Source organism: Catellatospora methionotrophica (assembly GCF_011297335.1).
Lineage (GTDB): Bacteria > Actinomycetota > Actinomycetes > Mycobacteriales > Micromonosporaceae > Catellatospora > Catellatospora methionotrophica.
The window spans coordinates 56,938-114,283 of the sequence record NZ_JAAOTJ010000006.1; the positions used below are offsets into that span (position 1 = coordinate 56,938).

Consider the following 57,346-nt stretch of genomic DNA (forward strand, 5'->3'; position numbering starts at 1 on the left):
TACGGCATCGCGGCCCGCAGGTTGTGCGTGAAGAAACCGCTGCCGACGATGAGCACGCCCTCGTCGCGCAGCGGCGCGAGCTTGCGGCCGATCTCCATCAGCCGCCGCGGGTCGAGCGTGGGCATGGAGATCTGCAGCACCGGCACGTCGGCCTCGGGGAACATCTCGACCAGCGGCACGTACGCGCCGTGGTCCAGCCCCCGGTCAGGCACGTCGGCCACCGGCGTGTCCGGCCCGCGCAGCAGCGCGCGCACCTTCGCGGCCAGCTCGGGAGCGCCCGGGGCCGGGTACTTCACCTCGTAGTAATGCTGCGCGAAGCCGCCGAAGTCGTAGTAGAGCGGCACGGTGCTGGTGGCGCCGATGGCCAGCGGGGCGTTCTCCCAGTGCGCGGAGACGACCAGGATCGCGGTCGGCCGGGGCAGGTCACCGGACCAGTCCGCCAGTTGCCGGGTCCACAGCGGGTCGTCGGCCAGCGGCGGCGCGCCGTGACTGAGGTAGAGCGTAGGCATGCGAGTGCTCATCCCCCGAGATTACTTGACCATTCAACTAAATGTCGAGTGGCCGCAGTCACCGCCCAGCACGCGCCGCCGGCCTCCCCCGCCCCGCCCCGCCCCGCGCCGCCCGCCTCTGCCCTGCCGCAACTCTTAAAGAGTCGCGGCGTCGACGGCGATCGGAAGGCGCGACTCTTTAAGAGTTGCGACAGGGGTGGGGGGTCTTGGGCTCGTCCCGTCGCGCAGGTCATCGGCGTGATTGGGGGGTTTGGGGGCGACACGGCTTCCCGGCATGCGGGAGCTTGCTGGTCTGGGGGCTGCGAAAGTGGGACGCTACCCAACGTGATCCGCCTCGTACTGATTATTGGCACCTAGCGCGCCGGCCGCACCTGGGCAACCAGGCCCCTCGCCGACGCGCAGACCTCCCGCGACCGCGGGGGGTCTTTTGTTTTGCACCACTTCCCGGTTCTCACGTCGGCGCCCGCCAGGCGGACGCCACACAGGAGGTCACACGACATGCAGATCTTCGACACCACGCTGCGCGACGGAGCCCAGCGCGAGGGCATCACCTACTCGGTAGCCGACAAACTCGCGGTGGCACGCCTGCTCGATCAGTTCGGGGTCGGGTTCATCGAGGGCGGGTGGCCTGGTGCGGTGCCCAAGGACACCGAGTTCTTCGAACGGGCGCGCACCGAGCTGGAGTTGCAGAACGCGGTGCTGGTCGCGTTCGGCTCGACCCGCAAGGCGGGCGTCGCGGCGGCCGACGACGCGCAGCTCGCGGGGCTGCTCGCCGCGCAGACACCGGCGGTCTGCCTGGTCGCCAAGTCCGACGTACGCCATGTCGAGCGCGCGCTGCGCACCACCCGCGAGGAGAACCTCGCCATGGTGGCCGACAGCGTGACCCACCTGCGCGGTCACGGCCGCCGGGTGTTCGTCGACTGCGAGCACTTCTTCGACGGCTTCCGCTTCGACCCGGAGTACACCGCCGCGGTGGTGCGGGCGGCGCTGGACGCGGGCGCGGAGCGGGTGGTGCTCTGCGACACCAACGGCGGCATGCTGCCCTCGCAGATCAGCAAGGCCATCGCCGACCTCGTCGCGCGGCTGGGCGTCTCGCCGGAGCTGTTCGGCATGCACGCGCAGAACGACACCGCGTGCGCCGTCGCCAACACGATCGCCGCGGTCGAGGCGGGCGTACGCCACGTGCAGGGCACCGCGAACGGCTACGGGGAGCGCCCCGGCAACGCCGACATCTTCGCCATCGTGGCGAACCTGCAGCTCAAGCTCGGTATGACCGTCCTACCGGACGGCTGCCTGGAACAGATGGCGCACGTGTCGCACGCCATCGCCGAGATCGCCAACATCGCACCCGACTCCCACCAGGCATACGTCGGGTCCGCAGCGTTCGCCCACAAGGCGGGTCTGCACGCGAGCGCGATCAAAGTCGACCCGGCCCTCTACAACCACGTGGACCCGGCCGTGGTCGGCAACGACATGACGATCCTCGTCACCGAGATGGCCGGCCGGGCCAGCATCGAGCTCAAGAGTCGCGAGCTCGGCCTGGACCTGGCCGGCCAGCCGGACACCCTGTCGAAGGTGACGCACCGGGTGAAGGAGCTGGAGGCGGCGGGCTGGTCCTTCGAGGCCGCCGACGCGTCCTTCGAGCTGCTGGTGCGCCAGTCCCTGGGTGAGCAGACGACCCCGTTCACGCTGGAGTCGTACCGGGTGATCGTCGAGCACCGCGAGGACGGCGCGGTGGTCAGCGAGGCGACCGTGAAGCTGCGGGTGCGGGGCGAGCGCGTCATCGCCACCGCGGAGGGCAACGGCCCGGTGAACGCCCTGGACCAGGCGCTGCGCCAGGCGCTGGAGCGGCACTTCCCGCAGCTGACCGGGCTGGAGCTGGCCGACTACAAGGTGCGCATCCTGGCGGGCTCGCACGGCACCGAGGCGGTCACGCGGGTGCTGGTGGAGACGGTGGACACCGACGGGCGTGACTGGACCACGGTCGGCGTGCACGAGAACGTGGTGGAGGCGAGCTGGCGGGCCCTGGTCGACGCGCTGGCGTACGGCGTCGCGGCCGCGGGCGGGGACCGCAAGGCGCGTTCGCGGCGCTGACCTGGGGGTTGGCCGGATTCGTGAAAGGATACTACGCAGTAATTGCAAGATATGTAAACTCTTGACATTGATGAGCGTGGTTGGCACAGTGCCTCGCATGTCTCGACGTTTCCCCCGCAACGCCCTCGTCCGGGCGTTCACCGTGCTGGTGATGGCGGCCATCGGATCGGTGGCCGCCATCACCGTCGGCGCGTCCCCCGCGTACGCCGACGGCTGCTACACCTGGGGCCGTTCCCTGTCCTCGGGCATGTCCGGAGAGGACGTCCGCCAGTTGCAGATCCGCGTCGCGGGCTGGCCGGGCTACAACAACACCATCGGCATCGACGGCGTCTTCGGTGGCGAGACCCGTGACGCGGTCGTCCGCTTCCAGCAGGCGTACGGCCTCGGCGCGGACGGCATCGCCGGACCGCAGACCTTCAGCAAGATCTACGCGCTGCAGGACGACGACTGCACGCCGATCCACTTCAGCTACGCCGAGCTGAACAAGTGCAACACGACCTGGGCAGGCGGCGCGGTCTCGGCCGCCACGGCCAAGTCCAACGCGCTGCGCGCGATGTGGCGCCTGGAAGCGCTCCGGCACGCCCTCGGCGACCAGGCCCTGCGCGTCACCTCCGGCTTCCGCAGCACCGCCTGCAACAACTCCGCGGGCGGCGTCTCCGGCAGCCGCCACCTCTACGGCGACGGCGTCGACCTCGGCTCCGGCCCGGCCTCCCTGTGCACCATCGGCAAGCAGGCCCGCTACCACGGCTTCACCGGCATCCTCGGCCCCGGCTACCCCGACCACTCCGACCACATCCACACCGACGCCCGCAGCGGCATCCTCTGGTCCGCCTCGCAGTGCTTCTGACCGGACCGAAGGAAGGGCACCTTCTTATCGCCATGGCGATAAGAAGGTGCCCTTCCTTCGGCTAGGGCGGCGGCGAGGGCGGCGGTAGGCTGCGCGGCACGCACCTCTGACGGCCCGGTCCGTCCGACCTGGAGGAACCCCGTGAGCGACAACCCCTACCGAGCACCGGCCCCGCCCGCGGCACCCGTCCCGGTGCAGCCCGCGGCATACGACCCGGCCGTGCCCGCCGTCGCCGCCGGGTCCGATTCTTCGCCGAACGCCCCGGCGCAGGCCAGGCGGCCGGTCGAGGCCGGGTCGGTGTGGCGGGGCATCTTCACCATGCTCGGCGCGCACGCGCTGACCATGGTGGTGGGCCTGGTCGCGGGGGTGGTGTTCGGGCGGGAGAGTGACTACGGCCCGCTGGCGGACGGGGACCAGGCCTACGTGTTCGTGGTCGTCGGCGTCTTCGCGCAGTTCATCCTGGGGATCGTCGCCCTGGTCACGGGCATCGGCGGCATCATCCGCAGGGACGGCGGCAAGGGCTCGGGCCTGCTCATCGGCTGGGTCGCGGGCATCCCGGCCAGCCTGATCGCCGGTATCGTCATCACGGCGTCACTGGCCAACATGTAGCCACCCGCGCGGACCGGTCAGGCGGTGGCGGCGGCGACGGTCAGGGTGCCGGAGTCGGCATCGAGGACCGCGCGCGTGCCCAGGGGGACTGCGGTGTGCTGGGTGCCGTGGCCGATCGGCAGGCCGCCGAGGACCGGCAGGCCCAGGTCGAGCAGGCGCTCGGTGAGCACGTCGGCGATGGTGACCGGCCAGGCGTCGGCGCAGTCGGTGAACTGGCCGACGGCGATGCCCGCGACGCCGTCGAGCGCGCCGCTGCGGCGCAGGTGGGTCAGCATCCGGTCGACGCGGTACGGGTACTCGCCGACGTCCTCGATCAGCAGGATCGCGCCGGTCAGGTCCGGCAGGTGCGGCGTCCCGAGCGTGCTGACCAGCAGCGACAGGTTGCCGCCGAGCAGCGTGCCTTCGGCGCGGCCGCCGGTGCGTACGCCATGGGTGTCCTCGGCGGGGTCGGCGGCGACGACCACCGGCTCCCCGCTCATCAGCGCGTGGCGCGCGCCGAGCGCGGTCGCCGAGTCCGCGCCCTTGTCGAACTGCGCCGCGACCGGCCCGTGCACGGTGGCCAGCCGCGCGCCGCGCCACAGTGCCAGGTGCAGGGCGGTGATGTCGGAGAATCCCATGACCACCTTCGGATCACGGCGTACGGCGTCGAGGTCGACGCGGTCGGTGATGCGCTGCGCGCCGTAGCCGCCGCGGGTGCACAGCACCGCCCTGACCTGCTCGTCGCCGAGCGCGTCGTTGAGGTCGCCGAGCCGCTCGTCGTCGGTGCCGCCGAAGTAACCGTGCCGGGCCAGCACGTGCGGGTAGACCCGGGGCGCGAGACCCCAGCCGGTCAGCACCGCCACGGCCGCCTCGACGCGCTCGGCGGGCACCGGCCCCGAGGGTGACACCAGCGCGACGGTGTCGCCGGGCCGGAGGGTCGCGGGGTGCAGCGTGGCGGTCATGGGCGCAGAGCCTAACGCCGTGCACGGAACCTTCACAAAGCCAACACCTAGTTGACCATGAAAATGCATAGCATCCCGTGCATGAAACGGTTCGTTCTGCGCGTGCTGCCCTGGGTGCTGGCGCTGCCGGCGGCGGCGTGGGCCGTGTTCCGGATCGCGGGCTGGGACGACGGTTACCCGATGGCGCAGCTGATGGCGTTCACGCCGTACGTCGCGGCGGGTGCGCTGGTGCCGCTCGCGGTGCTGCTCGGGTGGCGGCGCTGGGCGGCGGCCGGGCTGGCCGGGGTGACCGCGCTCGCGCTGGCCGTGGTGGTGCTGCCGCGCTGGTTCGCCGACGGCGACCCGACGGCCGGGGCGGCGGGCACACCGCTGCGGGTGATGAGCGCCAACGTGCTGGTGGGCTCGGCGGGGTCGGCGGAGCTGGTCGCGCTCGTGCGGGCACATCGGGTGGACGTGCTCGCGCTGCAGGAGGTGACCCCGGACTTCCTGGCGGCGGCGGACGCGGCGGGGCTGGGCGGTGAGCTGCCGTACCGGGCGGACCACTCCGTGCCCGGCGTCGAGGGCTCGGCGCTGCTGTCGCGGTATCCGTTGCGCGACGGCGGGATGCGCGTCAACCCGGGCGGGTTCCGGCAGGCGTACGCCGAGGTCGTGGTGCCGGGCGGGGGCAGTGTGCTGGTCGAGTCGGCGCACCCGCTGGCGCCCTGGGCCGACTTCGTCACGCCGCTGTGGGCGCGCGGCGTCGAGGGCCAGCCGCGGGCCACGCCGGACGGGCCGGTGCGGGTGCTGCTCGGCGACTTCAACGCCACCCTCGACCACCACCTGCTGCGCGACCTGATCGGCTCCGGTTACCGGGACGCGGCCGACGTGCTGGGGCGGGGCCTGTCCGGCACCTGGGGCCCGTACGACGGGGACCCGATCCCGCCGGTGACGCTGGACCGGGTGCTCGCCGACCGGCGGGTGGGCGTCAAGGACTTCCAGGTGCTCGAACTGCCGCACAGCGACCACCGGCCGGTGTACGCCGAGCTGGTCCTGCCCTAGCCCGCGCCGCTGTTTGAGCGAACGCTCAAGCCTGCTAGGCTAGCGTTTGATCGACCGCTCAAATATGTGGCACGGGCCGTGTTTCCTTAGGGGATCGTCCTGACTCGACACTGCCGGGCGCACCGGCAACTGTTTTGTCAGACCGGTGCGAGAAGGTCTGCGCGTCCCGCACAGTCGGGGACGCGACAGTACGGGCGGTGCCGGCCACATTGGCAACGGGGGGTGGCCGGCACCGCCCGCACGCGCGTCGGTCATGCACTGGCCCAGGATCGAGGGAGCGGCATGTCCGACACGAAGCAGCGGTTGCTCGACGGCGCCATGGAGACGCTGCGCAAGCAGGGGATCGCGGGCGTCTCGGCCCGCAACATCGCCGGGGCGGCGGGAGTCAACCAGGCGCTCGTCTTCTACCACTTCGGCAGCGTGGACGACCTGCTCGTGGCGGCGTGCACGGCCGCGACCGCCGAGCGCGTCGCGGCGTACCGGGACCGCTTCGCGACCGTCGGCTCGCTGCGTGAACTGCTCGACGTCGGCCGCGCGCTGCACGAGGAGGAGCGCGAGCTGGGCAACGTCGCCGTGCTGGCGCAGATGCTGGCCGGGGCGCAGCACGACGAGAAGCTGGCCCGGGTCACCGCCGAGGCGCTCGGCATGTGGACCACCGAGATCGAGTCGGTGCTGACCCGCGTGCTGGCGGGTTCGCCGTTCGCCGAGATGGCCGACGTGCCCGGACTGGCCGGTGCGATCTCGGCCTCGTTCGTCGGGCTGGAGCTGTACGAGGGTGTCGACCACCCCGCCGCGCAGCGCGCGATGGCGGCGCTGGAGCAGCTGGGCGCGCTGCTGGAGGTCGTCGAGGAGCTGGGGCCGGTGGCCCGCCGGGCACTGCGGAGCAAGGTCAGCAAGGCGGCCGCCCGCCGGGCTTGAGCCTGGCCGCTGAGAGGTCCCGCCGGGGCCGGGCTAACCTCGTCAGCGTGGCGACCGCACTGGTGATCGAGAACGACCCGACCGACGACCTGCGCCGACTCGGCGACTGGCTGACCGAGGCCGGGCTGGAGCTGTCCGTGCTGCGCCCGCACGCCGGGGACGCCCTGCCCGACGATCTTGAGGGCTACGCCGCGTTCGTGGTCATGGGCGGCGAGCAGGACGCGTTCGGCAGAGACGGGGTGCCCGGCGCGCCGTGGTTCCCGAAACTGGAGTCGCTGCTGCGCAAGGCGGTCAAGAACCGGGTGCCGACGCTGGCCATCTGCCTCGGCGGGCAACTGCTGGCCCAGGCCCACGGCGGCACGGTCGAGCGCTCGACCAGCGGCCCCGAGATCGGCGCGCGCCTGGTCGCGCGGCGCGACGTGGCCGAATCCGACCCGCTGTGGTGGGCGGTGCCGTTCGCGCCCGACGTGATCCAGTACCACTTCGACGAGATCACCGAGCTGCCGCTCGGTGCGACCCTGCTGGCCGCCTCGCCGCGCTACCCCCACCAGGCGTTCCGGGTCGGCGACCGGGCCTGGGGCACCCAGTTCCACATCGAGTGCGACGTCGACATGTTCGCGAACTGGGTGGAGAACAACCGGGACTGGATGACCGAGCAGGGCTGGCAGCCCGACGGGCTGATCGCCGGGGTCGAGGCCACCCAGGACGACGTGACCGAGGTATGGCAGCCGTTCGCGCGCCGCTTCGCCGAACTGGCCCTGGGCACCCTGCCCGGAGCGGGCCGCCGTGAGCTTCCGCTGCTGAGCTGAACCGTGCTGCGGCTTGGGCGGCCGGGTGCGCGCCGATAGCCTGAGCGGGTGGCGGGCATCGGGCGGTTGGCACGGTACGGCTTCACGCTGTCGGCGAACGGCCCGGACCCGACGGTGCTGCTCGGCGCGACCGGGCTGAACCTGTGGGACGCGCCCGCGCAGCGGCCGGTCGACGAGGAGGGCGCGCTCATCCTGGAGCAGCTCGGCCGGGCCGCCGACCCCGACCTGGCGCTGCGCCAGCTGCACCGGATCGCCGAGCGCGACTCCGGCGCGGACAAGGGTGTCCTGGAGCGGATCGGCGCCGACGAGGACCTGCGTATCCGGCTGCTCACCGTGCTGGGGGCGTCCTCGGCGCTGGGCGACCAGCTCGCCGCGCAGGCGGGCCAGTGGCAGGTGCTCACGCACACCGTGCCGCCGCGCTACGAGGTGCACAGCGGGCTGGCCGACGTGCCGTCGCTGCGGGCCGGTTACCAGCGCGGGCTGCTGCGCATCGCGGCGGGCGACCTCGCCGACGGCGTCGCCGTCGAGACGACGATGGCCGAGGTGACCGCGCTGGCCGACGCGACCCTGCGGGCGGCGTACCGAATCGCGCTGGGGCGGGTCGGCGACCAGCGGCCCCGGCTGGCCGTCATCGCGATGGGCAAGTGCGGCGGGGACGAGCTGAACTACGTCTCCGACGTCGACGTCATCTTCGTCGCGGCCGAGGACGAGGACCTCGCCGCGGGCACCACCGTCGCCGCGGCGCTGATGGAGATCTGCGGCCACGTCGCCTGGCCCGTGGACGCCGCGCTGCGGCCCGAGGGCGGGCGCGGGCCGCTGGTGCGCACCCTGGCCAGTCACCTCGTCTACTACCAGCGCTGGGCCCGCACCTGGGAGTTCCAGGCGCTGCTCAAGGCACGGCCGGTGGCCGGGGACGCGGGCCTGGGCAAGGCGTGGCTGGCCGCGCTCCAGCCGCTGATCTGGCACGCGGCCGAACGGCCCGAGGCCGTCGAGGACGTACGCGCCATGCGGCGGCGCATCATCGACCAGGTGCCCCGCGCCGAGATCGAGCGGGAGATCAAACGCGGGCCGGGCGGGCTGCGCGACATCGAGTTCGCGGTGCAGCTGCTACAGCTCGTCCACGGGCGCGGCGACGAGACGCTGCGCTCGGGCAACACCCTCAACGCGCTGCGGGCACTCGTCGAGGGCGGGTACGTGGGGCGCGGGGACGGGGAGGCGCTCAGCGCGGCGTACCGGTTCCTGCGCAACGTGGAGCACCGGCTGCAACTGCAGCGGCTGCGGCGTACGCACACGGTGCCCGCCGACGACGGCCAGGCGGGCACCCTGGCCCTGCGCTGGCTGTCGCGGGCCATGAACTACCGGCGCGAGGAGCCGTCGCTGGGCACCGGCCGGGGCCGGGAGGGCGGCGGCCTGGACCCGATCACGGCGTTCCGCGCCGACTGGGTCACCCACGCCGCCGAGGTGCGCCGCCTGCACGCCAAGCTGCTCTACCGGCCGCTGCTGGCCGCCGTGGCCCGGGTGCCCGCCGACGGCCTGTCACTGCGCGCCGACGCCGCCCGCAAGCGGCTGGAGCTACTCGGATACGCCGATCCGGCGGGCGCGCTGCGGCACATCGAGGCGCTGACCGCCGGGGTGTCGCGTACCGCGGCGATCCAGCGCACCCTGCTGCCGGTGCTGCTGGCCGAGTTCGCCGACGCGCCCAACCCCGACGCCGGGCTGCTGGCCTACCGGCAGGTGTCCGACACGCTGGGCACCACGCCCTGGTACCTGCGCCTGCTGCGCGACGAGGGCCCGGTGGCGCTGCGGCTGGCCCGCGTACTGGACAGCTCGCGCTACCTCACCGACCTGCTGTCGCGCGACCCGGAGGCGCTGCGGCTGCTGGCCGACGACACCGAACTGGCGCTGCGCACCCGGCAGTCGCTGCTCGACGGCACGGCGGCCGCCGCCGGGCGGCACACCGACCCGCGCGCGGCGGTGGTCGCGGTGCGGGCGATGCGCCGCCGGGAGCTGTTCCGCATCGGCAGCGCCGACCTGCTCTCCGGGGCGGGCGAGCTGGCCCCGGCCAAGCCTGTCGGCATCACCGAGGTCGGGCAGGGGCTGGCCGACCTCACCGACGCGACCATCGCGGCGGCGCTGTCGGTGGCCCGGCAGGCCGCCGGTGTGCCGGATGAGCTGCGGTTCTCCGTGATCGGCATGGGGCGGCTGGGCGGGGCCGAGACGAGCTACCCGAGCGACGCCGACGTGCTGTTCGTCTACCAGCCCGCGCCCGGCATGAAGGACGACGAGGCCAACGGGGCCGCGCTGGCGATCGCCGAGCAGTTGCGCACGCTGCTGTCCGCGCCCGCGCCCGACCCGCCGCTGGGCATCGACGCCGACCTGCGGCCCGAGGGGCGGCAAGGCCCGCTGGTGCGCAGCCTCGCCGCGTACCAGCGGTACTACGCCACCTGGTCACAGGTGTGGGAGGCGCAGGCGCTGCTGCGGGCCCGGCCCGTCGCCGGGGACGCGGGCCTGGCCGCCGACTTCATCGCGCTGGTCGATCCGGTGCGCTACCCGGTCGACGGGCTGCGCCGCGAGCAGATCGTGGAGATCCGGCGGATCAAGGCGCGGGTGGAGAACGAGCGGCTGCCGCGCGGGGCTGATCCGCTGACCCATACCAAGCTGGGGCGCGGCGGCATCGCCGACGTCGAGTGGACGGTGCAGCTGTGGCAGCTCCGGCACGGGCACGAGGTGGCGGGGCTGCGGTCCACGCGTACGCTCGACGCGCTCGCCGCCGCCCACGCGGCCGGGCTCGTGACGGTCGAGGACGCCGAGGTGCTGGCCACGGCGTGGACCCTGTGCTCGCGGGTACGCAACGCGCTGACGCTGATCCGGGGCCGGGCCGTGGACCAGCTGCCCCGGCACGGCGTCGAGCTGGCCGGGGTGGCCCGCCTGCTGGGCGGCGGCGATCCGGGGGAGTTCCTGGACGAGTACCTCAAGGTCACCCGCCGCTCCCGAGCCGCCGTCGAGCGGCTGTTCCTGGCCTGAGGCGGCGGGGGTTGAGGTTCGACATAGACGGTGGCCTATTACGTTGATTATGATCTGCAAATTTTCAACGTAATAGGCCAACGTCTATGAAAAGCGGAGGGGTCGCGCGGGGCCGGGTCAGCCCGGCGCGCGGGGGTGTCGGCGTGCTCAGGGAGTGTCCATGGTCATGTCGTAGGGTGATCGCGTGACGCTCTACGTGGTCGGTGACGTGCACGGCCATCTCGTGCCGCTGACCCAGGCGCTGCGGGTCACCGGCCTGCTCGACGCGCAGGGCGGCTGGACCGGCGGCGACGCGCGACTGTGGTTCCTCGGCGATCTGACCGACCGCGGCCCGGACGGCCTCGGCGTGATCGATCTGATCCGACGGCTGCAGGGCGAGGCCGCCGCAGTCGGCGGCGAGGTCGGCTGCGTGATCGGCAATCACGACATGCTGCTGTACGGCAGCCGCTTCGTCCCCGCGTCGCCGGTGACCGAGGTGCGCACGATCGTGCAGGTGTGGGCTCTGAACGGCGGCCAGGAGCACGACCTCGAGGGGCTGGACGAGCAGCGGGCCGCCTGGCTGGCGGCGCTGCCAGCGGTCGCCCTAGTCGACGACCACCTGCTGCTGCATGCCGACACCCTGGCCTACCTGGAGTTCGGGCCGACCATCGACGAGATCAACGCCACGGTGCGCACCATCATGCGCGAGCACGATGAGCGGACCTTCGGGCGCAACACCCGGCTGCTGTTCCGTCGCTTCGAGTTCCTGGAGCACAACGACGGCGTCGCCAACGCCCGCCGGCTGCTGGACTCCCTCGGCGGACGCCAGATCGTGCACGGCCACTCCACGATCCCGGAGACGTTCGGCGTCGCCCCGTCGGCGGTCCGCGGCCCGGTCACGTACGCAGAGGGCCTGGCGATGGCCGTCGACACCGGCATCTCGCTGGGCGCACCCTGCATCATCGTGCCGCTGCCCACGCCGCAACCCGCCTGAACCGAAGGAAGGGCACCTTCCACAACGTCTGGCGTGGTGAAGGTGCCCTTCCTCCGTCAGATCACGGCTTCAGGGTCTGCGTCTGCGCCGACTCCTTCTCGATGGTCGCCTTGGCGAAGCGGAACGGCAGGGTCTGGCCCGTACGCCACAGCTCGAACTGGTCGGCGTAGTTGTCGTGGAACGCGTGACCCGAGTTGCCGGTCAGCTGGATCCAGCGCGAGTCGTCCAGGTCCGCCATGTTCACGATCATGCGCATGGACGGCACCGCGTCGACCTCGTACCCCTGCCCGGCGCTCCAGCCGGTGGCGTTGACGATCGCGTCGCCACCCGAGACGCCCACGGTGTCCCGGTTGAACAGCCACTCGATCGGCCCGATGCCCGACTCGCCGAACGTCGCGTGGGTCGGGGTGAGGGTGTGCATCGCGCCCCAGCGCCACTGCTTCGGGTCCTCGCCCTGCGCCTCCGACAGCTCCTTCACCGCCGCCGACATGGCCTGGGCCAGCATGTCGTCCCGCTTCTCGACCGCCGGGGTGCCCTTGGCGTCCCACCACTTGTCGTCAGGCTTGCTCAGCAGCCCGCGGACCACCTCGAACCAGCGGTCCCCGCCGTCGGCGGCGTAGTCGGCGCCCAGCTCGTCGAAGGTCAGGCCGAGCAGGTTCTTCCAGACCGCGTTGTAGTACGCCGCCGCCGCGGAGTCCGCGCCCTGCTGGAAGTCCCAGTCGGCGAGCAGCGCGTCGGCGTTCTTCTCCACCTGCGACGGGGCCTGCCGGGGGGCCTTCTGCAGGGCCGGGATCAGCGTCGGGGCGAAGCCGTTGCGGTTGTCGAACTGCTGCTTCTGCACGTCGTCGAGCGTGATCTTCCCGCCCGCCGCGCCGATCATGTCGTAGATGCGCTGGCTGCGGTAGCCGTAGCTCCAGTCGTCGGTCAGGTGCCGCTGGTACTGGTCGCCGATGACCGCCTGGTTGGCGGTGACCACGTAACCGCGCTCGGGGTTGAGCACGTTGGGCAGCTCGTTGAACGGGATGAAGCCCGTCCAGTCGTACGCCGGGTCCCAGCCGGGCGCGAACCACTTGCCGTCGCCCTTGCCGCGCACCGGGATACGTCCCGGCGACTGGTAGCCGATGTTGCCCGCCGTGTCGGCGTAGACGATGTTCTGCGCGGGCACCTCGAACAGCGCGGCCGCCGCCCGGAACTCGTCCCAGTTCGAGGCCTTGTTGATGGCGAACACGGCGTCGCCGGTGCGGCCCGGGTCCAGCGCGGTCCAGCGCATCGCGATCGCGTACTGCCCGCCGAGCTTCTTCAGGCTCTCGCTGGCGTCCGACAGCAGCGGCCCGTGCTTGCTGGTGCGCACCGTGATGGTGACGTCGTCGCCCCCGGCGACCTTGAGCACCTCCTGGCGTGAGGCCAGCGGCTCCCACCCGTCGCCGACCTTCACCTTGTCGCCCTCGACCTGCTCCAGGTACATGTCGATGACGTCGGGGTCGAGGTTGGTGAAGCCCCACGCGATGTTCGCGTTGTGGCCGATGACCACGCCGGGCACGCCGGAGAAGGTGAAGCCCGCGATGTCGGCGCCGCACTCGCAGTGCAGGCCCATCTGGTACCAGATTCCGGGCTGGCTCGGGCTCAGGTGCGGGTCGTTGGCCAGGATCGGCTTGCCGGTGGCCGTGAGCTTGCCGCTGATCACCCACGAGTTGGAGCCGATGCCGTCGCCGTCGGCGTTGCCCATCAGGCCCGGCAGCGCGGCCAGCGCGTCGGCCATCTCGTTGAGGCTGCTCGCGGCCAGGCCCGCGACCGGGGTGGTCGGCGTGCCGGCCGGGGTCGCCGGGGCGGTCGCCTTCGCGTCGAACGCACCGTTGGTGATCGCGCCGCCGGTGACGATCGGCAGGTTGCGGTCGATCGGGTACGCCGGGTAGAGCTGGTCCACCTGCTCCTTGCTCAGGCCCTCGGCCTGTAGCGCGGCGCGGCGGATCTCGGCCTCCATGTTGCCGCGCAGGTCCCAGGCCATCGCCTTGAGCCAGGCCAGGCTGTCCACCGGCGTCCAGCGCTCGATGACGTAGTCGGCGTTCTGCAGGCCCAGGATGCCGTACTCCAGGCTCAGCGCCCCCGAGGCGGCGAACCCGTCGCCCTCGACGTCGGTGTTGGCGGCAAGCCACGCGTTGACGCCCGCGGCGTACGCCTCCAGGCCCTTGCGGGACTCCGGCGTCAGCAGCGCCACCTCCTGCTCGGCGACCCGGCGCCAGCCCATGGTCCGCAGGTACTTGTCCGTCTCCAGCTGGGACTGCCCGAACAGCTCCGAGACGCGTCCCGCCGTCACGTGGCGGCGGAAGTCCATCTCCCAGAACCGGTCCTGGGCGTGCACGAAGCCCTGGGCGCGGTACATGTCGTCGCTGGTCTTGGCGTAGATCTGCGGGATGCCGTGCGCGTCGCGACGCACGGTCACCGGCGCGGACAGCCCGGACAGGGTCAGCTCACCGTCGAGGGTCGGCATGGCGCGGCGCACCGACCACACGGTCAGCCCGGCGACCACGACGGCCAGCACCGTCACGACGCCGAGCAGCCAGATCGCGGTGGTACGCAGGCGGCGCAGCCAAAGGCGTGGGGGTTTCACGTTCGCGGAGTCTACGCATGCTTTGTGATCCCCGTTACCACCAGGTAACCCAGACTTTGCTGGTCAGGTGCGCAGTCTTACCTGGGCCGTTCCGGTCGCCCGCTCGTTCGGATCCACGATGAGCTGATATGTCCCGGTCGACGGCAGCTCGGTGCCCTCCTCGCGCAGCCCGCCCTTGCCGTTGATGAGGCAGCCCGACTCGACCACGTCGCCACCGGGTCCACGCAGTTCCAGGCCGCCGCACTGGCTCGGCAGGTCGGTGCTCGGCACCTCGATGAACACCTTCTGCCCGATCCGGCCGGTGAAGGTCAGCACGCTGACCGCGCCCGGCTGCCCGATCCGCACCGTCACCGCGTCGCCGTCCACCGGCAGGTCGAGGCGCTGGTCCACGGCGAGGCTCACCTTCACCTTCGCCTCGCCGACGCTCTTCTCCCGCGGGTCCACGACCACCGTGTAGGCACCGGCCTCGGTCAGCGTGACACCGTCGATGTAACCCGCGCCGTTGATGACGCAGCCGCTGGTCACCTGCTTGCCGTCGGGGCCGAGCAGGTCCAGGCCGCCGCACTGGCTCGGCAGGTTGGTGGCGGGCACGTCCACGAACACCTTCTGCCCGGCCGTCGCGGTGAAGGTGAACCGGGCCACCGTGCCCGGCTTCGGCAGGCGCGCGGTCAGCTCCGGGCCGTCCACGACGATCGGTTCCCGCTGGTCCTCGACGGTCAGCAGGCGCAGCCGCGCCTCGCCGGTGTCGTCGCCGCCCGGGTCGACCACGATGCTGTACGTGCCGGTCTCCGGCAGCACCGTGCCGTCGATGTAGCCCGCGCCGTTGATGACGCAGCCGCTGGTCACCTGCTTGCCGTCGGGGCCGAGCAGGTCCAGGCCGCCGCACTGGTTCGGCAGCGTCGTGGCGGGCACGTCGACGAAGACCTTCTGGCCCTTCGTACCCGCGAACTCGACCTTCGCGACCGCGCCCGGCGCGTCCACGCGTACCGTCCAGGTCTGCCCGCCCAGGTCCGCGCCACCGGCGAAGACCTGGCCCGCCTTGGCCGCGACCGCGAAGTCGGGCTGGCCGGTCAGCGCCACGTCCAGCACGCAGCCCGCCAGCACCGCCGGATCCGACACGCCCAGCCCACGGCAGATCGCCTCCGCCGAGGCCCGGTTCGGCAGGTCGGCCGTGGCCGCGTCCTGCTCCGGGAACGCACGGTCGACGTAGCTGTCGGGGTTCTTGCCTTCCGCGTAGGTGAACAGCGACGACGCGGCGTCGACGCGCCAGCTGTCGGCGTACGCCGGATACAGCGCCGCGAACGCCGGCTGCGCGCCCAGCGGCTGCCCGCCGCGGGGCCGCACGTCGTCGTCGGACTTGCCGTTGAAGTCGCCGAGCAGACCTTCGAGCTTCCCGGCGTACGCCTGCGCGGGCTCGACCGACAGCGCCAGGCCCCAGACGCCGATCGGCTCGATGACCAGACGCGATCCGTTCTTCCAGCGCAGCTCGACGTCGCCGCCCGCGACCGTGCGGACCTCACCGCCGCCGGGCAACTGCTTCGGGGACGCCAGCTCGGCCGGGGCCGGACCGGTCGCCAGGCCCGCCACCAGCAACTCCACTCCCGCCGTGGTCATCCTGGCCTCGACCCGGTCCCCGTCGACCTTCGCGGCGACCGCCGAGTTAACCGCCACGATGCGCGAACCGGGCACCGGCTCCTGCCGGACCTGGATCTCGTACGCCCCCGCCGTGTCGCGGACCGCGACGAACTCGCCCGCGGCCTGGAAGTCGTAGCGCAGCCCGTCGATCGTGCGCAGGTGCGGGTCGCCGGTGCTGTGCCCGCAGCCCGCGCCCGTGCAGGCCGGCGGCGGCGGGGGAGCAGTGCAGTCGCCACTGGGCAGCGGGCGGTCGCCGTAGTGGCTGCGCACCGGGCGGCCCAGCGCCTCCCGCAGCTTGTTCTGCGCCCGCGTCGCCATCACCTCGGTCGTCGGGATACCGCTGCCCGCGCAGTCCTCCCGGCTGTACGTGCCCTGGTTGTGCTGGTAGGCGTGGTGCAATTCGTGGTAGAGGGTGTCGCACGGGTCGGCGCTGCCGCCGCTGCCGAAGTACGCGTGCCGGTCCTCGACGTCCCAGAACACCAGGATGTTGTTGCGGTCCAGGGCACCCTCGTGGGAGTCGCCCGGCTGAGCCGGGATGACGCTGACGGTCACCCCGTCGGCCTCCAGCGCGGGCAGGATGCCCGCCGGGTCGCCGCCGGGCCCGTGCAGGACCGCGCTACATGCCGCCCAGGCCTCGGCCAGCCCCGGATCGGTCACGATGATCTCGGCGTACGCCGGACGCGCCGGAACCGCCACCGCCCCCAGCGTCACCACCAGCGCCAGCACGACCACCCCGCCGATCCCGGCCGCCCCACCGGACCCCGCGCCACCGGACTTCCCACCGGGCGCGGAGCCGTCGCCGGCGTCGCCGCCGTCCGAGGCGGCCACGTCGCCCGACGTGGCGGTTGCGCGCTGTCGCCTGCGCCGGTTCGGCACGAGCAGCAGGACGACGGCGAGCGCGGCCACCAGCACGCCGACCCCGGCCAGGATCGCCCAGTGCCACCACGGGCGGCCTGTGCCGTTCGTCGCGTCTGTCGTGCCCGCCCCGGCCAGTGGGGCGCAGGCGGCCGGGCCGCTCTCCGGCACGATCGGCACCGCGTAGGTGAACTCCAGGCGCAGCGGCACCCCGGCCTTCACCGGGTACAGCGAGCCGAACGCGCCCGCCCCGGCCGACCACGTGACGATCTCGATCGCGTGCCCGGTCGGCCCGATCGGGATGGCGCGCAGCGGCACCTCGACCTCGGCGCCCGGCTCCAGCGTGTGCAGCCGCTCGGCCAGCACCGTGTCCAGGGACTCCGCGAACGACGTCTCCAGCGCCAGCGGCGTGACGGCGACGCCGTCCTGCTCCAGCCGGGTCACCGCGAGCGTGCCGTACGTCGAGGTGACCACCTGGCACGCCGCGTCACCCCGGTTGGCCAGCACCAGCACCGTCGCGAGTGGATCATCGCCGCGTACGGTCACCGCCAGGTCCCCGGCCGCTCGGGCGGGGTTCGCGGGCAGGAGTACACAAACGAACGCGGCCGCGGTGAGCAGCGCGCGGCGGAGGGGGTGCGCCATGCGGCACACGATAGGCCCTCGCACCCTTGTGGTCGGTCGGGAAGCGGATAGGTGACACGGGCGCATGCCATCTAAGCTCGTGAGCGCCTTCCGGGCGAGCCCCCTCATTCCAGGAGAACTCCGATGTACCTGATGAACAAGCAGTTCTGGATCGCCAGTGCCGAGCGTGCCATCAAGACGTTCGTGCAGGCCCTCATCGCCGCGTTCGGCGTCGGCCAGGTCAGTGGCGCGGTCGGCGTCGACGTCGCCGCGATCGACTGGCGCGGCGCGCTGTCGCTGGCCTTCAGCGCCGCGCTGCTGTCGCTGCTGATGTCGGTCGGCTCCGGCCCGATCGGCGCGGCCAACAGCCCCAGCATCCTCACCGCGGCCCCGGCCGCCGCCGCCACGGCCCTGGTCGCGGCCGCCGCCGCGAGCCCGGTGCTCGCCCCGGCCGTGGCCGTCGCCACCGACGCCGCCGCCCCGGCTGCCGCCCCCGCTCCGGCCGCTGAACCCGTCGTCGCTGTCGCCGCCGCTGCCGCACCTGCGACGGACTCCGCTCCGGCCACGGTCGCCGCTGCCGCGGTTACCGCTGCTCCGGTCGCCGCTGCTCCGGCACCTGCCGCGGCCGCGTAACCCGGCTCGCCGTCCTGGCCCCGCCGGTCACGGTGCGGAGATCGCTGTCTGGTGTCAAGACCTGCGGTCTGACCACAGGTTTCGACACGAAACGGCGATCTTCCCGAGTCGTGGTACGGAAAAGGCCCCGCCGGAGGCGGGGCCTTTTCCGTACTGCCAGCGGACTCAGCAGTCGAAGTACATCTGGAACTCGTGCGGGGTCGGACGCAGGCGGACCGGGTCGATCTCGTTGGACCGCTTGTAGTCGATCCAGGTCTCGATCAGGTCGCTCGTGAAGACGCCACCGGCCTGCAGGTAGTCGTTGTCCTTCTCCAGCGACGTGAGCACGTCGGAGAGGGAGCCCGGCACCTGGGTGACGTTGGCGACCTCCTCCGGCGGCAGGTCGTAGAGGTCCTTGTCGATCGGAGCCGGGGGCTCGGTCTTGTTGCGGATACCGTCGAGACCGGCCATCAGCATCGCCGAGAACGCCAGGTACGGGTTCGACGACGGGTCGGGGCAGCGGAACTCGATGCGCTTGGCCTTCGCGTTCGTACCCGTGACCGGGATACGGGTGCAGGCCGAGCGGTTGCGCTGCGAGTACACCAGGTTGACCGGCGCCTCGAAGCCCGGCACCAGGCGGCGGTACGAGTTGACCGACGGGTTGGTGAACGCCAGCAGCGACGGGGCGTGGTGCAGCAGACCGCCGATGTACCAGCGGGCCATGTCCGACAGGCCGGCGTAACCGGTCTCGTCGTAGAACAGCGGCTCGCCGCCCAGCCAGAGGCTCTGGTGGGTGTGCATACCCGAGCCGTTGTCGCCGAACAGCGGCTTCGGCATGAACGTCGCGGTCTTGCCCGCGTGCCAGGCGGTGTTCTTGATGACGTACTTGAACAGCTGCATCTGGTCGCCGGAGGCCAGCAGCGTCGAGAACTTGTAGTTGATCTCGGCCTGGCCGGCGGTGCCCACCTCATGGTGGCCGCGCTCGACGGTGTAGCCGAGGTTCACCAGGTTCGTCACCATGGTGTCGCGCAGGTCGGCGTAGTGGTCGGTCGGCGCGACCGGGAAGTAGCCGCCCTTGTAGCCGGGCTTGTAACCCCGGTTGGCGCTGCCGTCGGCGTTGGCCGTCGCGCCGGTGTTCCACGCGCCCTCGACCGAGTCGATGTGGTAGAACGCCTCGTTGGCCTGCGTCGAGTAGCGGATCGAGTCGAAGATGTAGAACTCCGCCTCGGCACCGAAGTACGCGGTGTCGGCGATGCCGCTCGCGGCCAGGTACGACTCGGCCTTCTTGGCCACGTTACGCGGGTCACGGGAGTAGGCCTCACGCGTGAACGGGTCGTGGATGAAGAAGTTCAGCGCCAGGGTCTTCTGGATGCGGAACGGGTCGATGAACGCGGTGGTCACGTCCGGCAGCAGCAGCATGTCCGACTCGTGGATCTGCTGGAAGCCGCGGATGGACGAGCCGTCGAAGGCGAGACCGTCGGTGAAGACGCTCGCGTCGAACGACTGGACCGGCACGGTGAAGAACTGCATCACACCGGGCAGGTCACAGAAGCGGACGTCGACGAACTTGACGTCTTCGTCCTTGAGGTACCGAAGCAGTTCCTCGGAATTGGCGAACAACACGTCCTCCTGGCACGGATGGTCTGCGGGAGCCTCCCGGCCCCCACTTCAGCACATCTCCTGGGCTGACCTCGGGAGACGCGGCCGACGGCGCTGCACTGCGTCGGGTGGCCATTGGCTGGTGGCGACGCTAGAACCGTGGGATTGCCCGGCCGTGTCAGCTTTGTTTCCGCCGTGTTACGTCACCCGTAAACCGGCCCTACAGGCTGCCCGGGCAGCTCACCCGGCCGATCCGTCGCAGCGGACGGTACGCTCGGCGGGTGACCGACGCATCCCTGCCTGCCGTACCCTCCCTGGCCCGACGCTTCGGGGCGCTGCTGCTCGACTGGATGCTGTGTGTCCTGGCCGCAGGCATCTTCGCCGACCCGATGCGGGACGGCTGGGCGGCCCCGGTGGTGCTGATCGCCGTTTACACCGTCTTCGTCGGTTTCTTCGGCCAGACGCCGGGCATGCGCCTGGCGAAGATTACCTGCCTGGACGTCGATAAGGGTCAGCCGGTCGGCCCCCTCAAGGCAGCCCTCCGAGGCACCCTCCTCGCCCTGGTCATCCCCGCCTTGATCATGGACAGCGAACGCCGCGGCCTCCACGACCGCGTAGCCGGCACCCTAATCCGCCCCGCCGCCTAACACCCCGCCCCACCCCCACCCCTTCTGTCGCAACTCTTAAAGACTTGCGGCCTCAGGGCGTGCTCGAAGGCGCAAGTCTTTAAGAGTTGCGGAGGGAGGGGTGTGGGGGCGCGCGCCCCGGAGGGGCGAGGGCGCTGGGTGGGGGTGGTTAGGGGCGGTGGGTGGTGGGGGGTAGGTGGGCGTGGCGGAGGGTGGGGATGGTCAGGCATAGCGCGGCTGCGGCCAGGATGAGGGCGGCGCTGGCGGCGAAGGCGGTGACCGTGCCGAACTGGGCGGCGGCGAAGCCCATGAGCGCCATCGTCAGTGGCGTGATGCCGAGGTTCGCCAGGTTGTTGATCGAGGCGACCCGGCCGCGATGCGAGTCGGCGGTGTACGCGTGAGTCAGGCCGTTGAGCAGCACCGCCTGCGGGCCGCCCGCCAGCCCGCCGAGCGCGGTGGCAGCGAAGGCCCAGGCCGGGAGCGGGGCGATCGCGATCGCGAACAGCGCGCCGCACTGCACGACCGCGCAGCAGGCCACGATCAGCCCGAGCCGTCCCGCCGGACGCCACCGCATCATCAGCACGTTCCCGGCGGCCGAGCCGATGCCGAACCCGGCGAGCATCCCGCCGATCCCGGCCGCGCCCCAGCCCCGCTCGGCGGCCACGAGCGCCAGACCCACGTTGAGCGGCCCGACCGCACCCAGGTTCACGAGCAGGCCGACCAGCGTCACCGCCCGCAGCAGCCGGTGCCGGGCGAGATAGCGCAGACCTTCGCGAACGGCCGCGCCGATCGGGACCCGAGCCGCTGCGTTTCCGCTCGCCATGCCGCCGGCCAGCGCCTGCTCGCCGGGCGCGGCCGAGCGGGCCGGCACGCCGTCCGTCGCGTCGCGCCCGGTGGCCGCGGCCGGGCGCACTGACCACAGGGCCAGCACCGACACCGCGAACGTGGCCGCGTTGACCAGGCAGGCCAGCGGGAGCCCGCCGATCGGCAGCAGCAGGCCGCCCAGCGGCGCGCCGAAGGTGAGCGCGAGGCGGGCCGTCAGCCCGGACAGCGCGAGACCGCCGGTGAGCTGGGCGGGCGACAGCAGGCGCGGCAGCATGGATCCGGCCGCGGGCAGGAACAGCGCGTCGGCCAGCCCGAACGCCAGCGCCACCACGACCAGCAGGGCGACACTCGGCTGGGCCAGCGCCACGGCTGCGGTGACCAGCGCGATCGCGCCCCGGGCCAGGTCGCTGCCGATCATGAGGCGGCGCGGGCCGTACCGGTCGACGATCGCACCGCCGAACAGCAGCAGCACCAGCCGGGGCAGGGCGGACACGGCTAGCACGACGCCGGCCATGCCGGGGGAGGCGAGCTGGACGGCGCTGAACGACAGCGCGACGTACCAGACCTGGTCGCCGAGGATCGACACGGCCTGCCCGCCGAGGTAGCGCAGGAAGGTGGACTCGCGGTGGGCGGGGACGGCGGGCGGGGTGTGCGGGGGAGCCAGCGTCGCGGTCGTCATCAGGGGCGCTCGGGGAAGGCGTGGAAGAAGGCGAAGACGTGCTCGCGGTCGGGGTCGGCGTCGGGCTGCGCGTCGCGCTCGTTGCTCAGCTGCTTCCAGCGCACGACGAGCTCGTGCAGTTCCTGCGTCATCCCGGCCAGTTCGGCGGGGGTCAACCGCAGGAAGGAGTCGCTGCTCATGGCGGCGGCCTGCCACTGCTCGCTCCAGGTGTCGCGGGACTGCTCGTAGCCGCGTACGCGCTCGAACTCGTCGATGACGGTCTGCGCCTTGACGGCCGAGGAGATCGCCTGGCCCTCGGGGGTGGGGAAGTCGAGCGAGGACCAGCCGGTGGGGCCGGGCACCGCGCGCCACCAGCGTTCGCGGCGGTCGCGGGCCAGCTCGGGGACGTCCTCGACGAAGCCCGCCTTGGCCAGTTCGCGCAGGTGGTAGCTGGTCTGCCCCGGGTCGGTGCCCAGTCGCTTGGACAGGGTCGCACCGGTGGCCGGGCCGAGCTGGGTGAGCAGCCGGTACAGCTTCTGCCGGACCGGCTGGGCGAGGCCCTTGAGGACCTCGGGATCGGTGATGCGCCTCATCTCCATGCGCACCACGCTAGATCCAGTAGAACTCTACCGCAATATTCCTACTGGATCTTGTCAGCATCGATGGATATGGGCGTCAAGAAGGGCACCTTCCCATAACGCAGAGCGTTAAGAAGGTGCCCTTCCTTGAAGCGGGTCAGCGCTGGCGGCCGCCACCGCGCGGCATGCGCGGCGGGCGGAACTCCTTGGGGAGCTGGCCGCGGGGCATCTGGGGGCGGGCGTTGAGGGCGGTCAGGGCCCGGTCCAGGGCGTTGACCTCCTTGCCCGACAGGTTGCGGGGCAGGCGCATCAGCGTCATCCGCAGCTTGCGGATGGACAGCTGGCCCTCTTCGGTGCCGATGATGTAGTCGTACAGCGGGGCGTCGCCGATGACCTTGCTCAGGCGGCGCTTCTGCTCGCCCAGCAGCGGCTTGAGTCGCGCCGGGTTGCCCTCGGCGAGCAGGATCACGCCGGGCTTGCCGATGACCAGGTGCACCACGTCGAACTGGGTGGTCGCCGAGACGGCCTGCTTGACCCGCCAGTCACCGCGCATCTGCTCGACGAGCTGGCCGGCCGCGCCGGGCTGGCCCTCCATCATGTTCATCATCGCGGTGTTCGACCGCAGGTTGAGCACGATGAGCACGGCCAGCAGCGCGGTCAGGATGCCCAGCGGGATCCAGATCCAGCCCCAGCCCAGCAGCACCGCCACCACGGTGAGAGCGAGCGGCAGCAGAATAGCGGCCGCCACCAGGGGCGTGAACCACTTGTCCTGCTTGGCGGTGAACTTGAACACCATGCCGATCTGCTTCAACCGCTGGAAGAAGGAGACCTTTTCTTCGGCCTTTGCCATAGGGGAGATCCTAGATTGGGTGACGGTGGGGCTTTCAGGCGGCGGCAGTACGCGCGTCGAGTGCCTGACGATACAAGCGACCGGCCCGGTATGACGAACGGACCAGGGGACCGCTCATGACCCCGGCGAAGCCGATCTCCTCGGCCTCCTCGCGCAGCTCGACGAACTCCTCGGGCTTCACCCAGCGCTCGACGGGGTGGTGGCGCGGGGTGGGGCGCAGGTACTGCGTGATGGTGATCAGCTCGCAGCCCGCCTCGTGCAGGTCGCGCAGGGCCTGCGAGACCTCGGCGCGCTCCTCGCCCATACCCAGGATCAGGTTCGACTTGGTGACCAGGCCGGCGGTGCGGGCCTGGGTGATCACGTCGAGGGAGCGCTCGTAGCGGAAGCCGGGGCGGATGCGCTTGAAGATGCGCGGCACCGTCTCCACGTTGTGGGCCAGCACCTCGGGCGCGGCTGAGAAGACCTCGGCCAGTTGCTCGGGGACGGCGTTGAAGTCGGGGATCAGCAGCTCGACGCCGCAGCCCGGGACCAGCGCGTGGATCTGGCGGACGGTCTCGGCGTACAGCCAGGCGCCGCCGTCGGGCAGGTCGTCGCGGGCCACGCCGGTGACGGTCGCGTACTTCAGGCCCATGGTGGCGACGGACTCGCCGACGCGGCGCGGCTCGTCGGCGTCGAACTCGGCCGGCTTGCCGGTGTCGATCTGGCAGAAGTCGCAGCGCCGGGTGCACTGGTCACCGCCGATGAGGAAGGTCGCCTCGCGGTCCTCCCAGCACTCGTAGATGTTCGGGCAGCCGGCCTCCTGGCACACCGTGTGCAGGCCTTCCCGCTTCACCAGCGAGCTGAGCTGGGTGAACTCGGGACCCATCTTCGCCTTGACCTTGATCCACTCGGGCTTGCGCTCGATGGGGGTCTCGGCGTTGCGGGCCTCGACGCGCAGCAGGCGCCTGCCCTCGGGAGCGACGATGGTCATGCCGCCAGCGTACGCGCCGAAACGGCCTTGATCTTCTGCTGGGTAACGGACGTCTCAGTGCCCGCTACCGGCCGGAATCACCCACTCATGAGTGCCGCCGCTCGCCGTCGTGAGCCGCTCGAAGTCGCGGTCGTAATGCAGCACGGTGAGGCGGTGCTCCGCGGCGGTGGCCGCCACCAGCACGTCGACCGGCGGGGTGCGGTGCCAGCCACGCTGGGTGAGCGCGCCGTGCAGGTCGATGACGGCCAGCGGATCGCTCAGCTCGACGCGGGGCAGCAGGCCGAGGGCGTTGCGCATCTGCAGCCAGTCGCGGCCGTTGCGGGCGGCGACCAGGATTTCCAACATCGCGGGTACGCAGATCGCGAGCTCCTCGGCGGCGGCCAGTTCACTGAGCCGCCGCATCGCCGAGGCGTTCAGCCTGCCCTGGAAGTACGCGCTGGTGTCGAGGAGGTAGCGCATCCTCAGGCGGCCCACTCGGCGCGGCGCTGCGCCCAGGCGACATCCAGGGACGGTGTCTGCTCCAGCAGGTCCTGCGTCTGCTCAAGGTGATCGCGGTAGCTCTGCCGCTCGGCGGGAGACAGGGCGACGAACTCCCGGAACGACTCCTCCAGGTGGTCGCCGAACGCGTTGCGCCGTTCGCGCAGCCGGGCGGCGGCGTCCTGCAGGGCGCGGTTGACCGTGTCCTTCTTCGTGGTCGTGCCGTAGTAACGACGCGCCTGCTCCAGCGCCTCGTCGTCGAGGTCGATCAGGGTGTTGGCCACGGCGCGCCTCCTTCATATGTGCTGCCCGCCAAATATATGCGAGCCGCCATCGGCATACAAGAAATGGGGTTGCGTGGGTGGAACACCGGTCGGTAACTTGCCTGCCAACAGCAGTGACGGGGCGAATCACCGGAGTGACGCCCGGGTCGGACGGCCTGACGCCGCCCGTATGGCTCCGTTCACCGGCTGGTAGAGGCCCGGATCATCCGGGTGAAGGTGTGGTGGCACCGCGGGTTCCCAAACCGCCCACACCCCTTTGGGGATGGCGTTGCGGAAGAACCCGGAGGTAACCCACCATGCAACGCATCCTTTCCGTCGAGCTGCCCCGCCATGTGGGCGCACGGATCACCATCGCCGGCTGGCTCCATCGCCGCCGGCTGCTCAAATCGGTCGCCTTCCTCATCGTGCGCGACGCGTCCGGGCTCAGCCAGGTCGTGGTCACCGCGCCGGAGCTGCGGGCGCACCTGGAGACACTGCCCGAGGAGACCGTGGTCGCCGTCGAGGGCCTGGTCACCGCGAACCCGGCCGCGCCGGGTGGCGCGGAGCTGACCGAACCGGTGGTACGCCTGCTCGGCGAACCCGCCCAGCCCACGCCGTTCGACCTGTATCGGCCGGTGCTGTCGCCGACCCTGCCCACCCAGCTCGACCACGCCCCGCTGTCGCTGCGCCACCCGTCCCGGGCCCGCGCGCTGCGGATCAGCGCCGCGGCGACGGCCGGGTTCCGCCAGGGCCTGGACGCGCTCGGGTTCACCGAGGTGCACACCCCCAAGATCGTCGCGACGGCGACGGAGTCCGGGGCGAACGTCTTCGCGCTGGACTACTTCGGCCGCCCGGCCTACCTGGCCCAGTCGCCGCAGTTCTACAAGCAGCAGCTGGTGGGGGTGTTCGAGCGGGTGTACGAGGTGGGGCCGGTGTTCCGGGCCGAGCCCAGCGACACCACCCGGCACCTTGCCCAGTACACCTCGCTAGACGCGGAGCTGGGGTTCATCGGCGACCACCGCGACGTGATGGCGGTGCTGCGCGAGACCGTGGCGGCCATGGTCGCCAGGGTCGCCGCGCTCGGCGCCGCGGTCGAGGACCTGGAACTGCCCGAGGTGCCCGCCGAGATCCCCGCCGTCCACTTCGCCGAAGCGCTCAAGATCGCCGGTGCGCCGGCGGACGAGCCCGACCTCGCCCCGGCCCACGAGCGGGCGATCGGGGAGTGGGCGAAGCGGGAGCACGGGAGCGAGTTCGTCTTCGTCACCGGATACCCGATGGCCAAGCGGCCCTTCTACACCCACCCGCAGCCGACCGACCCGCGCTGGTCGAACAGCTTCGACCTGCTGTTCCGGGGACTGGAGCTGGTCACCGGCGGGCAGCGGCTGCACCGGCACAGCGACTACCTCGCGGCGCTGGCCGCGCGCGGGGAGAGCGCCGAGACGTACGAGCCCTACCTGCAGGCGTTCCGCCACGGCATGCCGCCGCACGGCGGCTTCGCGATCGGCCTGGAGCGGTTCACGGCCCGGATCACCGGAGCCCAGAACATCCGCGAGGTCACCGCGTACCCCCGCGACCTGCACCGCGTCACGCCGTAACCCTGGACCCGCCGCGCGGCCCACCACACCGGGTCGCGCGGCGCTCGATCGACCGTCCTGCCTGGCGATCGGGCGTATACGCAGCATAGATACGCCCGATCGCCAGGCAGGACGCATGATCAGGTGGCACGGTGAGTGCATGGAGTTCCTGATCGGGCTGATCTGCCTGGTGATTATCGTGGTGGTGCTCGGGGCCTGGGTCGCCTCGCTCTACAACGGGCTGGTCCGCGCGCGCAACGGCTACCAGAACGCGTTCGCGCAGATCGACGTGCAGCTCACCCGCCGCCACGATCTGATCCCGAACCTGGTCGAGACGGCCAAGGGGTATCTCAAGCACGAGCGCGAGACGCTGGAGGCGGTGACCGCCGCGCGCACCGCCGCGATGACCGCGCAGGCCACCGCGGCCCGCAACCCCGGCGACCCGGCCGCGATGCAGGGGCTGGCCGGGGCCGAGAACGGCCTGACCCAGGCGCTGGGGCGGCTGTTCGCGGTGTCCGAGGCCTACCCGGACCTCAAGGCCAACCAGAACATGATGCAGCTGTCGGAGGAGCTGACCTCCACCGAGAACCGGGTCGCCTTCGCCCGGCAGGGCTACAACGACGCCGTGCTGGCGTACAACAACAAGCGCGAGACGTTCCCCGGCAGCGTGCTGGCCGGGCCGTTCGGCTTCCACAAGGCCGCGCTGCTGGAGATCGACGATCCGGGCAAGCGCGAAGCCCCGCGCGTGCAGTTCTGACCGCCGCGGCGATGGACTTCTTCGAGCGCCAGCGGCAGGTCAAGCGGATGTCGTTCCGCCTGATCCTGCTGTACGTGCTGGCCGTACTGGCCATCGTGATCGTCGTCGACCTCGCGGTCGCGTTCGCGCTCGGCGCGTTCGAGGCCCCGGCGGCCGAGCTGGCCTGGCTGATGTTCTGGACGTCGGTGCTGACCGGCGGGTCGATCCTGCTGGCGTCGCTGTTCCGGACCATCGGGCTGCGCGCGGGCGGCGGCAAGGTGGCCCGCGACCTGGGCGGCGTGCTGGTTCCCGAGGACACCACCGACCTGCGGCTGCGGCGGCTGCGCAACGTGGTCGAGGAGGTCGCGCTGGCCTCCGGCGTGCCGGTGCCCGAGGTGTACGTGCTGGAGGACGAGCAGGGCATCAACGCCTTCGCGGCGGGCTGGTCCCCGGCCGACGCGGCGATCGCCGTGACCCGCGGCGCGCTGGACCGGCTCAACCGCGACGAGCTGCAGGGCGTCATCGCGCACGAGTTCAGCCACGTGCTCAACGGCGACATGCGGATCAACATCCGGCTCATCGGGCTGCTGTTCGGCATCCTGTTCCTGGCCATCGTCGGGCGCACGTTCCTCTACGCGGGCGCGTTCGGCGGCGGCCGGGACCGCCGCGACAACCAGGGCAGCAACCCACTACCCCTGATCGGTATCGCGCTGATCGTCGCCGGGTCCGTCGGCGTGTTCGCCGGACGGCTCATCCAGGCGTCGGTGTCGCGCCAGCGGGAGTACCTGGCCGACGCGTCGGCGGTGCAGTTCACCCGGCAGACCTCGGGCCTGGCCGGGGCGCTCAAGAAGATCGGCGGCCTGGAGACCGGCTCCCGGCTGACCTCGCCGAAGATCGACGAGGTCGGCCACATGCTGTTCGGCGAGGCCCGGCTGCGGTCGCTGTTCGCCACCCACCCGCCGCTGGCCGACCGCATCCGCGCGCTGGAGCCCGGCTTCGACCCGGCCGAGCTGACCGCGCTCGCGGCGCGCTGGCGTGACGCGCCGCCGTCCGGGCTGGCCGAGGACGCGGCGATGGGCCTGGCCGGGCCCGAGCACGGCGGCGCGCTGCCGCACCACGAGACCCGGCTGCCGGTCAACCCCGGCGCGGTCGCCGCGTCCGTCGGCACGCCCCAGCAGCCCGCGTACCGGCGTGCTGAGTCCATCCTCGAACAGTTCCCGCCGGAGGTCCTGGCCCGCGCCCGGCGCGGCGACACCGCTCCCGTCCTGCTGTTCGGGCTGCTGCTGTCGGAGCAGCCCGAGGTGCGCGACAGCCAGCTCGCGGTGCTGCGCGAACGGCACGGCGACGCCGCCGCCGCGGACGCCCTCGCCGCCGTGGGCTGGCTGGAGGGGCTGCATCCGCTGCTGCGGCTGCCGCTGGCCCAGCTGTGCTTCCCGGCGCTGCGCTCCCACCCACTGGCCCGCCGCCAGGACCTGCTCGGCACCATCGACGCCCTGGCCAGGGCCGACGGCCGGATCAGCGTCTTCGAGTACGCCCTGACCCGCCTGCTGCACCGCGACCTGTACGAGGCGACCTACGACAGCCAGCCCTGGCCGACCCGCTCACAGAGCCTCGCGAGTTGCCGTAACGCGATCGCCTCACTGCTGGCCGTGCTCGCCCGCGCGGGTCACCCGGACGAGGCGTCCGCCGACCGCGCCTACCAGGTCGGCCTGGCGCGGATCCTGCCCGGCCAGCAGATCCCGATGACCGCCCCACAGCACGGCGTACTCGCCCTCGACGGCGCCTGGCCCCTCCTCGACGGCCTGGCCCCGAAGGACAAGTCCCTCCTGATCCAAGCCGTCGTAGCCGTCATCGCCGAAGACGGCACCATGACCGTCCCCGAACAGGAACTGACCCGCACCATCTGCGGCATGCTCCACTGCCCCCTCCCGCCCCTGACCACCTGACCGCCCCACCCCCGGCGCAACTCTTGAAGACAAGCGCCAATGGGGACTGCCTGAGGCCGCGACTCTTTAAGAGTTGCGGAAAGGTGGGGTCAGGGTGGTGAGGAGGGTGGGGAGGTGGCGTTCGATTAGGGGGAGGACTTCGGCGACGGTGACGTCGCGGCCTAGTTCGGCGGTGAGGGAGGTCACCGAGGCGTCGGTGATGCCGCAGGGGACGATGTTGGCGAAACGGGTCATGTCAGGGTCGCAGTTGAGGGCGAAGCCGTGCAGGGAGACGTTGCGGGCGACCCGGATGCCGATCGCGGCGACCTTGCGGTCGGGGCCGCGGTCGTCCTCGCGGACCCATACCCCGGAGCGGTTGTTGCCCTTGATCCTGGTGGTGGCGACGCCGAGTTCGGCGCAGACGTCGATGAGCATCTGTTCGGTACGCCGCACGTGCGCGACCACGTCGGCGAGCCCGCCGCGCTGCACCGGCAGCCGCAGGATCGGGTAGCCGACGAGTTGCCCCGGCCCGTGCCAGGTGATCTTCCCGCCCCGGTCCACGTCGACGACCGGGGTGCCGTCGAACGGGCGCTCCCAGGGTTCGGTGAGCTTGCCGGCGGTGTACACGCTGGGGTGTTCCAGCAGCAGCACGGTGTTCGGCTCGCTGCCCTCGACGACGCCCGCGTGCAGGCGGCGCTGCTCGTCCCAGGCGGTCAGATACTCGACGGTGCCGGCGCGGCGGACCGCGAGTGCCGGCGAGACGATGCTGGTCACGTCGCTCAGGCTACTCGCGCGGGAAAGCCTGGCCAGGAAAGGTGCGCGGCGTCACCCGTACCCGTGAATGCGAGCCCGGCCCGCGACCGGTTAGGGTGTGCGCGAGCACGCTTGTGAAAGCTTTCACAAATAGTGGCACGCTGTGCCATCCCCCTGGCCTGAGCACGGAAAGGACGCCTCGCGATGACGGCGACGCGGGAGAAGAAGGAGCTCCGGGGCGAACCGGGGCAGCACAACGCCGCTCCACCGCGGCGTCGGCGGCTGCGCTGGCTGCTGCCGGCGATCGGGCTCGTGGTGTGGCTGGTCGTGGGCGGGGCCATGGGCGGCTTCTCCAGCAAGACCGCCGAGGTCCAGAAGAACGACAACGCCTCCTTCCTGCCGGAGAGCGCCGAGGCGACGGTCGTGCTCGACCTGAGCAAGAAGTTCGCCGGGCTCGACGTCGTGCCGGCCCAGCTGGTGTACGGCCGCGACAGCGGGCTGACCGACGCGGACAAGACGGCCATCGCCGAGCAGCTAGCGACGATCAAGCGGGAGCTCGGCAGCCGGATCGCCGACGTGCCGCTGCTGCCGCGCTACTCCGACGACGGCAAGGCCGCCCAGGTCATCGTGCTGTTCACGGAGACCGACGCGCAGAAGAACATGACCGACGTGACCTGGATCCGCGACCACACGGGCCTGCCCGACGGGCTGAACGCGCACGTCGGCGGGCTGGGCGGCATCCTCACCGACATGATGGAGGTCTTCGGCTCCATCGACGGCCTGCTGCTCGGCGTCACCGTCGCCATCATCGGCGTCATCCTGCTGATCGTGTACCGCAGCCCGATCCTGCCCGTGGTCGTGCTGTTCGGCGCGGGCCTGGCGTTCGCGCTGGCCAACGGCGTGGTCTACCTGCTGGCCAAGGAGGAGATCATCACGGTCTCCGGGCAGAGCCAGGCCATCCTCGACGTGCTCGTGCTGGGCGCGGCCACCGACTACGCGATGCTGCTGGTCTCCCGTTTCCGCGAGGAGCTGCGGCACACCGAGAGCCGGTACGACGCGATGCGGGTCGCGCTGCGCGCCTCGTTCGAGCCGATCCTGGCCAGCGGCGCGACGGTCATCCTGGGCCTGCTCTGCCTGCTCGTGTCCGACCTCGCCTCCAACAAGGGCCTCGGCCCGGTCGGCGCGATCGGCATCGCCAGCAGCCTCGCCGTCTCGCTGACCCTGCTGCCCGCGGTCCTGGTGCTGCTCGGACGGGTGGCGTTCTGGCCCGTACGGCCTAAGTTCGACTCCGCGCCCGTCGAGCAGCAGGGCGTCTGGGCGAAGGTGTCCGCGCTGGTCGGTCGCCGGGCCCGGCTCGTCTGGATCGGCACCGCCGTGCTGCTGCTGGCCGGGGTCGCGGGCCTGACCCGGCTGGACGCCGACGGCATCCCGCAGTCGGAGGGCTTCACCGGCCACCCCGACTCGGTCTCCGCGCAGGAGCTGACCACCGCCCACTTCCCGGGCGGCACCGGCAACCCCGCCGAGATCGTCACCCGCGCCGACAAGCTGGACCAGGTGCTGCTGGCGGTACGCCAGACCAAGGGTGTCGCCGACGCGGCCCCGTTCACCGGGATGCCCGTCCCGATGGCGGTCGTCCCGCCGTCGCCCGACGGCCAGACCGGCACGGACCCGACCGGGACCGGAACGACCGGGACCGGCACCGGTGCGGCGCTGCCCAACCCGGTCATCCCCGTGAACACCGAGCCGAAGGTCGTCGACGGGATGGTGCGGATCGACGCGACGCTGACCGACGCGGCCGACTCGCCCGCAGCGCTGGACACCGTCGAGCGGCTGCGGACCGCGGTGCACGCGATCGGCGGGGCGGACGCCAAGGTCGGCGGGTTCAGCGCGATCAACTACGACGTGCAGCACACCTCGCAGCGCGACCGCAACGTGATCATCCCGCTGGTGCTGGGGGTCATCTTCCTGATCCTGATGGTGCTGCTGCGCTCGCTGATCGCGCCGCTGCTGCTGATCGCCACGGTCGTGCTGTCGTACCTGGCGACGCTGGGCATCTCCGGCATCGTGTTCACCGACCTGCTGGGCTTCCCCGGCGCGGACTCCTCGTATCCGCTGTTCGCCTTCGTGTTCCTGGTGGCGCTGGGGGTCGACTACAACATCTTCCTGATGACGCGGGTCCGCGAGGAGGCCGGCAAGCTCGGCCACACCGCGGGCACGCTCAAGGGGCTGGCCGTGACCGGCGGCGTGATCACCAGCGCCGGGGTGGTGCTGGCGGCGACGTTCGCGGCGCTCGCGGTGCTGCCGCTGGTCTTCGTGGTGGAGATCGCGTTCGCGGTGGCCTTCGGCGTGCTGCTGGACACGCTGCTGGTGCGCTCGCTGCTGGTGCCCGCGCTGACGGTCGACATCGGCCGGTTCGTCTGGTGGCCCGGCAAGCTCTGGCGGACCCCCGCGCCCGAGCAGAAGGTCGACCCGGCGCAGTAGACCCCGGGGTGGGGCGGCGCACCCTCGGCTGACACAGCCGGGGGTGCGCCTGCGCTGGCGTGGCTGCCGGACCGCGAGCGGTCGTGCCGGTGCGTAAGGTAGCGCCGTGTCGTTGACCGCTCTGGAACCCGCCGCCGAGACCGTGTCCGGCCCGCCCGCGTCGCGCCGCCCGCACTGGACCGCGGTCGTGGAGACGCTGCTCATCCTCGCCGGGCTGGCCCGACTGGTCTGGGGTCAGCAGGTCGCGGTGGTGGCCGACGGGGTGGACCGGCTCAACAGCCTGAGCGTGCTGCTCGGCGAGGGCCGCCTCAACAACAGCGAATACTCGATCATGGGCCCGCTGTTCTCCGCGCCGATGTGGCTGCTCGGCCGGGCGGTGGCCACGCCCGAGGCGGGGATCAAGTACTTCAACCTGGTCGTGTTCACCGCCGGGCTGGCCGCGCTCGGGCTGCTGCTGCGCGGTCTGGTCCCCGGTGCGCTGATCCGGCGGTTCATGCTGATCACGGTCGCGGCGAGCATGCTCGCGCCGGACGTCGGCCACTACGGCAGCGAGACCTTCACCATGATGGGGGTGATGGTCGGCATCGTCGTGATCGTGCGGGGACGCCGGCGGGGCTGGGGGTGGGCGGCCGCCGTGCTCGGCGTCGTCAACACCCCGGCGACAGTGGCCGGGCTGGGGCTGGTGAGCCTCGCCGAGACGTGGCGGCACCGCCGCCTGCGGCTGCTCGTCCCGGTGGCGGTCGCCGCGGCGCTGATCCTGCTGGAGATCCTGGCCCGCAAGGGCGGCTACGTCGGTGACCGGGGAGCGAAGGACGTCATGCCGTTCTCGGGGCGGCCCGGGTTCTCGTACCCCTTCTTCTTCGGGGTGCTGGCGATCGTCTTCGCGTTCGGCCGGGGCATCCTCTGGTACCTGCCCGGCATGTTCCTGCCGACCCGCCGAGCACTGGCCGACCTGGGCCCGACCGGCATCGACCTGGCCCGGATCCAGCGTCTCTGGCTGATCTTCGTGGGCGGCCTGGTGCTGATCTACGCCCCGTGGTGGGCCTGGTACGCCGGGATGTCATGGGGTCCGCGTTTCTTCCTGGCGGGCATCCTGCCCGCCGCCCTCGCGCTCGCCCTGCGGCTGGGACACCGGCAGGCCGGTCTCGGCGCGAACCTGATCACCCTGGCCGTGCTGATCCTGTCGATCTGGATCGGCCTGAACAGCCTGTTCTGGCACGAGCTGTGGCCCACCGCGTGCTTCAACACCCCGCAGTCGGTCGAGGCACTCTGCTGGTACTCACCCGAGTACAGCTCGCTGTGGTACCCGCTGGTCTCCTGGCAGTTCCAGTACCTGACCGCCACCCAGTGGCTCAGCGTCGCCTACAGCGCCGCCGTCCTCGGCTGGCTCGGCACCCCCCTGCTCCGCCGCATCACGTCCCAGACCGCGACCGCCTACCGCGACCACCTCCGCCCCCGCCTGACCCGCACCGCCTGGCACTGGTAGGCGGCCCGCCCGGTGGAGGTCAGGCGGGCGGGGTCTTCCAGAGCCAGACGTCGGCGACGCGTTGCGGGGGGCCGAGAAGGTCGGTCATGACGGTTTTGAGGGCGGGCTGGTAGGTGGGCCAGTGTGCGCCGTGCACGTCGTCGCCGAGTACGACGATGCTGGCGTTCCAGTAGCGCAGGTCCTCGCGCAGGGCGGCCCGGTCGGCGTCGGTGATGGCGGGGGCCTTGCCGGTCTTGGCGACCTGCTCCAGCAGCGTCTGGGTGGGGCGGGGGATCGGGCCGATGCGGCCGGTGCCGTTCGGGCCGCCGGGGCCGAGGAAGAAGCCCGCGGGCAGGCGGAACACGCCCTCGCCCGCGCCGGACGCGTCGGCCAGGGCGGCGGCCTGCCAGCGCTGGCCGTCGGGAAGCAGGTCGTTGGTGATCGGCACGGGGACCACGGTGCCGCCGTCGGCGACGTACTCGCGCCACTGGCCGGAGGTGAAGAAGTCCGGCACGGGGGCGCGCTCGCGGGCCAGTAGCGGCGTGGGCACCAGCGGCAGCAGCGCGACCGTGAGCCCGGCGATCCAGGCCCAGCGCGGGCCGGGCAGGGTGACCCGCATGCTGCCGCCGTCGGTGCGGCTCAGCGCGGTGGCCAGCCACGCCAGGACCAGGCCGAACACGGGCGCGACGATCAGGGCGAGCCGGGACGGCAGCGCGGCGTTGAACACCGGCAGGCCGCCGATCAGCGCCTCGGGCATCGGGATCGCGGTCAGGCGGCCCAGCCAGCGCAGCTCGGGACCGAGCGAGAGCAGGAAGAATACGCCCGCGGTGACGCCGAGGCCGAGCAGGTTGGCCCGGTGCGACCGGTCGGTGCGCCGCCACAGCACCACCAGCCCGATGATCACCAGTAGCAGCAGTGGCAGGCCGAAGAAGGAGTTCTCCTCGGTCGGGTTCGCGGCCAGGTCGGTGTTGAGGCCGACCGCCCCGGCCAGCGAGCGCTCCGGCCAGGCGGCGTACGCGGCGAGGTCCTCGTTGTGCACGTGCGGGTCGAAGCCGGTGCCGTGGTAGCGCTGCGGCCCCGCGAAGTGCAGGTACAGCGGGTACGCCAGCAGCACGCCCGCCACCAGCGCGCCGCTGCCCAGCCCGGCCAGCACCCGGCGCACCAGCGCCTTGACCTCCGAGCGCCGGGACAGCACCCAGACCAGCGTGAACACGCCCAGCGCGAGCGCGGTGAAGAACAGCGCCTCGGCGGCGATGGAGAAGCAGACCGCGATCAGCAGGCCGAGCAGCGCGCCGTCGCGCAGCGGCTTGTCCCGGCGCACCAGCAGCAGGCAGCGCGCGATGATCAGCGGGATCACCCACTGGGCGGTCCAGTTCAGGTGGGCGTTCGCGTGGGAGATCATCGCCGGGGCGAAGCCGCAGAACAGGCCGCCGACGGCCGCGCCGATCCGGTTCGCGCCCAGGTGCCGGGAGAACAGCCAGTACCAGGCGTACGCGGTGCCGGCCAGGTTCAGGGTGAGGATGACCAGGAACGTCATCGCCGGGCCGGCCAGGATCGTCAGCGGGGCGAAGACGAAGGCGTACACCGAGATCGAGGTGTTGACCGCCAGGTTCACCCCGTCCGGCACGTTGAGCAGGTGGGTGAACAGCGGGTCCACGCCGTGGGTGAGCGCGTACGCCCCGTAGGACAGCAGCCACTCGAAGAACGCCTGGTCGCCGGAGTTGACGCCGCTGGCGCGGTGCGCCGGGTCCGACCAGAGCGCGCCGGTGACCCATACCGCCAGAACCAGCGCGGTGGCCGCGACCAGCAGGTCTGCGCGGCGGCGGCGGGTCTTCACGACGGCCTCGGCGGGGACGACGCCGGCCGTCTCCGCGACGTCGGCGGGCGGGCTCAGCGGGCTGGCGGGCGAGGCGATCGACACTCGGCGCAGTTTATCAGCGGGCTGTTTCGCGCCCATGGCCTGCCGGACGGCATCACACCGCGAACGTGACGCAGCGACACGCGCGGGAACACGCGGGGTGATTGACCCGCCTATTGAAAATGACTATCAATAGCAGTTATGAAGATGGCATTCGTCGGCAAGGGCGGCAGCGGTAAGACCACCCTTGCGGCGCTGGTGGCCAGGCATCTCGCGGCGGCGGCGACCCCCGCGGCACTGCTGGCCATCGACGCCGACATCAACCAGCACCTCGCCGCGGCGCTCGGGATCAGCGAGGACGAGGCCGTCCTGCTCCCGTCGCTGGGCGACCACCTAGACAAGATCAAGGAGTACCTGCGGGGCGACAACCCGCGCATCTCCTCGGCCGCGGCGATGGTCAAGACGACCCCGCCGGGGCAGGGCTCGCGGCTGCTGCGGGTCGACGAGAGCAACCCGATCTACGAGGCGCTGGTGCGCCCGGTGGGCGGGGTGCGGCTCGCGGTGACCGGGCCGTTCGCCACCGAGGACCTGGGCGTGGCCTGTTACCACTCCAAGGTCGGTGCGGTCGAGCTGCTGCTCAACCACCTGGTCGACGGGCCGGGCGAGTACGTCGTGGTCGACATGACCGCGGGCGCGGACAGTTTCGCCTCCGGCCTGTTCACCCGGTTCGACGCGACCTTCCTGGTGTGCGAGCCGACCCTGCGCAGCGTGGGGGTGTACCGCCAGTACATCGGCTACGCCCGCGACTTCGGGGTGCGGGTGCACGTGATCGGCAACAAGATCGACGACGAGTCGGACGTGTCGTTCCTGCGTGACCACGTCGGCGACGACCTGCTCACCTGGATCAGCCGGTCGGGCTTCGTCCGGGCCGGCGAGCGCGGCGCGCCCCAGCCGATCAGCGAGCTGGAGGCGGCGAACCGCCAGGCACTGGACAGAATCCGGTCCACTGTGGATGGTGTGGGTAAGGACTGGCCTCGCTACACCGCGCAGGCCGTCGAGTTCCACCTGCGCAACGCGCAGGCATGGGGCAACGCCCGCAGTGGCGAAGACCTCGCCGCCCAGGTCGACCCCGCTTTCGTGCTCGGGCCGCAACGGCTTGAGCTGGCACGACACCACTGACGGCACCCGCCGTCACGACAAGAAGGAGAACACCATGTCCCTGGATGTCCCCGTGGCGCTGCTGGAGCGGGCCGAGGCCGGGCAGGTCGACGACGCCGAGTTCGTCGACTGCGTGCGCCAGTCTCTGCCGTACGCCTGGACCGTGGTCAGCGCCGCGGCCGAGCGCCTGGCCGACGCGCCGGGTTCGGAGTTCGGCGAGCACGGCACCCCGCCGCCGAGCGAGGCCGAGCGCGGCGAGCTGCTGCGCGCCCTGGCCAGTGACGCGATCCGCGGTGGCCTGGAGCGCCACTTCGGTATCAAGCTCGCGTTCCAGAACTGCCACCGCGTCGCCGCGTTCGCCCTGTCGGCCGTCGGCGGCGACACCTACCAGGAGTTCATCTCCCCGGTAGCCCAACTCCGCAACCAGTCGCCGGAACTGCGCGACTGCTGAGTTGAAGAAGGAAGGGCACCTTCTTGACGCTACGCGTTATGGAAGGTGCCCTTCCTGACATTCAACCGCCCGTGAGCAGGGCGGATCAGAGCTGTGGAGGGTCACCGTGGACGTATTTCTCACCAGCGCCTTCGGCCCGGCCGTGGCGGTGGCCCACGCGCGCGAGGCCGAGCGGGCCGGGATGGGCGGGGTGTGGCTCGCCGAGCACCACTTCGTCGCGTACGGGCAGTGCCCGTCGGCGACCGTGCTGGCCGGGCACATCCTGGCCGGGACGCGGCGCATCACCGTCGGCACCGCCGCGGCGGTGCTCGGCTCGCGGCATCCGGTCGCGCTGGGCGAGGAGGCGGCGCTGCTGCACGCCCTGGCCGGGGACCGGTTCCAGCTCGGCGTGGCCCGGGGCGGCCCGTGGCAGGAGATCGAGGTGCTCGGGCGCGGGCTCGACCACTACCGGCGCGGCTTCGCCGAGTCCCTGCGGGTGCTGCTGCGCTGGCTGTCGGGCGTGGCCGAGGTGGGCGCGGACGGCGAGTTCCACCGCTTCGGGCCGCTGGCCGTGGTGCCGAGGCCCGCGACGCCGCTGCGCGTCCGGGTGGCGGTGACCTCCGGCGACACGGCCGAGCTGGCCGGGCGGCTCGGGCTGCCGCTGCTGCTCGGCGTACACACCGACGACACCGAGGCGGCGGCGCTGGTGGACCGGTGGGCCCAGGCCGCGTCCGCGCACGGCCACGATCCGGCGGCGGCGGACCACGCGCGGGTGCGGTTGGCGTACCCCTGCGCCAGCCGGGCCGACGGCGAGCGCGAGCTGCGCGCGAACCTGCCCCGCTGGCTGGCGGGCATCCGCGCCGCGGTCCCGGCGGGCGGCGCGCCGCCGGGCCGCGACCTGGCCGCCCACGTCGAACATCTGCTGCGTATCCAGCCGGTCGGCCCGCCCGGCGAGGTCGCCGCCGCCCTGGCGCACAGTGCCGACACCACGGGGGTACGCCGCCAGCTGTGCATGGTCGAGGCGGCCGGCTCGCCCGAGGCGACCTCGGACCTCATCGCGACGCTGGCCGCGCTGCCGACAGCGTGGCTTCGCGACCACGCTCCGCAGCCTCGGGTGCCTGATCTGGAGTTCGCCGATCGCGGGTGACGGCCGGTCCGCGGGGACGCCATAGCGGGGCGCGGCAATGTGTGTTTCGTGGACATGTCGGGAGGGTTGCGGCGGACCGTAGCGTGCGGCTCCACAGGGGAGTGACACGGATCACTATCGAGGAGCCCGCCATGCCCAGACCCTCCGCCCCGCGGTTGCTCCGCGCGGCGCTCGCCGTCCTGACCGGACTCGCCGCCGTGGCCGTCGCCGCCGCCCCGGCCCAGGCCGCGACGCTGACGCAGGTCAGCTCGTTCGGCAGCAACCCCGGCAACCTGACCATGTACAGCTACCGCCCCGACAACCTGCCCGCCGGACGGCCCGTCGTGGTGCTGCTGCACGGCTGCACCCAGAACGGCACCGGCTACTTCACCAACTCCGGCTGGCGCAAGTACGCCGACCTGTGGGGCTTCAGCCTGATCGTCGCCGAGCAGAAGTCCGGCAACAACGCGCTGAGCTGCTTCAACTGGTACCAGGCCGCTGACATCGCGCGCGGTCAGGGCGAGGCGCTGTCGGTGCGGCAGATGGTCTCCCACGCGGTGGCGAACCTGGGCGCGGACGCGAACCGCGTCTACGTGTCCGGCCTGTCCGCCGGTGGCGCGATGAGCGCGGTGATGCTGGCGACCTACCCGGACGTGTTCAAGGCCGGTTCCGTCGTCGCGGGGCTGCCGTACAACTGCGGCACGCCCTGCCAGTCCGCGGCCCAGAGCAAGACCCCGCAGCAGTGGGGCAACCTGGTCCGCGCCGCCTACAGCGGCTACACCGGACCGTGGCCGAGGGTGGCGATCTGGCAGGGGCAGTCCGACTCGACCGTGGTGCCCGCCAACGGCACCGAGCTGATGACGCAGTGGACCAACGTGCACGGCGTCACGCAGACCCCGACCGGCACCACGAGCCTGCCCGGCAACACCACGCTGGAGACCTACAGCGGCGACCTGGTACGCCTGTACAAGGTCGCGGGGATGGGACACGGCACGCCCGTCGACCCCGGTAGCGGGCTGGACCAGTGCGGCACCGCGACGTCGTACTTCCTCGACACCATCTGCTCGGCGTACCGCGACGCGGTCTACTTCGGCCTCGACAACACCGTGACCACCCCACCCGGCGCGCCGACCGGTCTGGCCGTCACCGGTGTCACCAGCGCCAGCGTCGGCCTGTCCTGGTCGGCGGTCTCCGGCGCGACCGGCTACCACGTGTACCGGGGCGGGGTGAAGGTGACCGCGTCCCCGGTCGGTGACACGTCCTACACCGACAACGGCCTGGCCGCGTCGACGACGTACAGCTACACCGTCCGGGCCGTGAACGCGGCCGGGGAGGGCGCCGCGTCCGGTGCTGTCTCGGCGACCACCTCGGCGACCCCGCCGCCCGGCCCCGCCGCGCCGACCGGGCTGGCGGTCACGTCGGTCACCGACAGCAGCGTGTCCCTGTCCTGGTCGGCGGTCTCCGGCGCGACCGGCTACCACGTGTACCGGGGCGGGGTGAAGGTCACCGGGGCACCGGTGTCCGCGACGTCGTACACCAGCACCGGGCTGGCCGCGTCGACCGGTTACAGCTTCGCGGTCAGCGCGGTGAACGGGTCCGGGGTGGAGGGTGCGCTGTCGGCGGCCGTGCCGGCGACCACGGCGGCGACCGCCGCGTGCTTCACGGCCAGCAACTACGCGCAGGTCGCGGCGGGACGGGCGTACCACTCGCTGGGGTACACGTACGCCAACGGCTCGAACCAGAACATGGGCCTCTACAACACCTTCTACACCCACACCCTGAAGCAGACCGCCCCCAACTACTACGTCCTCGCCGACGGCCAGTGCTGACCCGCTGACCAGCCCCGCCGACGCGGGCACCCCGCCCCGTCCCCGGCCCCGTTTTCCATAGACGCTGGCCTATTACATCGAGTTTTTGCAGATCAAACTCGATGTAATAGGCCAGCGTCGATTTTAAAGGCAGGGCGTCAGGCGGGGATGGGGTCGGTGAGGGCGGCGTGCAGGGCCTGGGTGACGGTGCGGTGGCGGAAGGGGAAGCCGGCCGCGGTCAGGGCCCCGGGCATGCAGCGCAGGCTGCGGTACGCCTCGTTGCCGAACTCGCCGTAGAGGATCTTGAGGGCGGCCTTGGGGATCGGCATCACCGTCGGGCGGTGCAGTTCCGCGCCGAACGCCTTGGTGAACTGGGTGTTGGTGACCGGAGCCGGGCCGACCATGTTGACCGGGCCCTCGACCTGGTCGCTGTCCAGGATGAACTGCGTCGCGGCCAGCCAGTCGAACAGCGAGATCCACGGCACCCACTGCCGCCCGTTGCCGAGCCTGCCGCCGATGCCCATCTTGAACGGGACCAGCTGCGCCTTGAGGAAGCCGCCGTCGCGGTGCAGCGGGTAGCCGGTGCGCAGCAGCGACACCCGTGCCCCGGCCGCCGCGGCGGGCGCGGTCGCCTGCTCCCAGTGCCGGGAGACCCCGGCCAGGAAGTCGTCCCCGGCGGGGGACAGCTCGGTCACCTCGCGGTCGCCGGTGTCGCCGTAGAAGCCCACGCCTGACGCGTTGACCAGCACCGGGACGCGCTGCGCGGCGACCGCGCGGGCCAGCGTCGCGGTCGGCACGACCCGGCTGGACAGGATCAGCGCCTGGTACTCCTCGGTCCAGCGCCGGTCGCTCACACCGACCCCGCACAGGTTCACCACCGCGTCGGTGCCGTCGGGCAGCCGGATCGGTTCGGCGGGGTCCCACTGCCGCTCCGAGGCATCCGCCGCGGGACGGCGTACCAGCTGAACGACCTCGTGACCCGACGAACGCAGGGTCGACACCAGGGGTTGGCCCAGGAAGCCCGAAGCTCCCGCCACCACGATCCGCATACGACAATCATGCCCGATGGCGGCGCACGCCCGGCGTGTCGACACCGCAGGGGTGCTACCTGCGCCGGAACCGCAGGTACGCGGCGAGCACGAGGGCCGACAGTGCCGCCTGCGCGGCCGCCGCCGGACCCGGCCGGATCGCCCCGGTCAGCGCGAGCAGCAGCGGAAGCAGGCCGGGCACGGCCACGTCCAGGCCGGACAGGCTCCAGGTCAGCCAGCCGGTCGGGATCCGGGTGCCCGTCATCGGCATCACCACGGGCGTCGACGCGTGGTCGATGTGACCGCGCCGGGCCATCCGCAGCGCGGCGACGGCGGGCACCGCGGCCGCGGCGGGCCCGAGCCACGCCCAGCCAGTGCCGGGCACCGCCTCGGCCAGCTCCAGCAGGGCCAGCGCGCCGGTGAGCGAGCCTGCGGCCAGCGCGGCGGGCAGCACGAGCCGGGCCGCGTCGGCGGGCAGACCGGCGACGCCGAACAGGCGGCGCAGGGCGGGACTGCCGGTCTCCCGGCGTACGCCGTCAGCACCGGCGCTCGCCGCGACCAGGGCCAGCACGGCCACCGCCGCGGCCCACAGCAGCTGCCGGTCCGGCCACGCCGTCGCCAGCAGGACGGGGACGAGCGTGCTGAGGATCAGGACGGCCAGGCGCGCCGGTCGGCGGCGCAGCCCGCGCCAGTCCAGCCATGCCAGCACCAGCGGGCCGGGCCAGGCGGGCCACGGCCGGGACGGCGGCCGCCGCTCGCGCCAGTACGCGTTCTCGGCCACCCGGGACAGGAACGACGGCTCCAGCGCGACGACCGCGTCACCCGCTGCGCTGAGCCGGGTCGCGGCCTCCAGCACCGGCCCGGCCGGGAACGTCGCCAGGCTCCGTCCCACCAGGACGGCTGTCACCAGCGCGCCGAGCACCCCGGCCCCGGCGACGCCGAGCAGCGCGGACAGCGGCACGGGCGGTAGCGGGCGCACCCGCACACCAGCGGTGACGGCCTCCCCGCCGAGCACGGCGAGCACCGCGGCGCCGCCCGCGACCCGGCGCAGGACGCGCGCCGCCCGCTCCGAGCGCTGTGCCAGCACCGCCAGACCCACCCCGATCAGCGCGTACGAGGCACCGCACGCCACCGTCGCGGTCAGCCGCAGCGCGCCGTGATCCGGCATCCCGAGCAGGGAGAGCGTCACACCGCCGAGCACGCCGCCGACGGCCGACGCCGCCGCCGCCGCGCGCAGTGCCGCCGGGGTGAGCACCGCCCGGCGGCCCAGTGGCGACAGCAGCAGCCAGCGCGCGTCAGCGGGCGTGAGCAGCAGCGGACCGGCCACCACCGCGACCTGGAGCAGCCCGGCCAGGACCGCCGTCACGAGCGTGAGACCGGCCACGACGGTCAGCGGCGGGGCGGGCGGCAGCGGCGCGGACAGCTCGCCGAGCAGCCCCTGGAACGGGCCGAGCAGCAGCGCACCGCCGACGGCGGCACCCGCGACGGGCAGGTAGCGGTCCGACCAGTGCGCGTCGGCCCGGCGGCCGGGGGCGCGGATCGCGGCACGGACGGCGTGGGCCGTGGCGCGATCGGTCATGCGGGCACCGGGCCGGTCCGGGTGAGCCGGCCGTCGCGCATCCACAGGGCGGTCGCGTCCATCGCGGCGACCAGGGCAGCGTCATGGGTGGCCAGCACGACCGTGCCACCGGCGTGGGCGTACGCCCGCAGCATCGCGGCCAGGCGGTCCCGGAACCCGGCGTCGAGCTTCTGCTCGGGCTCGTCGAGCAGGAGCAGGCGGCTGGGCCGGGCCATCGTCGCGGCCAGCGCCAGCCGCTGCCGCTGCCCCGCCGACAGCGCCAGCGGGCTCGCGGCGGCGCGGGCGGTCAGCTCGAAGTCGGCCAGGGCGCGGTCGACGGGCGTGGTGACGCCGTGGGTCAGCGCGACCAGGGCGAGGTGTTCACGCACGGTCAGGCCGGGATACCAGGCCGGCTCCTCGGCCAGCAGGCCGACCTGGCGCCAGAAGGCCGGGTCGCCCGACGGCGGCCCGCCCAGCACCTCGACCTCGCCGGAACCGGGCCGCAGCAGGCCGCTCAGGCAGCGCAGCAGCGTCGACTTGCCGCAGCCGTTGACGCCCTGCACGGCCACGATCTGGCCGGGGTCGGCGGTGAGGTGCACGCGGTCCAGCACGGTGCCGCCACCGAGCTGCACCGACAGGTCACGGGCGACGACGACGGGCATCCCGACACAGTAACGACGCGAGGGGGTGACCGGCTCCCGCCGGTCACCCCCTCGTCTACAGCTTCGGGTCAGAGACCCAGTTCGCCCTCGAACGCGCCCGTCTCCAGGCGCTCCTTGACGGTGCCCAGGAAACGCGCGGCGTCGGAACCGTCGACCAGGCGGTGGTCGTACGACAGGGCCAGGTAGACCATGTGGCGGGGCACGATCAGCTCGCCCAGCGCCGGGTCGTCGACGACGACGGCCCGCTTGACGACCGCGCCGGTGCCGAGGATGGCGACCTGCGGCTGGTTGATGATCGGCGTGTCGAACAGGGCGCCCCGGCTGCCGGTGTTGGTCAGCGTGAAGGTGCCGCCCGACAGCTCGTCCGGCAGGATCTTGTTCGAGCGGGTGCGCTCGGCCACGTCGGCGATCCGGCGGGCCAGGCCCGCCAGGTTCAGGTCACCGGCGCTGCGGATCACCGGGACGATGAGGCCCTTGTCGGTGTCCACGGCCATGCCCAGGTGCTCGGCGTCGTGGTAGGTGACCGTGCCGGCCTCCAGGTCCATCGACGCGTTCACGTTCGGGTGCACCCGCAGCGCCTCGACCGCCGCCAGCGCGAAGAACGGCAGGAAGGACAGCTTCACGCCGTTCTTGGCGAGGAAGTCGGCCTTGGCCTGCTGGCGCAGCTTCGCGATCTTGGTGACGTCGACCTCGACCACGGTGGTGAGCTGCGCCGAGACCTGCAGCGACTCCACCATGCGCTTGGCGATGGTGGTACGCAGCCGGGACAGCTTCTCGGTGCGTCCGCGCAGCGGGCTCGCGGCCTTGGTGGCCGGAGCCGGTGCGGCCGCGGCGGGGGCGGCAGTCGCGGGAGCGGCCGCCGGGGCCTTGGCCTTCTCGGCCGCGTCGAGCACGTCCTGCTTGCGGATGCGGCCGCCGACGCCGGTGCCGGTGACCTTGCCCAGGTCGACGCGGTGCTCGGCGGCGAGCTTGCGCACCAGCGGGGTGACGTAGCCGTCCGCGCCGTTGACCGCCTCAGCGGCCGGAGCCGCGGGAGCGGCCGCCTGCGCCGGAGCGGGTGCAGCCGGTGCCGGAGCCGGAGCGGCGGCGGCCGGAGCGGGAGCCGGTGCGGCCGGAGCCGGTGCGGCGGGCGCGGCCGGAGCCGGAGCAGCGGGCGCGGCCGGAGCAGCGGCGGCCGGGGCGGGAGCCGGTGCGGCCGGGGCGGGAGCAGCCGGAGCCGGTGTGGCGGCTGCCGGAGCGCCGCCTGCCGCGCCGATGAGCGCGAGCTGCGCGCCGACGGCGGCGGTCTCGTCCTCGGGCACGGTGATCTCCAGCAGGGTGCCGGCGACCGGCGACGGGATCTCCGTGTCGACCTTGTCGGTGGAGACCTCCAGCAGCGGCTCGTCGACCTCGATCGCGTCGCCGACCTGCTTGAGCCAGCGGGTGACGGTGCCCTCGGTGACGCTCTCGCCGAGCGCGGGCATCTTCACCGGGGTGGCGTCCCCGGCGGGGGCCGCGGCGGCGGCAGGGGCGGCCTCGGCGGGAGCCGGCGTCGGTGCCGCCTCCTGGGCCGGAGCGGCCGGTGCGGGGGCCTCGGCGGCGGGCGCCTCGGCCGCGGGGGCGGCGGCCGGAGCGGCCGCAGCCGGGCTCTCGCCCTCTCCCGCGATGACGGCGAGCTCCGCGCCAACCTCAGCGGTCTCGTCCTCACCGACGATGATCTTGCTGAGAATGCCGGCTGCCGGCGACGGGATCTCCGTGTCGACCTTGTCGGTGGAGACTTCGAGCAGCGGCTCGTCGACCTCTACCCGGTCGCCCTCCTGCTTGAGCCACCGGGTGACGGTGCCCTCGGTGACACTCTCGCCGAGCCGCGGCATGGTTACCGATACCGGCATTGCTTCAGACTCCTCAGTTAAGTGCAGATCCGCAGTGATAAAAGGACGAGGTGAGCTTATTCGCTCAGTTGTGCGCGTGCAGCGGCTTGCCCGCCAGCGCCAGGTGCGCCTCGCCGAGCGCCTCGTTCTGCGTCGGGTGCGCGTGGATGAGCGCCGCGACCTCGGCCGGGAACGCCTCCCAGTTCACGATCAGGGATGCCTCGCCGACCTGCTCGCCGATCCGGGCGCCGATCATGTGGATGCCCACGACCGGGCCGTCCTTCTGGCGGACCAGCTTCACGAAGCCCTGGGTGCCCAGGATCTTGCTCTTGCCGTTGCCGCCGAGGTTGTAGTTGTACGTCTCGACGGCGTCCGCGCCGAACTTCTCCTTGGCCTGGGCCTCGGTGATGCCGACCGACGCGATCTCGGGATCGGTGTAGGTGACGCGCGGGATGCCGGATTCGACGATCGGGGCCGGGTTCTGCCCGGCGATCGTCTCCGCGACGAAGATGCCCTGCGCGAAGCCGCGGTGCGCCAGCTGCAGGCCGGGCACGATGTCACCGACGGCGTACACGTTGGGCAGGTTGGTGCGCAGGCGCTCGTCGGTGATCACGAAGCCGCGCTCCATGGTCACGCCCTGCGCCTCGAAGCCGCAGTTCGCGGTGGCCGGGCCGCGGCCCACGGCGACCAGCAGCAGCTCGGCCTCCAGGGTCTCGCCACCGGCGATGGTGACCTTGACGCCGGTCTCGGTCTTCTCGACCTTCTCGAACGGCTTGCCGACCTTGAAGCCGATGCCGCGCTTGCGGAAGGTGCGCTCCAGCTGCTTGGAGATGTCCGGGTCCTCGGCCGCGACCAGGCGCGGCAGGGCCTCGACGATGGTCACGTCGGCGCCCAGCGACTTCCACGCGCTGGCGAACTCGACGCCGATCACGCCGCCGCCCAGCACGATCGCGGACGCGGGCACGCGGTCCAGGGTCAGCGCGTGCTCGCTGGCGATGACCCGCTCGCCGTCCAGCTCCAGGCCGGGCACGCTCTTCGAGTACGACCCGGTGGCCAGCACGATGTTGCGGCCGGTGACCCGCTGCCCGTTCACCTCGACGGCGTTCGGGGCGACCAGCGCGCCCTTGCCCTCGATGTAGGTGATCTTGGCAGCCTTGACCAGACCCTGCAGGCCCTTGTACAGACCGGCGACCACGCCGTCCTTGTACGAGTTCACGCCCGCCATGTCGATCTGGATCAGCTCGGCCTTGATGCCGATGTGCGCCGCCTCGCGGGTCTGGTCGGCGACCTCGCCGGCGTGCAGCAGCGCCTTGGTGGGAATGCAGCCCCGGTGCAGACAGGTGCCGCCCAGCTTGTCCTTCTCGATCAGCGCAACGGACAGACCCAGCTGCGCCGCACGCAGCGCGGTGGCATAACCACCGCTGCCGCCGCCGAGGATGACTACGTCAAAGGTCTCGCTCACGATCGCTCCAAGGTCGCGTCATTGCCACTTCGCGTCACGGTGAGCCGGCGTGTGCTCAGCCCACACTCGGCCATCTTGTCACTGCCGGGGGTGAGTCGCGCACCGAGGTGCGCAAGGACACGTCTGGCTACTGTTGCCAGTACCATGCGCACCGGAGTGCCACACCTTCAACAAAGGAGCAGGCGTGGGTTGGTTCCGCCGCCGGGGCGGGTCCCCGGCCGACCGTCCGGCCGACCCGGCCGCCGTGACGCACCTGGAGCAGTTCGCGCAGTCCCGCCGGGGTGTCGAGGCGTTCATCGAGCCCCGCACCACGGTGACCGGGACCACCGTCATCCTGATCGCCCACGACGGTGAGTGGACCCGCCGCCGCATGCCCAACCCCCAGGCGGTACGCCAGTTCGCCCAGCGCCTGTCCATGCCCGTCTACGACGTCCAGCTCGTCGGCTACCCCCAGCGCATGCGCGACTTCAACGCCCGCCAGAAACTCCGCCCGGCGGAGTGACCGGCACCCGCTGAAACGCGAAGATCGCTGTCTCGGGTCAGAACCCGCGGTTGAAGCACAGGTTCTGACCCGAAACAGCGATCTCCAAAGGCGGTCAGCCGTTCGCCGCGATGCCCTGTCGGCGGCTCGGCGGCCGCTCCGCTTCGCTTCTCAGCCGTTCGCCGCGATGCCCTGTCGGCAGCTCGGCGGCCGCTCCGCTTCGCTTCTCAGCCGTTCGCCGCGATGTCGTCGACCAGGGCGAGGAGGGTGCGGACGGGGACGCCGGTGCCGCCCTTGCTCCAGTGGCCGGTGGCCTCGCCGGAGTGGAACGACGGGCCCGCGATGTCGATGTGGGCCCACTCGACGCCCTCGGTGACGAACTCGCGCAGGAACACGCCGCCCTGCAGCATGTGACCGGCGCGCTCCATACCCGCGCTGACCTGCAGGATGTCGGCGACGTCCGACTCCATCGACTTGCGGATCTCGTCGGGCAGCGGCATCGGCCAGGTCGGCTCGCCGACCAGGTCGCCGGCGGCCTTGGTGCGCTGGGCCAGCTTCTCCGAGCCCATCACCCCGGCGACCCGCTTGCCGAGCGCGATGACCTGGCCGCCGGTCAGCGTCGAGGTCTCGATCAGGTAGTCGGGCTGCGACTCGCAGGCCAGCGCGATCGCGTCGGCCAGGACCATGCGGCCCTCGGCGTCGGTGTTGAGCACCTCGACCTTCTTGCCGCTGCGCATGGTGATCACGTCACCGGGCCGGTACGCCTCACCCGACAGCATGTTCTCCGCGATCGGGATGTACGCGGTCACAGCCACGGCGGGCTTGAGCTCGGCGATCGCGGCCATGGTGCTGGCCACGGCGGCCGCACCGGCCATGTCGGACTTCATCTCCCACATGCCCTGCGCGGGCTTGATGGACACGCCGCCGGTGTCGAACGTGATGCCCTTGCCGATCAGCGCGACCTTGGTGGTCGACTCGGCGGGCGTGTACGTGATCTTCACCAGGCGCGGCTTGGCGGCCGAACCCATGCCGACGGCGAGGATGCCGCCGAAGCCGCCCTCGATCAGCGCCTTCTCGTCGAACACCTCGACGTCCAGACCGGCCTTGCCGGCCAGCGCGGCGATCTCGTCGGCGAAGTTCGGCGGGCGCAGCAGGTTGGCCGGGGCGTTGACCCAGTCGCGGGTGCGGGCGACCGCGGCGGTCACCACGGCGGCACGCGTGATCTCCGCGTTGGCCGAGCCCTCCTTCGCGTCGGGCACCAGCACCGACACGGCGGTGACCGGGTCCTTGCGGGTGGCGGCGGGCTTGGCCTTGTAGCCGGTGAACCGGTACGCGCCCAGCGCCGCGCCCTCCGCGACCGCGCGCAGGGTCAGCGCGCCGCTGTCGTCGGCGTCGTCGGACAGGGGCAGCGCCAGCACGACCTTCTTCGCCCCGGCCAGGGCGCGGACGGCGGCGGCGGTGGCGCGGCGCAGCGTGTCGGGGGCGGGGGCCGGGCCGGTGGGCTCGGCGCCCAGGCCGACGGCGACCAGGACGGGCGCGGTGATGGTGCCGAGCGTGGCGAGCTTGGTGACCTCGCCCGCACCGCCGGTGGCCCCGAGCAGGGCCAGGGTGGCGGTCAGCTTGCCGTCGAACGCGGCGGCGATGCTCTCGGCCCCGGACGCCAGCAGCAGCTCCCCGGCCGCGCCCTCGGCGCCTTCCTGACTGTGTACGCCGATGACCACGGCGTCCACGGTGAGGTCGGCGGGGTCGGTGTCGGCGAGGCTCAGCGTGGGCAGAGCCGTGGTGGGCGTGGTCACAAAGTACTCCTGGTGGACGTGGGTTGCTGCGCCGATGCTAACGAACCGCAAACGCCAGGGTAAGTTGCGCTCATGACCGACGTGGGTTCAAAAGACTCAGCCGACCTGCTCACATCGCCTCTGCACGACCGTCACGTGGCGCTGGGAGCGAAGTTCGCCGCCTTCGGCGGCTGGGACATGCCGCTGGAGTACGCCGGTGGCGGGGTGCTCAAGGAGCACGCCGCGGTCCGCGAGGGCGTGGGCGTCTTCGACGTCAGCCATCTGGGCAAGGCACGGATCACGGGGCCGGGCGCGGCGGACTTCGTCAACGCCTGCCTGACCAACGACCTGGGCCGCATCAAGCCTGGTAAAGCGCAGTACACGCTGTGCTGCGACGACGCGACCGGCGGCGTGGTCGACGACATCATCGCCTACCTCTACGGCGACGACCACGTCTTCCTGATCCCGAACGCGGCCAACACCACCGAGGTCGTGCGCAGGCTGTCCGCCGCCGCGCCCGCCGAGCTGACCGTCACCAACGAGCACGCGGACTTCGCGGTGCTGGCGGTGCAGGGTCCGCGCTCGGCGGAGCTGCTGGCCGAGCTGGGCCTGCCCACCGAGCACGAGTACATGAGCTTCGCCACAGCGGACCTGAACGGCGTCACGCTGACCGTGTGCCGCACCGGTTACACCGGCGAGCACGGCTACGAACTGGTCGTCCCGTCGGCCGACGCGACGGCGGTCTGGGACGCGCTGTTCGGCGCGAGCGTGCCCGCCCGCGCCTGCGGCCTGGCCTCGCGCGACACGCTGCGCACCGAGATGGGCTACCCGCTGCACGGGCAGGACCTGTCGATGGACATCACCCCGGTGCAGGCCCGCTCGGGCTGGGCCGTGGGCTGGAACAAGCCCGCGTTCTGGGGCCGCGACGTGCTGACCGCGGAGAAGGCGGCGGGCGCGCGGCGCACGCTGTGGGGCCTGGTCGCCACCGACCGGGGCATCCCGCGCGCGCACATGAGCGTGCTGTCCGGCGACCGGACCGTCGGTGAGATCACCAGCGGCACGTTCTCGCCGACCCGCAAGATCGGCATCGCGCTGGCGCTGCTCGACACCGCCGCGGGGCTGGCCGAGGGCGACACCGTCGAGGTCGACGTACGCGGCCGCCGCAGCGCGATGACGGTGACGAAGCCGCCGTTCGTGCAGCCGTCCGTCAGGTGACCCCTCCGCGGCGACGCCCCCGGGCTCGCCGCGGCCGGTGCCGGGGGTGTTCCGGCGACGGCCCCAGGTCCCGCCGGTGGCCTAGGGTGGTCGCCATGGCGGTTGCGTACGAGCAGGTGAGGGACTGGGTGCTCGCGTTGCCCGGGTGCGCTGAGGTGATGGTCGAGGAGTGGGGGCACCCGACCCTGCGGGTGGGGGACAAGATGTTCGCCTCCGGTATGCCGGGCGGCGAGACGATGTCGGTCAAGGCATCCAAGGAGGAGCAGGCTGCACTGCTCGCCGCCGCGCCGGAGGTGTACTCGGCGGCCGCCTACGTCGGGCGGTTCGGCTGGGTGCGCGTCGAGCTGTCCCGGGTGGACCCGGCCGAGCTGCGGGAACTGGTCGTCGAGGCCTGGCGGCGCACCGCGCCGAAGAAGCTGGTCAAGCAGTACGACACGCAGGCGTAGCCGCCGCAGCCCCGGCGAGGGAGCAGGCGTCGCCGGGCGAACGCGTCACCGGGCTGCGGCGGCCGCGCCCTCGGGCGCTGAGAGCAGCGTGGACAGTGCGGTCATGTCGGCGCGGGCGGGCTCCAGCGCGGCGACGGCCGCGAGCAGCGCCGGATCGGCCCGGCAGGCCTGCCGGGCTGTGGCCGAGTGCTGCATGAGCGTGGTGGCGCAGCGCATCCACGACTGCCAGCCGAACCAGCTCTCCGCGAGCCGCACCGCGTGGTCGGGCGCGATGGCCGCGTCGAGGCGGTCCAGGACGGCGTCGAACTCCGCAGGGCCCGGCTCGGGGACGGCTTCGCCGGGGAACTCGCGCGTCCACACCGCGGTGAACTCCACGGCCAGGCCCGCGACCTCGGTGAGCCGGGCGCGCAGCACCGGGATCAGTGGCTCCGGCAGCGCGCCCAGCTCGATCAGCGCGCCGCAGAGCAGCGCGAACTCCCCGCCGAAGCCCGGTCCGAGCTCGCCGAGCAGTTCGGCGCAGGCGGCCAGGGCGGTGGTGAGTTCGTCCGCCGAGGCCGTCTGGGCGGCCTCCCACAGCTGCGCCGTCGCCGACTCGAACGCCTCGATGTCGCGCTCGCGCCGGGCGCGCACCAGCGCGTCGCAGGCGCGGGCGAGCGGAGTCGCGGATTCGAAGATCATTCGCGAATGCTAGCGGGCCGCGCGTCAGAAGAGAATCAGTCCGATGGCGATCAGGGTGGTCGCCGTTTCGGACAGGAAACCGAGCACGTCGCCGGTGACGCCGCCGAACCGGCGTACCAGATGGACGCGCAGGCCGACCACGACGAGCAGTGCGCCGAGCACGGCGGCCGGGCCCTGCCAGGGGCGGCCTGGCACGGCCGGCACGGCCAGCGCCGCGACCAGTGCCAGGGCGACGGTGTACGCGACCGGGTGCACCGTACCCGCGACCAGGGCTCCCATCCCGCCTGGCCGCGCCGCGGGCACACCCCGGCGGCACGCCTCGGTGATCGCCAGCCGTCCACCCGCGACGGTGGCGGCCACCCCGGCCAGCAGCGCGGGCAGCGGCCGCGCCGACAGCTGCGCCAGGGCACCGATCTGCGACAGCAGCACCAGGATCAGGGCGACCACGCCGAACGGCCCGACCTCCGGCGACTTCATGATCTCCAGGGCGCGCTCGCGGGAACGGTACGACCCCAGCGCGTCCACCGTGTCCGCCAGCCCGTCCAGGTGCAGCCCGCGACTGAGCAGCGCGGCCAGGCCCACCGTCAGCGTCGCGGCGACCAGCGCGGGCAGGCCTGCCGCGAGCCCGGCCAGCACCCCGCCGAGCAGCGACCCGAGCAGCGCCCCGATCGCCGGGGCGAGCGTCATGGCCCGCCCGGCGACGGCACGGTCGAGGTGGCGCGGCCCGGCGACCGGCGCGACCGTGAACGTGGTCAGCGCCAGCCGCAGGCCGTCGAGCGATCCGCCGCGCGGACGGTCAGTCCACGACGGAGGCGTCATCGGTGCGGGACACGGGCTCGTCGGTGGCGTCGTCCGGCTCGTCCTCGGGCTGCTGCAGGTGCGCGGGCGGCTCGTCGAGCAGGGGCGGCAGCGCGGGCAGCGCCGACGCCAGGGTCAGCGCCGAGCGCAGCAGCGGCAGCGCCAGCAGTGCGCCCGCGCCCTCGCCGAGCCCGGCGTTCAGGTCGGTCAGCGCGGTCAGGCCGAGCACGTCGGCTGCCAGCACCGTGGTCGGGTGGCGGCCGGTGTCGGCCAGCGCGCACCACAGCCGGGACTGGCTGCCCAGGTCCCGCGCGATCAGCCCGGCGGCGACGCCGACCGGCCCGTCGAGCAGCACCGGCGTACGCCGTGCCGTGGCCCCCAGGATCACGCCCGCCGCCACCGCCAGGTCCGGCCCGCCCAGCTCGGTGAGCAGCTCCTTGGCGGGCATCACCCGTCCCCGGACCCGGTGCAGCGCGTCGCGTACGGCGGCGCACCGCAGCATCCACGCCGCGTCGTCGACGGTGCCGTCGGCGCTGACCACCCGGTTCAGCAGGCCGGGCACCTCCGCGCCGGTCACCGCGGAGACCACCGCGGCCGCGGCCGCCTCCGCCCCGGCCCCGCACGAGCCCAGCATCAGCAGGTCGACCCCGCTGTCGACGGCCTCGTCGGCGAGCTGCCAGCCATACCGCAGCAGGCCGTCGACGGTGTCCAGGTCGGCCGCCGGGGCGTGCTCGATCGCCTCGGCGGCGGCGGTGTCGACGATCTGCAGGCTGACCCCGTGCTCGGCGGCCAGCAGCCCGACCGGGCCCTCGCCACGGCGGGCCTGTGCCGCCAGCAGCGCCGCCCCGTGCGGGGTCTGCCCGGCGGCGACGTCGCCCTCGTGGTTGCCGTGCAGCAGCAGCATCCGGGGCCGCTGCCAGGGCAGCGGCACGGTACGGCCCTGCGCGCCAGCGGCGAACAGCACGATCTCGGCGAGCCGGCCGAGCCCGGAGCCGGGGATGTCGAGCAGGTTCAGGTGGTCGCGGGCGGCGTCACGGGCGTCGCCGTCCGGGATGGGCAGGTCCATGTTCTGCTGGATGACCAGGCCGGTCGACACGATCGGCAGCGCCTGGGTGCTCTCGGTCAGCGCGGCCGTGAGCTTCGGCGCGGCGGCGGCCGGGGTGAGCACCTCGGGGCTGGGGATGGCCGAGACGGCGGGCAGCGTCAACCCGGCCGCCGCACCAACGGGCGTGGCGCTCGCTGCCGCTGCGGCGGTGGCCGGTGCGACCGCGGCCTCCGTGGCGACACCGGTTCCGGGTCCGGCCGCTCCGGCGGGACCCGAGGCCGGGTCGTCGGCCGCGTCAGTGCCGCTCAGCCAGATCGGGCGCCCGGCGACGACCAGGGCGACCGCGTCGCAGGCCGCGGCGACGGCCTGGTTGGTCAGTCCCATCAGGTCGGCGAAGCGCACACCCGCCTCGGTCGGCGGCACCACGGACAGGCCGACCTCGGGGCTGACCAGCACCACCCGCGCCGCGCAGCCGGCGACCGCGGCGGCCAGCCGGCTGACGTGCACCTGCGCGTCCGCGCGGTCGAGCAGGTTCACCACCCAGCCGCCCAGGTCGTCGACGATCAGCACGTCCTCGGCGGCGGCCTGGCCGAGCGCGGTGACCAGCGCAGCCGGGTCGCCGTACGTGTCGACGGTGATCCAGGACTGCGGCCTGCGCTCGCGGTGCGCGGCCACCCGCTCGGCGAACGCCGGGTCACCGCCGTCCGCCAGAGCGGTGGCGAGGTAGCGCACCGAACGTGCGCCTGTCAGCAGGGATTCGGCGTACTCGCTCTTGCCTGAGCGAATGCCACCGAGCACCAGCACCCGTGCCCCGAAGTGTGAGGGCCAACCGTCATGCGACATGCCCGTACCTTATGACCTTCGGCCCGGGAGCGGGTCAGCGGATGCGCCGCCTGCGCGGCCGGAGCGCGGCTGCCGGATAAGCTGATCGCCATGACGTGGAGCTGGCGGTACGAGGATGCGGCGGGCAAGCCCGTCGAAGGCCCGAACGAAACGTTCAGCAACCAGGCCGACGCCGAGTCGTGGCTCGGCCAGACCTGGCGTGACCTGGTCGCCGCCGGTGCGGTAGAGGTGATCCTCGTCGAGGGCGACCGCGACGAGTACCGGATGAGCCTGCAGGGGGCCTGAGCCCCCGGCCGTCAGGGGGCCGCCCGTGCGGGCCGCCCCCTGACGTCGTGATCAGGGACGCTCGTCGGGGGACTGGGTCTTGCCCGGGTCCCGCTCCGTGACCGGCTCGACGATCTCGTCGATCGCCTTCATCAGGTCGGCGTCGAGCTTCACGCCCGAGGCCTTCACGTTGTCGTACACCTGCTCGGGGCGCGTCGCGCCGACGATCGCCGACGACACGTTCGGGTTCTGCAGCACCCACGCCACGGCGAGCTGCGCCATGGTCAGGCCCGCGTCCGCGGCCAGCGGCTTGAGCTGCTGCACGCGGGTGAGCACGTCGTCGTCGAGCCAGCGCGCGATGAAACCCGCACCCGACTTCTCGTCGGTGGCCCGCGAACCGGCCGGCGGCGGCTGACCCGGCAGGTACTTGCCGCTGAGCACACCCTGCGCCATCGGCGACCAGACGATCTGGCCGAGACCCAGCTCCTCGCAGGTCGGCACGACCTCGGCCTCGATGACCCGCCACAGCATCGAGTACTGCGGCTGGCTCGACACCAGCGAGATCTTCAGCTCGGTGGCCAGGGCGTGGGCGGCGCGGATCTCCGACGCCTTCCACTCCGAGACGCCGATGTAGTGCGCCTTGCCGGAGTGCACGATGTCGGCGAACGCCACCATCGTCTCCTCCAGCGGGGTCGCGTAGTCGTAGCGGTGTGCCTGGTACAGGTCGACGTAGTCGGTCTGCAGACGCTGCAGCGACCCGTTGATCGACTCCATGATGTGCTTGCGGGACAGGCCGCGGTCGTTGCGCCCGGACCCGGTCGGCCAGAAGACCTTGGTGAAGATCTCCAGGCCTTCGCGGCGCTCGCCCTTCAGCGCCCGGCCGAGCACCGACTCGGCGCGGGTGCCGGCGTACACATCCGCGGTGTCGAAGGTGGTGATCCCGCTGTCGAGGGCCGCGCGCACGCAAGCGTCGGCGGCGTCCTCCTCGACCTGCGAGCCGTGGGTGATCCAGTTTCCGTACGAGATCTCGCTGACGAGCATCCCGGAACGGCCCAAATGCCGAAACTCCATAACAAGACCCTATGCCGACCGGGTCCGGTCCGTCGCGGAGGGTTGAATCTTCTACAACACGGGCTTCGTGTCGGCCAGCAGCCGGTCGAGTTCCTCCATGACGACCTGGCGGCTGGGCAGCTCCGGGTCGATGAACGGGCGGCCCTTGCGGTCCAGCGCCCCCCAGCGGCCGGACGGGCCCGCGATCAGGAACGCCACCGGGTGGATGACCAGCGCCGGGTGTACGGGCGGCACCACCACGGCTCCGGTGCGGTCCACGACGCCCTTGCGCCCGCCCGCATCGACGATGGCCAGGCCCTCGTCGGAGAAGCCGTCGACGTAGCGGCCGTCGGTCAGCGCGGTCGCGAACCCGGTGAACTGGAACGGCACCACGGCCCGGCCCTGCTTGTCGACCGCGCCCCAGCCGCCCCGGCGCACCGCGGCCAGGCCACGGCGGAACGGGCGTACGTCCTCGAAGCCGGTGGAGATGACCACCCGGCCCTGCTTGTCGATGGCGACCCAGTTGCCCGCGCCGTCGCGCGACACCCAGGCCAGCCCGTCGGAGAACGAGCCGACACCGAGCCAGCCGGCCCGGCCGTCGATGAGCCGGGTGCCCGCCTCGTCGATCAGCTCCCAGGTCTCCATCTCCGGGCGGCGCACCCAGGCGGCACCGTCGCGGAACGGCTGCACGTCGGCGAACGCGGGGGAGATGACCGTACGGCCGTCGGCCCCGGCGAAACCCCAGCACTGCACACGCTCGTCGAAACGCGGCACCGGCGGCTTGCTGACCTGCAGGATCTCGTCCATGCTGCGCGGGTACGGGCCCATGCCGTTCTCGGCGATCTTCATCGAGACGGCGTCGAGCGCCATCTCGGTACGCGTGATCAGCTCCGGATCCTCGACCTTGCGCAGTTCGAGCGCCTTCTCGAAGTGGTTGAACGCCTCCATGTAGCGGCCCTGGTCCAGGCAGGACCGCCCGGCGTGCTCGTGCATGGTGGCGCGCAGCCGGTCGGGCAGCTCGCTGGAGTTGGCCTCGGCGAACAGCTTGTCGGCCTCGGTGAAGTCGCCGCGCCACTGCAGCACGTGGGCCAGCCGGGCCTTGGCCAGCGCGATGCGGCGCAGCTCTCCGGTCGCCTCGGCGTGCACCAGGGCCATCTTGCCGTCCGACAGCGCCTTGGTCAGGTCGCCGAGGATGCGCGAGACCACGGCCCGCAGGCTGAGCAGCCGGGCGCGGGTCGGGTTGTCGGTGGCCGGGGTGAGCTTCTCGGTGAGCCGGTCCCGGATCTCGCGCAGCTCATCCGGGTTGTCGACCAGCTCACGCAGCGTCTCGTGATGGAAGCGCCACTCGTACGCGGCCAGCGTCTGCTCCGGGTCGGGCCCCGACTCCGGGGTGGCCTCCGGCTCCGGCTCGGCCGCGGCAGCGGCGGCCGCGGCGGCGTCACCGGTGACGGTGGCCGTCGTCGCCGCGGGCTCGGCGGCGGGTGTCGGCGCGGCACCGGGGCGGACCAGCGGGTGCAGCATCGTCGGGGCGGACAGCGCGGTCGCCGCGCCGGCCGCGCTCGCGGCGACGGGCAGCACGGTGTCGGGGGTGGCCACGGCCGGGGTCTGCGGTGCGGCCGGCGACACCGGGTTGGCCGAGACCGGCGCGGCCGAGACGGGTGCGGCCGACGCGACGGCAGTGGAGACCGGAGCGGCGGAGACCGGGGCCGCACTGGCGGCGGGCTCCGCGGTGACCGGCGCCGCCGCGGCTGCGGCCGGAGGCGGGGTGTCGTCGGTGATGGCGGCCATCATGCCGGTGTCCGCCGTGGAGTGGCGTCCCCGGCGGCTCGCGGCGGCGGCCTGCGCCTGGTCACCGGCTGCCGTGGCAGCGGGCGTGCCGGCTGCCGCCGGTACGGCCACGGGCTGCGCGCCGGACGTGGGGGCGGCCTGCTGGGCGGG

General features: G+C 72.4%; 47 protein-coding genes (2 of these 47 running past the window's edge). 23 read left to right on the plus strand and 24 right to left on the minus strand.

What is annotated here, in order from left to right; all coding sequences use genetic code 11:
• Positions 1–521: the 5' portion of a dioxygenase family protein gene (locus HAV40_RS16525; RefSeq protein ID WP_166382154.1), read on the minus strand. The gene continues 268 nt to the left of window position 1, outside the view; only the first 521 of its 789 coding nucleotides appear in the window; the start codon lies at positions 519–521; the stop codon falls past the left edge of the window.
• A 486-nt stretch (positions 522–1,007) separates the two neighbouring features.
• Between HAV40_RS16525 and cimA the strand changes: the two genes are divergently transcribed.
• The 3 genes from cimA (at position 1,008) to HAV40_RS16540 (ending at position 4,059) form a co-directional block, all read left to right on the plus strand.
• A complete protein-coding gene (gene cimA, locus HAV40_RS16530; protein ID WP_166382156.1) occupies positions 1,008–2,603 on the plus strand; it encodes a citramalate synthase in 1,596 nt (531 codons plus the stop codon).
• 97 nt (positions 2,604–2,700) lie between these two features.
• The gene (locus tag HAV40_RS16535) at positions 2,701–3,450 is read left to right on the plus strand and encodes a D-Ala-D-Ala carboxypeptidase family metallohydrolase (RefSeq protein ID WP_166382158.1); all 750 of its coding nucleotides are present in this window, start codon (positions 2,701–2,703) and stop codon (positions 3,448–3,450) included.
• 141 nt (positions 3,451–3,591) lie between these two features.
• Positions 3,592–4,059: a hypothetical protein gene (locus tag HAV40_RS16540; protein ID WP_166382160.1), complete on the plus strand. Its 468-nt coding sequence runs from the start codon at positions 3,592–3,594 to the stop codon at positions 4,057–4,059.
• 17 nt (positions 4,060–4,076) lie between these two features.
• On the opposite strand, the gene HAV40_RS16545 is transcribed toward HAV40_RS16540, so the two are convergent.
• On the minus strand, positions 4,077–5,000 hold the full coding sequence (locus HAV40_RS16545; protein ID WP_166382162.1) for a S66 peptidase family protein: 924 nt from the start codon (positions 4,998–5,000) through the stop codon (positions 4,077–4,079).
• Positions 5,001–5,081: 81 nt separating this feature from the next.
• Here HAV40_RS16545 and HAV40_RS38890 point away from each other — a divergent pair, with 81 nt between their 5' ends.
• The 5 genes from HAV40_RS38890 to HAV40_RS16570 all read left to right on the plus strand — a co-directional run bounded on the left by HAV40_RS38890 (position 5,082) and on the right by HAV40_RS16570 (position 11,762).
• On the plus strand, positions 5,082–6,038 hold the full coding sequence (locus tag HAV40_RS38890; RefSeq protein WP_166382164.1) for an endonuclease/exonuclease/phosphatase family protein: 957 nt from the start codon (positions 5,082–5,084) through the stop codon (positions 6,036–6,038).
• A 282-nt stretch (positions 6,039–6,320) separates the two neighbouring features.
• Positions 6,321–6,956, plus strand: coding sequence for a TetR/AcrR family transcriptional regulator (locus HAV40_RS16555; RefSeq protein WP_166382166.1), 636 nt, complete (start codon positions 6,321–6,323; stop codon positions 6,954–6,956).
• A gap of 47 nt (positions 6,957–7,003) precedes the next feature.
• Positions 7,004–7,765, plus strand: coding sequence for a type 1 glutamine amidotransferase (locus tag HAV40_RS16560; protein ID WP_166382168.1), 762 nt, complete (start codon positions 7,004–7,006; stop codon positions 7,763–7,765).
• A gap of 48 nt (positions 7,766–7,813) precedes the next feature.
• Positions 7,814–10,789 (plus strand): bifunctional [glutamine synthetase] adenylyltransferase/[glutamine synthetase]-adenylyl-L-tyrosine phosphorylase, encoded by a 2,976-nt coding sequence (locus tag HAV40_RS16565; RefSeq protein ID WP_166382170.1) that lies wholly within the window; start codon positions 7,814–7,816, stop codon positions 10,787–10,789.
• A gap of 184 nt (positions 10,790–10,973) precedes the next feature.
• On the plus strand, positions 10,974–11,762 hold the full coding sequence (locus HAV40_RS16570) for a metallophosphoesterase (protein ID WP_166382172.1): 789 nt from the start codon (positions 10,974–10,976) through the stop codon (positions 11,760–11,762).
• A 61-nt stretch (positions 11,763–11,823) separates the two neighbouring features.
• Here the strand turns inward: HAV40_RS16570 and HAV40_RS16575 are convergent, their stop codons facing one another.
• Together HAV40_RS16575 and HAV40_RS16580 are read right to left on the minus strand one after the other, a co-directional pair.
• On the minus strand, positions 11,824–14,370 hold the full coding sequence (locus HAV40_RS16575) for a penicillin acylase family protein (protein ID WP_166382174.1): 2,547 nt from the start codon (positions 14,368–14,370) through the stop codon (positions 11,824–11,826).
• Positions 14,371–14,433: 63 nt separating this feature from the next.
• The gene (locus HAV40_RS16580) at positions 14,434–17,502 is read right to left on the minus strand and encodes a VWD domain-containing protein (RefSeq protein ID WP_166382176.1); all 3,069 of its coding nucleotides are present in this window, start codon (positions 17,500–17,502) and stop codon (positions 14,434–14,436) included.
• A gap of 132 nt (positions 17,503–17,634) precedes the next feature.
• Here HAV40_RS16580 and HAV40_RS16585 point away from each other — a divergent pair, with 132 nt between their 5' ends.
• Positions 17,635–18,114, plus strand: coding sequence for a holin (locus HAV40_RS16585; protein WP_203671068.1), 480 nt, complete (start codon positions 17,635–17,637; stop codon positions 18,112–18,114).
• 165 nt (positions 18,115–18,279) lie between these two features.
• Here HAV40_RS16585 and glnA read toward each other — a convergent pair whose 3' ends face one another.
• Positions 18,280–19,713 carry a type I glutamate--ammonia ligase gene (glnA, locus tag HAV40_RS16590; protein ID WP_166382180.1) on the minus strand — a complete coding sequence of 478 codons (1,434 nt, stop codon included), beginning with the start codon at positions 19,711–19,713 and terminating at the stop codon, positions 18,280–18,282.
• 260 nt (positions 19,714–19,973) lie between these two features.
• Between glnA and HAV40_RS16595 the strand changes: the two genes are divergently transcribed.
• Positions 19,974–20,339, plus strand: a complete 366-nt coding sequence (locus HAV40_RS16595) for an RDD family protein (RefSeq protein ID WP_239085853.1) — start codon at positions 19,974–19,976, stop codon at positions 20,337–20,339.
• A 148-nt stretch (positions 20,340–20,487) separates the two neighbouring features.
• On the opposite strand, the gene HAV40_RS16600 is transcribed toward HAV40_RS16595, so the two are convergent.
• From HAV40_RS16600 to HAV40_RS16625, 6 genes are all read right to left on the minus strand, one after another.
• The gene (locus HAV40_RS16600) at positions 20,488–21,822 is read right to left on the minus strand and encodes an MFS transporter (RefSeq protein WP_166382182.1); all 1,335 of its coding nucleotides are present in this window, start codon (positions 21,820–21,822) and stop codon (positions 20,488–20,490) included.
• Positions 21,822–22,400 carry a winged helix-turn-helix domain-containing protein gene (locus HAV40_RS16605; protein WP_166382184.1) on the minus strand — a complete coding sequence of 193 codons (579 nt, stop codon included), beginning with the start codon at positions 22,398–22,400 and terminating at the stop codon, positions 21,822–21,824. Before HAV40_RS16605 ends, HAV40_RS16600 begins: the two co-directional genes overlap by 1 nt.
• Positions 22,401–22,536: 136 nt before the next feature.
• Entirely contained in the window at positions 22,537–23,229 is a 693-nt protein-coding gene (locus HAV40_RS16610; protein ID WP_166382186.1) for a DUF4191 domain-containing protein, read from the minus strand.
• Positions 23,230–23,263: 34 nt separating this feature from the next.
• Positions 23,264–24,199: a lipoyl synthase gene (gene lipA / locus HAV40_RS16615; protein WP_166382188.1), complete on the minus strand. Its 936-nt coding sequence runs from the start codon at positions 24,197–24,199 to the stop codon at positions 23,264–23,266.
• Between the two features lie 54 nt (positions 24,200–24,253).
• Positions 24,254–24,658: a PIN domain-containing protein gene (locus tag HAV40_RS16620; protein ID WP_166382190.1), complete on the minus strand. Its 405-nt coding sequence runs from the start codon at positions 24,656–24,658 to the stop codon at positions 24,254–24,256.
• Between the two features lie 2 nt (positions 24,659–24,660).
• Complete coding sequence (locus HAV40_RS16625) at positions 24,661–24,960, minus strand: type II toxin-antitoxin system VapB family antitoxin (RefSeq protein ID WP_166382192.1); 300 nt, start codon at positions 24,958–24,960, stop codon at positions 24,661–24,663.
• A 296-nt stretch (positions 24,961–25,256) separates the two neighbouring features.
• Here HAV40_RS16625 and aspS point away from each other — a divergent pair, with 296 nt between their 5' ends.
• The 3 genes from aspS to HAV40_RS16640 all read left to right on the plus strand — a co-directional run bounded on the left by aspS (position 25,257) and on the right by HAV40_RS16640 (position 29,195).
• Positions 25,257–26,534, plus strand: a complete 1,278-nt coding sequence (aspS, locus tag HAV40_RS16630) for an aspartate--tRNA(Asn) ligase (protein WP_166382194.1) — start codon at positions 25,257–25,259, stop codon at positions 26,532–26,534.
• Between the two features lie 139 nt (positions 26,535–26,673).
• Positions 26,674–27,270, plus strand: a complete 597-nt coding sequence (locus HAV40_RS16635; protein WP_239085851.1) for a LemA family protein — start codon at positions 26,674–26,676, stop codon at positions 27,268–27,270.
• An 11-nt stretch (positions 27,271–27,281) separates the two neighbouring features.
• Entirely contained in the window at positions 27,282–29,195 is a 1,914-nt protein-coding gene (locus tag HAV40_RS16640) for a M48 family metallopeptidase (RefSeq protein ID WP_166382196.1), read from the plus strand.
• Between the two features lie 66 nt (positions 29,196–29,261).
• Here HAV40_RS16640 and lipB read toward each other — a convergent pair whose 3' ends face one another.
• Positions 29,262–29,939 (minus strand): lipoyl(octanoyl) transferase LipB, encoded by a 678-nt coding sequence (gene lipB / locus HAV40_RS16645; protein ID WP_409364931.1) that lies wholly within the window; start codon positions 29,937–29,939, stop codon positions 29,262–29,264.
• A gap of 327 nt (positions 29,940–30,266) precedes the next feature.
• Here lipB and HAV40_RS16650 point away from each other — a divergent pair, with 327 nt between their 5' ends.
• Positions 30,267–32,408, plus strand: coding sequence for an MMPL family transporter (locus tag HAV40_RS16650; protein ID WP_166382623.1), 2,142 nt, complete (start codon positions 30,267–30,269; stop codon positions 32,406–32,408).
• 106 nt (positions 32,409–32,514) lie between these two features.
• Positions 32,515–33,894, plus strand: coding sequence for a hypothetical protein (locus HAV40_RS16655; protein WP_166382200.1), 1,380 nt, complete (start codon positions 32,515–32,517; stop codon positions 33,892–33,894).
• A gap of 19 nt (positions 33,895–33,913) precedes the next feature.
• On the opposite strand, the gene HAV40_RS16660 is transcribed toward HAV40_RS16655, so the two are convergent.
• Positions 33,914–35,794 (minus strand): DUF6541 family protein, encoded by a 1,881-nt coding sequence (locus tag HAV40_RS16660; protein ID WP_409364928.1) that lies wholly within the window; start codon positions 35,792–35,794, stop codon positions 33,914–33,916.
• Positions 35,795–35,932: 138 nt separating this feature from the next.
• On the opposite strand from HAV40_RS16660, the gene HAV40_RS16665 reads away from it, so the two are divergent.
• From HAV40_RS16665 to HAV40_RS38465, 4 genes are all read left to right on the plus strand, one after another.
• Positions 35,933–36,910 carry an ATP-binding protein gene (locus tag HAV40_RS16665; protein WP_166382202.1) on the plus strand — a complete coding sequence of 326 codons (978 nt, stop codon included), beginning with the start codon at positions 35,933–35,935 and terminating at the stop codon, positions 36,908–36,910.
• A gap of 34 nt (positions 36,911–36,944) precedes the next feature.
• A complete protein-coding gene (locus tag HAV40_RS16670; protein WP_166382203.1) occupies positions 36,945–37,340 on the plus strand; it encodes an SCO5389 family protein in 396 nt (131 codons plus the stop codon).
• A gap of 106 nt (positions 37,341–37,446) precedes the next feature.
• On the plus strand, positions 37,447–38,466 hold the full coding sequence (locus HAV40_RS16675; protein WP_166382205.1) for an LLM class flavin-dependent oxidoreductase: 1,020 nt from the start codon (positions 37,447–37,449) through the stop codon (positions 38,464–38,466).
• Between the two features lie 131 nt (positions 38,467–38,597).
• Entirely contained in the window at positions 38,598–40,274 is a 1,677-nt protein-coding gene (locus tag HAV40_RS38465) for an extracellular catalytic domain type 1 short-chain-length polyhydroxyalkanoate depolymerase (RefSeq protein ID WP_166382207.1), read from the plus strand.
• 137 nt (positions 40,275–40,411) lie between these two features.
• Here the strand turns inward: HAV40_RS38465 and HAV40_RS16685 are convergent, their stop codons facing one another.
• The 5 genes from HAV40_RS16685 to lpdA form a co-directional block, all read right to left on the minus strand.
• Positions 40,412–41,302 carry a TIGR01777 family oxidoreductase gene (locus tag HAV40_RS16685; RefSeq protein ID WP_166382209.1) on the minus strand — a complete coding sequence of 297 codons (891 nt, stop codon included), beginning with the start codon at positions 41,300–41,302 and terminating at the stop codon, positions 40,412–40,414.
• Between the two features lie 55 nt (positions 41,303–41,357).
• On the minus strand, positions 41,358–42,860 hold the full coding sequence (locus HAV40_RS16690) for a DUF6297 family protein (protein WP_166382211.1): 1,503 nt from the start codon (positions 42,858–42,860) through the stop codon (positions 41,358–41,360).
• Complete coding sequence (locus HAV40_RS16695) at positions 42,857–43,501, minus strand: ABC transporter ATP-binding protein (RefSeq protein ID WP_166382213.1); 645 nt, start codon at positions 43,499–43,501, stop codon at positions 42,857–42,859. Before HAV40_RS16695 ends, HAV40_RS16690 begins: the two co-directional genes overlap by 4 nt.
• A 68-nt stretch (positions 43,502–43,569) precedes the next feature.
• Positions 43,570–45,372 carry a 2-oxoglutarate dehydrogenase, E2 component, dihydrolipoamide succinyltransferase gene (gene sucB / locus HAV40_RS16700; RefSeq protein ID WP_166382215.1) on the minus strand — a complete coding sequence of 601 codons (1,803 nt, stop codon included), beginning with the start codon at positions 45,370–45,372 and terminating at the stop codon, positions 43,570–43,572.
• 64 nt (positions 45,373–45,436) lie between these two features.
• Positions 45,437–46,813, minus strand: a complete 1,377-nt coding sequence (gene lpdA, locus HAV40_RS16705) for a dihydrolipoyl dehydrogenase (protein ID WP_166382217.1) — start codon at positions 46,811–46,813, stop codon at positions 45,437–45,439.
• 184 nt (positions 46,814–46,997) lie between these two features.
• Here lpdA and HAV40_RS16710 point away from each other — a divergent pair, with 184 nt between their 5' ends.
• On the plus strand, positions 46,998–47,315 hold the full coding sequence (locus tag HAV40_RS16710) for a hypothetical protein (protein WP_166382246.1): 318 nt from the start codon (positions 46,998–47,000) through the stop codon (positions 47,313–47,315).
• Between the two features lie 206 nt (positions 47,316–47,521).
• Here HAV40_RS16710 and HAV40_RS16715 read toward each other — a convergent pair whose 3' ends face one another.
• Positions 47,522–49,090, minus strand: a complete 1,569-nt coding sequence (locus tag HAV40_RS16715) for a leucyl aminopeptidase (protein WP_166382248.1) — start codon at positions 49,088–49,090, stop codon at positions 47,522–47,524.
• Between the two features lie 72 nt (positions 49,091–49,162).
• On the opposite strand from HAV40_RS16715, the gene gcvT reads away from it, so the two are divergent.
• Together gcvT and HAV40_RS16725 are read left to right on the plus strand one after the other, a co-directional pair.
• The gene (gene gcvT / locus HAV40_RS16720) at positions 49,163–50,284 is read left to right on the plus strand and encodes a glycine cleavage system aminomethyltransferase GcvT (protein ID WP_166382250.1); all 1,122 of its coding nucleotides are present in this window, start codon (positions 49,163–49,165) and stop codon (positions 50,282–50,284) included.
• Between the two features lie 95 nt (positions 50,285–50,379).
• Positions 50,380–50,730, plus strand: a complete 351-nt coding sequence (locus HAV40_RS16725; protein WP_166382252.1) for an MmcQ/YjbR family DNA-binding protein — start codon at positions 50,380–50,382, stop codon at positions 50,728–50,730.
• A gap of 45 nt (positions 50,731–50,775) precedes the next feature.
• Here HAV40_RS16725 and HAV40_RS16730 read toward each other — a convergent pair whose 3' ends face one another.
• From HAV40_RS16730 to HAV40_RS16740, 3 genes are read right to left on the minus strand one after another with little or no spacing between them, the layout of a single operon-like run.
• Positions 50,776–51,408 (minus strand): hypothetical protein, encoded by a 633-nt coding sequence (locus HAV40_RS16730; RefSeq protein ID WP_166382254.1) that lies wholly within the window; start codon positions 51,406–51,408, stop codon positions 50,776–50,778.
• Positions 51,409–51,432: 24 nt separating this feature from the next.
• Positions 51,433–52,227, minus strand: a complete 795-nt coding sequence (locus HAV40_RS16735) for an adenosylcobinamide-GDP ribazoletransferase (RefSeq protein ID WP_166382256.1) — start codon at positions 52,225–52,227, stop codon at positions 51,433–51,435.
• Positions 52,205–54,094 carry a bifunctional adenosylcobinamide kinase/adenosylcobinamide-phosphate guanylyltransferase gene (locus HAV40_RS16740; protein ID WP_166382258.1) on the minus strand — a complete coding sequence of 630 codons (1,890 nt, stop codon included), beginning with the start codon at positions 54,092–54,094 and terminating at the stop codon, positions 52,205–52,207. The genes HAV40_RS16735 and HAV40_RS16740 overlap by 23 nt, the downstream gene beginning before the upstream one ends.
• Before the next feature lie 90 nt (positions 54,095–54,184).
• Between HAV40_RS16740 and HAV40_RS16745 the strand changes: the two genes are divergently transcribed.
• On the plus strand, positions 54,185–54,379 hold the full coding sequence (locus tag HAV40_RS16745; protein WP_120316212.1) for a hypothetical protein: 195 nt from the start codon (positions 54,185–54,187) through the stop codon (positions 54,377–54,379).
• 51 nt (positions 54,380–54,430) lie between these two features.
• On the opposite strand, the gene HAV40_RS16750 is transcribed toward HAV40_RS16745, so the two are convergent.
• Positions 54,431–55,429, minus strand: a complete 999-nt coding sequence (locus HAV40_RS16750) for an aldo/keto reductase family protein (protein WP_166382260.1) — start codon at positions 55,427–55,429, stop codon at positions 54,431–54,433.
• A gap of 51 nt (positions 55,430–55,480) precedes the next feature.
• A protein-coding gene (locus tag HAV40_RS38470; RefSeq protein WP_239085850.1) for a WG repeat-containing protein crosses the window boundary here: on the minus strand, positions 55,481–57,346 show its 3' portion. The gene runs 873 nt beyond the window's last position; 1,866 of the gene's 2,739 nt are visible here — the last part of the coding sequence; its start codon lies beyond the right edge, outside the window; its stop codon occupies positions 55,481–55,483.

What these genes read in the sequence shown, in the direction of transcription:
- HAV40_RS16740 (WP_166382258.1), bottom strand. Translation starts at nt 54,094, where the DNA reads ATGTCGCATGACGGTTGGCCCTCACACTTCGGGGCACGGGTGCTGGTG.
- HAV40_RS16735 (WP_166382256.1), bottom strand. Translation starts at nt 52,227, where the DNA reads ATGACGCCTCCGTCGTGGACTGACCGTCCGCGCGGCGGATCGCTCGAC.
- gcvT (WP_166382250.1), top strand. Translation starts at nt 49,163, where the DNA reads ATGACCGACGTGGGTTCAAAAGACTCAGCCGACCTGCTCACATCGCCT.
- HAV40_RS16750 (WP_166382260.1), bottom strand. Translation starts at nt 55,429, where the DNA reads ATGGAGTTTCGGCATTTGGGCCGTTCCGGGATGCTCGTCAGCGAGATC.
- HAV40_RS38465 (WP_166382207.1), top strand. Translation starts at nt 38,598, where the DNA reads ATGCCCAGACCCTCCGCCCCGCGGTTGCTCCGCGCGGCGCTCGCCGTC.
- HAV40_RS16665 (WP_166382202.1), top strand. Translation starts at nt 35,933, where the DNA reads ATGAAGATGGCATTCGTCGGCAAGGGCGGCAGCGGTAAGACCACCCTT.
- HAV40_RS16535 (WP_166382158.1), top strand. Translation starts at nt 2,701, where the DNA reads ATGTCTCGACGTTTCCCCCGCAACGCCCTCGTCCGGGCGTTCACCGTG.
- HAV40_RS16605 (WP_166382184.1), bottom strand. Translation starts at nt 22,400, where the DNA reads ATGGAGATGAGGCGCATCACCGATCCCGAGGTCCTCAAGGGCCTCGCC.
- HAV40_RS16670 (WP_166382203.1), top strand. Translation starts at nt 36,945, where the DNA reads ATGTCCCTGGATGTCCCCGTGGCGCTGCTGGAGCGGGCCGAGGCCGGG.
- cimA (WP_166382156.1), top strand. Translation starts at nt 1,008, where the DNA reads ATGCAGATCTTCGACACCACGCTGCGCGACGGAGCCCAGCGCGAGGGC.
- HAV40_RS16640 (WP_166382196.1), top strand. Translation starts at nt 27,282, where the DNA reads ATGGACTTCTTCGAGCGCCAGCGGCAGGTCAAGCGGATGTCGTTCCGC.
- HAV40_RS16555 (WP_166382166.1), top strand. Translation starts at nt 6,321, where the DNA reads ATGTCCGACACGAAGCAGCGGTTGCTCGACGGCGCCATGGAGACGCTG.
- HAV40_RS16585 (WP_203671068.1), top strand. Translation starts at nt 17,635, where the DNA reads ATGAACAAGCAGTTCTGGATCGCCAGTGCCGAGCGTGCCATCAAGACG.
- HAV40_RS38890 (WP_166382164.1), top strand. Translation starts at nt 5,082, where the DNA reads ATGAAACGGTTCGTTCTGCGCGTGCTGCCCTGGGTGCTGGCGCTGCCG.
- HAV40_RS16725 (WP_166382252.1), top strand. Translation starts at nt 50,380, where the DNA reads ATGGCGGTTGCGTACGAGCAGGTGAGGGACTGGGTGCTCGCGTTGCCC.
- HAV40_RS16600 (WP_166382182.1), bottom strand. Translation starts at nt 21,822, where the DNA reads ATGACGACCGCGACGCTGGCTCCCCCGCACACCCCGCCCGCCGTCCCC.
- HAV40_RS16650 (WP_166382623.1), top strand. Translation starts at nt 30,267, where the DNA reads ATGGGCGGCTTCTCCAGCAAGACCGCCGAGGTCCAGAAGAACGACAAC.
- HAV40_RS16620 (WP_166382190.1), bottom strand. Translation starts at nt 24,658, where the DNA reads ATGCGCTACCTCCTCGACACCAGCGCGTACTTCCAGGGCAGGCTGAAC.
- aspS (WP_166382194.1), top strand. Translation starts at nt 25,257, where the DNA reads ATGCAACGCATCCTTTCCGTCGAGCTGCCCCGCCATGTGGGCGCACGG.
- HAV40_RS16690 (WP_166382211.1), bottom strand. Translation starts at nt 42,860, where the DNA reads ATGACCGATCGCGCCACGGCCCACGCCGTCCGTGCCGCGATCCGCGCC.
- HAV40_RS16580 (WP_166382176.1), bottom strand. Translation starts at nt 17,502, where the DNA reads ATGGCGCACCCCCTCCGCCGCGCGCTGCTCACCGCGGCCGCGTTCGTT.
- HAV40_RS16610 (WP_166382186.1), bottom strand. Translation starts at nt 23,229, where the DNA reads ATGGCAAAGGCCGAAGAAAAGGTCTCCTTCTTCCAGCGGTTGAAGCAG.
- sucB (WP_166382215.1), bottom strand. Translation starts at nt 45,372, where the DNA reads ATGCCGGTATCGGTAACCATGCCGCGGCTCGGCGAGAGTGTCACCGAG.
- HAV40_RS16635 (WP_239085851.1), top strand. Translation starts at nt 26,674, where the DNA reads ATGGAGTTCCTGATCGGGCTGATCTGCCTGGTGATTATCGTGGTGGTG.
- HAV40_RS16545 (WP_166382162.1), bottom strand. Translation starts at nt 5,000, where the DNA reads ATGACCGCCACGCTGCACCCCGCGACCCTCCGGCCCGGCGACACCGTC.
- HAV40_RS16685 (WP_166382209.1), bottom strand. Translation starts at nt 41,302, where the DNA reads ATGCGGATCGTGGTGGCGGGAGCTTCGGGCTTCCTGGGCCAACCCCTG.
- HAV40_RS16745 (WP_120316212.1), top strand. Translation starts at nt 54,185, where the DNA reads ATGACGTGGAGCTGGCGGTACGAGGATGCGGCGGGCAAGCCCGTCGAA.
- HAV40_RS16730 (WP_166382254.1), bottom strand. Translation starts at nt 51,408, where the DNA reads ATGATCTTCGAATCCGCGACTCCGCTCGCCCGCGCCTGCGACGCGCTG.
- HAV40_RS16695 (WP_166382213.1), bottom strand. Translation starts at nt 43,501, where the DNA reads ATGCCCGTCGTCGTCGCCCGTGACCTGTCGGTGCAGCTCGGTGGCGGC.
- lipA (WP_166382188.1), bottom strand. Translation starts at nt 24,199, where the DNA reads ATGACCATCGTCGCTCCCGAGGGCAGGCGCCTGCTGCGCGTCGAGGCC.